The organism is Nostoc sp. MG11, assembly GCF_014904695.1.
Taxonomy (GTDB): domain Bacteria; phylum Cyanobacteriota; class Cyanobacteriia; order Cyanobacteriales; family Nostocaceae; genus Komarekiella.
This window is the reverse complement of sequence record NZ_JACXXN010000029.1, coordinates 1-57,671: the sequence shown is the minus strand read 5'-3', so window position 1 is coordinate 57,671 and position 57,671 is coordinate 1. Positions and strand designations below refer to the sequence as shown.

54 protein-coding genes and 3 pseudogenes are annotated in these 57,671 nt (G+C 42.4%); 30 read left to right on the top strand and 27 right to left on the bottom strand.

Annotated features, from left to right (window positions below):
- Positions 1-344: 344 nt before the first annotated feature.
- Positions 345-1,148, top strand: coding sequence for a helix-turn-helix domain-containing protein (locus tag HCR01_RS27385; protein ID WP_193199193.1), 804 nt, complete (start codon positions 345-347; stop codon positions 1,146-1,148).
- Between the two features lie 355 nt (positions 1,149-1,503).
- Here HCR01_RS27385 and HCR01_RS27380 read toward each other — a convergent pair whose 3' ends face one another.
- The 3 genes from HCR01_RS27380 to HCR01_RS27370 form a co-directional block, all read right to left on the bottom strand.
- The gene (locus HCR01_RS27380; protein WP_193199192.1) at positions 1,504-2,757 is read right to left on the bottom strand and encodes a S8 family peptidase; all 1,254 of its coding nucleotides are present in this window, start codon (positions 2,755-2,757) and stop codon (positions 1,504-1,506) included.
- A gap of 98 nt (positions 2,758-2,855) precedes the next feature.
- Positions 2,856-3,260, bottom strand: coding sequence for a hypothetical protein (locus tag HCR01_RS27375; protein WP_193199191.1), 405 nt, complete (start codon positions 3,258-3,260; stop codon positions 2,856-2,858).
- Between the two features lie 236 nt (positions 3,261-3,496).
- The gene (locus HCR01_RS27370) at positions 3,497-3,862 is read right to left on the bottom strand and encodes an NHLP leader peptide family RiPP precursor (protein ID WP_226889663.1); all 366 of its coding nucleotides are present in this window, start codon (positions 3,860-3,862) and stop codon (positions 3,497-3,499) included.
- Positions 3,863-4,277: 415 nt separating this feature from the next.
- On the opposite strand from HCR01_RS27370, the pseudogene HCR01_RS40890 reads away from it, so the two are divergent.
- The 9 genes and pseudogenes from HCR01_RS40890 to HCR01_RS27325 all read left to right on the top strand — a co-directional run.
- Positions 4,278-4,382, top strand: a pseudogene (locus tag HCR01_RS40890) (lanthionine synthetase LanC family protein); the annotation flags it as partial.
- A 39-nt stretch (positions 4,383-4,421) separates the two neighbouring features.
- The gene (locus tag HCR01_RS27360; RefSeq protein WP_193199190.1) at positions 4,422-5,864 is read left to right on the top strand and encodes a cache domain-containing protein; all 1,443 of its coding nucleotides are present in this window, start codon (positions 4,422-4,424) and stop codon (positions 5,862-5,864) included.
- 66 nt (positions 5,865-5,930) lie between these two features.
- Positions 5,931-8,528, top strand: a complete 2,598-nt coding sequence (locus HCR01_RS27355; RefSeq protein WP_193199189.1) for a hypothetical protein — start codon at positions 5,931-5,933, stop codon at positions 8,526-8,528.
- A 64-nt stretch (positions 8,529-8,592) separates the two neighbouring features.
- Positions 8,593-9,381, top strand: a complete 789-nt coding sequence (locus HCR01_RS27350; protein WP_193199188.1) for a MinD/ParA family protein — start codon at positions 8,593-8,595, stop codon at positions 9,379-9,381.
- A 79-nt stretch (positions 9,382-9,460) separates the two neighbouring features.
- Entirely contained in the window at positions 9,461-10,633 is a 1,173-nt protein-coding gene (locus HCR01_RS27345) for a DUF7005 family protein (protein ID WP_193199187.1), read from the top strand.
- A gap of 85 nt (positions 10,634-10,718) precedes the next feature.
- On the top strand, positions 10,719-11,813 hold the full coding sequence (locus HCR01_RS27340; RefSeq protein WP_193199186.1) for a cyclic nucleotide-binding domain-containing protein: 1,095 nt from the start codon (positions 10,719-10,721) through the stop codon (positions 11,811-11,813).
- A 524-nt stretch (positions 11,814-12,337) separates the two neighbouring features.
- Positions 12,338-13,783, top strand: coding sequence for an NHLP bacteriocin system secretion protein (locus HCR01_RS27335; RefSeq protein WP_193199185.1), 1,446 nt, complete (start codon positions 12,338-12,340; stop codon positions 13,781-13,783).
- Positions 13,770-16,067, top strand: coding sequence for an NHLP family bacteriocin export ABC transporter peptidase/permease/ATPase subunit (locus tag HCR01_RS27330; protein ID WP_193199184.1), 2,298 nt, complete (start codon positions 13,770-13,772; stop codon positions 16,065-16,067). Before HCR01_RS27335 ends, HCR01_RS27330 begins: the two co-directional genes overlap by 14 nt.
- A 58-nt stretch (positions 16,068-16,125) precedes the next feature.
- Positions 16,126-19,014 (top strand): NHLP bacteriocin export ABC transporter permease/ATPase subunit, encoded by a 2,889-nt coding sequence (locus HCR01_RS27325; protein ID WP_193199183.1) that lies wholly within the window; start codon positions 16,126-16,128, stop codon positions 19,012-19,014.
- A 186-nt stretch (positions 19,015-19,200) separates the two neighbouring features.
- Here HCR01_RS27325 and HCR01_RS40885 read toward each other — a convergent pair whose 3' ends face one another.
- Both HCR01_RS40885 and HCR01_RS27315 read right to left on the bottom strand, forming a co-directional pair.
- Positions 19,201-19,401: a hypothetical protein gene (locus HCR01_RS40885; RefSeq protein ID WP_413773974.1), complete on the bottom strand. Its 201-nt coding sequence runs from the start codon at positions 19,399-19,401 to the stop codon at positions 19,201-19,203.
- Positions 19,398-19,586, bottom strand: a complete 189-nt coding sequence (locus HCR01_RS27315) for a hypothetical protein (RefSeq protein WP_193199182.1) — start codon at positions 19,584-19,586, stop codon at positions 19,398-19,400. Before HCR01_RS27315 ends, HCR01_RS40885 begins: the two co-directional genes overlap by 4 nt.
- Before the next feature lie 163 nt (positions 19,587-19,749).
- Here HCR01_RS27315 and HCR01_RS27310 point away from each other — a divergent pair, with 163 nt between their 5' ends.
- The 4 genes and pseudogenes from HCR01_RS27310 (at position 19,750) to HCR01_RS40150 (ending at position 22,545) form a co-directional block, all read left to right on the top strand.
- Positions 19,750-20,388 carry a plasmid pRiA4b ORF-3 family protein gene (locus HCR01_RS27310; protein ID WP_193199181.1) on the top strand — a complete coding sequence of 213 codons (639 nt, stop codon included), beginning with the start codon at positions 19,750-19,752 and terminating at the stop codon, positions 20,386-20,388.
- Positions 20,385-21,759 (top strand): annotated as a pseudogene (locus tag HCR01_RS27305) (ISKra4 family transposase). Before HCR01_RS27310 ends, HCR01_RS27305 begins: the two are co-directional and overlap by 4 nt.
- A 152-nt stretch (positions 21,760-21,911) precedes the next feature.
- Positions 21,912-22,283: a tyrosine-type recombinase/integrase gene (locus HCR01_RS40155; protein ID WP_264299947.1), complete on the top strand. Its 372-nt coding sequence runs from the start codon at positions 21,912-21,914 to the stop codon at positions 22,281-22,283.
- The gene (locus HCR01_RS40150; RefSeq protein ID WP_264299948.1) at positions 22,261-22,545 is read left to right on the top strand and encodes a tyrosine-type recombinase/integrase; all 285 of its coding nucleotides are present in this window, start codon (positions 22,261-22,263) and stop codon (positions 22,543-22,545) included. Before HCR01_RS40155 ends, HCR01_RS40150 begins: the two co-directional genes overlap by 23 nt.
- A 151-nt stretch (positions 22,546-22,696) precedes the next feature.
- On the opposite strand, the gene HCR01_RS27295 is transcribed toward HCR01_RS40150, so the two are convergent.
- The 10 genes from HCR01_RS27295 to HCR01_RS27250 all read right to left on the bottom strand — a co-directional run bounded on the left by HCR01_RS27295 (position 22,697) and on the right by HCR01_RS27250 (position 31,169).
- Positions 22,697-23,758 (bottom strand): Mrp/NBP35 family ATP-binding protein, encoded by a 1,062-nt coding sequence (locus tag HCR01_RS27295; protein WP_193199180.1) that lies wholly within the window; start codon positions 23,756-23,758, stop codon positions 22,697-22,699.
- A gap of 65 nt (positions 23,759-23,823) precedes the next feature.
- Entirely contained in the window at positions 23,824-24,585 is a 762-nt protein-coding gene (locus HCR01_RS27290; RefSeq protein WP_193199179.1) for a DUF4058 family protein, read from the bottom strand.
- Between the two features lie 19 nt (positions 24,586-24,604).
- The gene (locus HCR01_RS27285) at positions 24,605-25,567 is read right to left on the bottom strand and encodes a HEAT repeat domain-containing protein (RefSeq protein ID WP_193199178.1); all 963 of its coding nucleotides are present in this window, start codon (positions 25,565-25,567) and stop codon (positions 24,605-24,607) included.
- 36 nt (positions 25,568-25,603) lie between these two features.
- On the bottom strand, positions 25,604-25,831 hold the full coding sequence (locus tag HCR01_RS27280) for a ferredoxin family protein (RefSeq protein ID WP_069068766.1): 228 nt from the start codon (positions 25,829-25,831) through the stop codon (positions 25,604-25,606).
- A gap of 33 nt (positions 25,832-25,864) precedes the next feature.
- Entirely contained in the window at positions 25,865-26,254 is a 390-nt protein-coding gene (locus HCR01_RS27275; protein ID WP_320073190.1) for a VOC family protein, read from the bottom strand.
- A gap of 33 nt (positions 26,255-26,287) precedes the next feature.
- Positions 26,288-26,758, bottom strand: a complete 471-nt coding sequence (locus HCR01_RS27270; RefSeq protein ID WP_193199177.1) for a GNAT family N-acetyltransferase — start codon at positions 26,756-26,758, stop codon at positions 26,288-26,290.
- 24 nt (positions 26,759-26,782) lie between these two features.
- Positions 26,783-27,565: a class I SAM-dependent methyltransferase gene (locus HCR01_RS27265; protein ID WP_193199176.1), complete on the bottom strand. Its 783-nt coding sequence runs from the start codon at positions 27,563-27,565 to the stop codon at positions 26,783-26,785.
- A gap of 64 nt (positions 27,566-27,629) precedes the next feature.
- Positions 27,630-28,325 carry an HAD family hydrolase gene (locus tag HCR01_RS27260; protein ID WP_193199175.1) on the bottom strand — a complete coding sequence of 232 codons (696 nt, stop codon included), beginning with the start codon at positions 28,323-28,325 and terminating at the stop codon, positions 27,630-27,632.
- Positions 28,326-28,351: 26 nt separating this feature from the next.
- Entirely contained in the window at positions 28,352-30,061 is a 1,710-nt protein-coding gene (locus tag HCR01_RS27255; protein WP_193199174.1) for a fumarate reductase/succinate dehydrogenase flavoprotein subunit, read from the bottom strand.
- Positions 30,062-30,113: 52 nt separating this feature from the next.
- Positions 30,114-31,169 carry a sulfonate ABC transporter substrate-binding protein gene (locus HCR01_RS27250; RefSeq protein WP_193199173.1) on the bottom strand — a complete coding sequence of 352 codons (1,056 nt, stop codon included), beginning with the start codon at positions 31,167-31,169 and terminating at the stop codon, positions 30,114-30,116.
- A gap of 188 nt (positions 31,170-31,357) precedes the next feature.
- Here HCR01_RS27250 and HCR01_RS40535 point away from each other — a divergent pair, with 188 nt between their 5' ends.
- The 3 genes from HCR01_RS40535 to HCR01_RS40525 are packed head-to-tail and all read left to right on the top strand — an operon-like array spanning position 31,358 to position 32,847.
- Positions 31,358-31,801, top strand: coding sequence for a hypothetical protein (locus tag HCR01_RS40535; protein ID WP_320073188.1), 444 nt, complete (start codon positions 31,358-31,360; stop codon positions 31,799-31,801).
- The gene (locus HCR01_RS40530; RefSeq protein WP_320073187.1) at positions 31,695-32,381 is read left to right on the top strand and encodes a hypothetical protein; all 687 of its coding nucleotides are present in this window, start codon (positions 31,695-31,697) and stop codon (positions 32,379-32,381) included. The genes HCR01_RS40535 and HCR01_RS40530 overlap by 107 nt, the downstream gene beginning before the upstream one ends.
- Before the next feature lies 1 nt (position 32,382).
- A complete protein-coding gene (locus HCR01_RS40525; protein WP_320073186.1) occupies positions 32,383-32,847 on the top strand; it encodes an MBL fold metallo-hydrolase in 465 nt (154 codons plus the stop codon).
- A 211-nt stretch (positions 32,848-33,058) separates the two neighbouring features.
- On the opposite strand, the gene HCR01_RS27235 is transcribed toward HCR01_RS40525, so the two are convergent.
- Entirely contained in the window at positions 33,059-33,748 is a 690-nt protein-coding gene (locus HCR01_RS27235; protein ID WP_193199172.1) for an SDR family NAD(P)-dependent oxidoreductase, read from the bottom strand.
- A gap of 310 nt (positions 33,749-34,058) precedes the next feature.
- Here HCR01_RS27235 and HCR01_RS27230 point away from each other — a divergent pair, with 310 nt between their 5' ends.
- Entirely contained in the window at positions 34,059-34,547 is a 489-nt protein-coding gene (locus HCR01_RS27230) for a nitroreductase family protein (RefSeq protein WP_320073185.1), read from the top strand.
- Positions 34,548-34,662: 115 nt separating this feature from the next.
- Positions 34,663-35,616: a D-2-hydroxyacid dehydrogenase gene (locus HCR01_RS27225; RefSeq protein ID WP_193199171.1), complete on the top strand. Its 954-nt coding sequence runs from the start codon at positions 34,663-34,665 to the stop codon at positions 35,614-35,616.
- 290 nt (positions 35,617-35,906) lie between these two features.
- Here HCR01_RS27225 and HCR01_RS27220 read toward each other — a convergent pair whose 3' ends face one another.
- From HCR01_RS27220 to HCR01_RS27210, 3 genes are all read right to left on the bottom strand, one after another.
- Positions 35,907-36,779: a bile acid:sodium symporter family protein gene (locus HCR01_RS27220; protein WP_193199170.1), complete on the bottom strand. Its 873-nt coding sequence runs from the start codon at positions 36,777-36,779 to the stop codon at positions 35,907-35,909.
- Positions 36,780-36,899: 120 nt separating this feature from the next.
- A complete protein-coding gene (locus HCR01_RS27215; protein ID WP_193199169.1) occupies positions 36,900-39,284 on the bottom strand; it encodes an arylsulfatase in 2,385 nt (794 codons plus the stop codon).
- Between the two features lie 13 nt (positions 39,285-39,297).
- A complete protein-coding gene (locus tag HCR01_RS27210) occupies positions 39,298-40,188 on the bottom strand; it encodes a formylglycine-generating enzyme family protein (protein ID WP_264299946.1) in 891 nt (296 codons plus the stop codon).
- Between the two features lies 1 nt (position 40,189).
- On the opposite strand from HCR01_RS27210, the gene HCR01_RS40145 reads away from it, so the two are divergent.
- Positions 40,190-40,318: a hypothetical protein gene (locus tag HCR01_RS40145; RefSeq protein WP_264299945.1), complete on the top strand. Its 129-nt coding sequence runs from the start codon at positions 40,190-40,192 to the stop codon at positions 40,316-40,318.
- 610 nt (positions 40,319-40,928) lie between these two features.
- Here the strand turns inward: HCR01_RS40145 and HCR01_RS27205 are convergent.
- From HCR01_RS27205 to HCR01_RS27185, 6 genes are all read right to left on the bottom strand, one after another.
- Positions 40,929-41,384: a GNAT family N-acetyltransferase gene (locus tag HCR01_RS27205; protein WP_193199167.1), complete on the bottom strand. Its 456-nt coding sequence runs from the start codon at positions 41,382-41,384 to the stop codon at positions 40,929-40,931.
- A gap of 15 nt (positions 41,385-41,399) precedes the next feature.
- The gene (locus HCR01_RS27200) at positions 41,400-42,200 is read right to left on the bottom strand and encodes a class I SAM-dependent methyltransferase (protein WP_193199166.1); all 801 of its coding nucleotides are present in this window, start codon (positions 42,198-42,200) and stop codon (positions 41,400-41,402) included.
- 63 nt (positions 42,201-42,263) lie between these two features.
- A complete protein-coding gene (locus HCR01_RS27195; RefSeq protein WP_193199165.1) occupies positions 42,264-43,130 on the bottom strand; it encodes an HAD-IIB family hydrolase in 867 nt (288 codons plus the stop codon).
- Between the two features lie 110 nt (positions 43,131-43,240).
- Positions 43,241-43,525 carry an HAD-IA family hydrolase gene (locus HCR01_RS27190; protein ID WP_193199164.1) on the bottom strand — a complete coding sequence of 95 codons (285 nt, stop codon included), beginning with the start codon at positions 43,523-43,525 and terminating at the stop codon, positions 43,241-43,243.
- 44 nt (positions 43,526-43,569) lie between these two features.
- Entirely contained in the window at positions 43,570-43,701 is a 132-nt protein-coding gene (locus HCR01_RS40140) for a hypothetical protein (protein ID WP_264299944.1), read from the bottom strand.
- 12 nt (positions 43,702-43,713) lie between these two features.
- Complete coding sequence (locus tag HCR01_RS27185) at positions 43,714-44,277, bottom strand: aspartate/glutamate racemase family protein (protein ID WP_193199163.1); 564 nt, start codon at positions 44,275-44,277, stop codon at positions 43,714-43,716.
- 319 nt (positions 44,278-44,596) lie between these two features.
- Between HCR01_RS27185 and HCR01_RS27180 the strand changes: the two genes are divergently transcribed.
- From HCR01_RS27180 to HCR01_RS27145, 8 genes are all read left to right on the top strand, one after another.
- On the top strand, positions 44,597-45,268 hold the full coding sequence (locus HCR01_RS27180) for a glutathione S-transferase family protein (protein ID WP_193199162.1): 672 nt from the start codon (positions 44,597-44,599) through the stop codon (positions 45,266-45,268).
- Positions 45,269-45,352: 84 nt separating this feature from the next.
- Positions 45,353-46,219 carry a CmcJ/NvfI family oxidoreductase gene (locus HCR01_RS27175; RefSeq protein ID WP_193199161.1) on the top strand — a complete coding sequence of 289 codons (867 nt, stop codon included), beginning with the start codon at positions 45,353-45,355 and terminating at the stop codon, positions 46,217-46,219.
- A 181-nt stretch (positions 46,220-46,400) separates the two neighbouring features.
- Entirely contained in the window at positions 46,401-47,438 is a 1,038-nt protein-coding gene (locus HCR01_RS27170; RefSeq protein ID WP_193199160.1) for a hypothetical protein, read from the top strand.
- A gap of 87 nt (positions 47,439-47,525) precedes the next feature.
- A complete protein-coding gene (locus HCR01_RS27165; protein WP_193199159.1) occupies positions 47,526-48,197 on the top strand; it encodes an HAD family hydrolase in 672 nt (223 codons plus the stop codon).
- On the top strand, positions 48,178-48,669 hold the full coding sequence (locus HCR01_RS27160; RefSeq protein WP_193199158.1) for a GNAT family N-acetyltransferase: 492 nt from the start codon (positions 48,178-48,180) through the stop codon (positions 48,667-48,669). Before HCR01_RS27165 ends, HCR01_RS27160 begins: the two co-directional genes overlap by 20 nt.
- A 441-nt stretch (positions 48,670-49,110) precedes the next feature.
- Positions 49,111-50,112 (top strand): TauD/TfdA dioxygenase family protein, encoded by a 1,002-nt coding sequence (locus HCR01_RS27155; protein ID WP_320073184.1) that lies wholly within the window; start codon positions 49,111-49,113, stop codon positions 50,110-50,112.
- Between the two features lie 285 nt (positions 50,113-50,397).
- Positions 50,398-51,465 carry an aliphatic sulfonate ABC transporter substrate-binding protein gene (locus tag HCR01_RS27150; protein WP_193199157.1) on the top strand — a complete coding sequence of 356 codons (1,068 nt, stop codon included), beginning with the start codon at positions 50,398-50,400 and terminating at the stop codon, positions 51,463-51,465.
- 159 nt (positions 51,466-51,624) lie between these two features.
- Entirely contained in the window at positions 51,625-52,896 is a 1,272-nt protein-coding gene (locus tag HCR01_RS27145) for an MFS transporter (RefSeq protein WP_193199156.1), read from the top strand.
- 119 nt (positions 52,897-53,015) lie between these two features.
- Here HCR01_RS27145 and nifE read toward each other — a convergent pair.
- Positions 53,016-54,412 (bottom strand): annotated as a pseudogene (gene nifE, locus HCR01_RS27140) (nitrogenase iron-molybdenum cofactor biosynthesis protein NifE).
- Positions 54,413-54,607: 195 nt separating this feature from the next.
- The gene (locus HCR01_RS27135) at positions 54,608-54,793 is read right to left on the bottom strand and encodes a hypothetical protein (protein ID WP_193199155.1); all 186 of its coding nucleotides are present in this window, start codon (positions 54,791-54,793) and stop codon (positions 54,608-54,610) included.
- Between the two features lie 324 nt (positions 54,794-55,117).
- Between HCR01_RS27135 and HCR01_RS27130 the strand changes: the two genes are divergently transcribed.
- A complete protein-coding gene (locus tag HCR01_RS27130) occupies positions 55,118-55,816 on the top strand; it encodes a helix-turn-helix transcriptional regulator (RefSeq protein ID WP_193199154.1) in 699 nt (232 codons plus the stop codon).
- A 70-nt stretch (positions 55,817-55,886) separates the two neighbouring features.
- Positions 55,887-56,855: a Rieske 2Fe-2S domain-containing protein gene (locus HCR01_RS27125; RefSeq protein WP_193199153.1), complete on the top strand. Its 969-nt coding sequence runs from the start codon at positions 55,887-55,889 to the stop codon at positions 56,853-56,855.
- Positions 56,856-57,671: the final 816 nt, after the last annotated feature.

The following is a 57,671-nucleotide window of genomic DNA, read 5'->3' as shown; positions in this document are numbered from 1 at the left end:
GTGATTAGTTCGCTAGATAATACGGCAGAAATTGACCAAAACAAATTAAAAACTTGAGCCAATATACTGAGCAGCTTTTACACCCCAAGAAGCCGTTTCAACGTTTAAATACTTTTCATAACTTTGCCGGAGGCGGCAATGACAGAGAAAGTTTGGTGATAGTCACGTTAATTGAATAATGCTACTAGTACCGTTGCCTTGGAAATCAAAAGTTAAAAGGAGACAGTGCTGTAAGTTTTTTCACGGTTTGGAATGGCCAGTTTATTTACGCAGAACTGTACTAACACTTTTGGGATAGAGACTGAACTTTCAAAGCTCATTCAATAATTGTAGGGAGTTGAACGATGGTTTCTAGCAACCAGATTAGCGATGATCGCCAGCAAACTTTATTAGCTCTACAGAGAACTAATGCAGCACTAGAGTTAAAAGTGCAAGAGCTTTTGGTTAAGTTAAATGATACTAATAAGCAATTATGCTCTGAAAAAACTTTGCATCAGCGGACACAAACAGAACTAGAAAAGTCTCTTTCTTTGCTTCAGGCAGCTTTAGATGCCACTGCTGATGGTGTTATTGCTATCAGCTTTCTCACTGCCAAGAATACCAAGACTGAGATTCGTTCAGGGACGCAATTAGAAGAAGAGGACTATCTTAGCCAACCCTCTACAGTAGAAGAACTGTTGAGAGCGATCGCAGCTCGACTAGAAAAACAAGCAGCCCAAAAACAGTGGTACGCTACTGAGTCCCAACAAGTTCCTAAGCTACAGATTTCTGAGACTGCAAAATCGATAGACGCTCACTCGCTGTTGCTTTCTGACCCTCTTCTGAGTCAGGTCTTGCAGTTTATAGAGGCAAATTATCATCAACCGATGGGCTTATCTGACGTAGCTCAGGCTGTTGGTTATTCGGCAGCTTACTTAACTGACCTAATACGACGCCAAACAGGAGAGACTGTGCATCAATGGATTGTCAAGCGCCGGATGGCAGCAGCGTGTTCCTTACTTTTAGAAACTAACCAGTCAATCGAACAAATTGCCGAGGCAGTGGGCTATCGCTATGCGGGATGTTTCTTTCGCCAGTTTCGCATCAGCTTTGGAATGACTCCTCAAGTCTGGCGCAAGGCGCAGCGCATTGAAGCTAGCACTAATTAGATCGACTGTGGATGAAAGACATGATTTGCGATCGCATCCTGTAGTAGTTTTCAATTAAATGCATTACAGGGTGTGATTTTCTTGTGATGCGTGCGTTTCACCCGTCCATAAATTAAGGGCAGGCTGTCTGGACTAGCCCATAAGAGCTATATTGAATACTAGTGAAAATTACTATCAACTAGATTTTTAATAATTTGATTAATTTTGATCACTGCACAAAACTGACAAAATAAGTCCAATAAGTCAACTCGTGATTACAAAAAAGGAGCCTACACTCTTGGGTTTTAAAGCTGCATAGACGCTTTTCAAGCAGCTTTAAGAAAAAGTGACAGGATTTGTTAGAGTAGTAGCGCTTTTAAGCTTCGGGTAAGGGCTGATCAGGCAACTGTGTAACTCCTGAATGAACTAGGATAAGGCTCTCACTGGGCTGAGCTTTCTTCTTAGACCTCTGTTTAGCGCGTTTTAGGGTCAGACCCACAATCATAATGGTGGTACACAGAAAGGCGGAGGCTGTAGAAGGTTCGGGGACTGGTTTTGGTTGCACACCTAGCGCTGCGATCGCTTTGTCTCCCTGAATTAAACCAAAGCCAAGTCTGGAGTCAAAACCTGGCAAAGGGCTTTCAGCCGTATCTCTCAGTGCGTTATATATCTCAGTGGGTGTTGCGTTTGGGTCTGCCTGTAGTAACAGTGCTGCCACCGCAGCCGCGTACGGAGCCGATGCAGAGGTACCGAAAAAGTCGAAGAAGCCGGGGTTGGCAATACGAGGAGCGTCTTCACCACCCAAGCCGAAGGAAATCGGCAGCGCGTCGGGAGCCACAACATCAGGCTTCAGGAAATCTGGGTTGCCTTCCGAAGAAAAAGGTTCCACTTGTCCCTGCTCTACAACAACACCGTACGGACGGTTTGAGTAGGATTCCGCGTTCCCGTAGTACACTGCTCCAACACTCAGCGCATTTGGATTATTCGCGTGTCCGTATATTGGAAAATCGGGAAAATCATTACCAGCGTCAGTGAAGTAAGAAACCCCCTGATTGAATACTGTGTCAATTGCTTGGTTAATAGCTCCATTCGGAGGCTCCAGATCCAGGAAGTCTAAAGGTACATCAGGCATATCTTGGGGATTATAACCGACATCATCCACGATGATATCTGCCCCAGCAGTTGCTAAAGTCTGAATGCCCTGACCAAAGACATCCGCACCGCCCAAACCTGTGTGAAATACCAAGTTAGCCTTCGGAGCCACAGCATGAATGAGCTGCGCTATGGCACGACCCTCATCCGTACTACCAGGCTCAGAAAAGTCCTTTAGCACCTTAACGCCAGATGGTAAGTAGCCATCGACTATGTTGGTCGCATAGGTATCCGGTTTGCCAGAGGTGTCAAAAGTCTTTGCTGTGGCAAAGCTATCAGATATCACACCAATAGTGATTCCGGTGCCATCTAAACCGTAGAGGTCTCGCAAAACATCAACCCCTGTCGCTTTGGCTGCTGCTTCAATCGGCAAGGTGAATGTAGCCGCCTGAACTTCAGCAACAAAGCTCCCAAGTGCAGCGGTCGTCGCAATCACTCCTGACGTAACGATTCTTCGGACGAGTCTCAAATATCTCATGGTGCTTATGAATCTTGAAGTGTGGGGTAATCCCAGCATTAAAGTTGGTTGGGTTTTCTTGAACAACCAGAGCAGTGCGAACCTATGAATGAAAATTTCTATAGTTTCGGCTCTTCGTCTAAAACCCCGTGCTTAAACATCAAATTTAGAGAATCATGTGTGGTATCCGACGGAATGCCAAATACATTAAACAACGAAGCAATCTCTTGTGCCGTCTTGTTTCCCTTGTAGATGACCTCTCCTAGCTGTTTGATGTTGGGAGCATTCCGAAATTTGTGTCTGTGAAATCTTGTCGAGAGTTGAAACCCATCTGGTAAAGTTTCATATTTCAAATCCCGACGAAAACTAATGCGCTCATTGGGTCTGAGGGTGAGTGGCATATGAACATCTATCATTCTATTGAGGAGAATTTTTAAGTCATCAGCGTTGGTAAAAGTACCCTCTTCATAAACCCGATAACCCAGTGACCAGCGTTCATCAGCATTACAGGGGCTAATCTTCATGCATTTTATTTTCTCATTTTTTCTGACAAATTTTGATTGACAATAACCAGAATATTAATTCATAAACTAAACCGTCAACTTGAATTTTTTCGGTATAAAATCGAAGAAATTAGGAGTAATTAACCGTTGATATAAAGTAAACCCAGTGAGTGCAAAAGACTTATCTCTCAAGGCTCACTGGGTTATAAAAATTTAGTTTGCCAAGTAGTTACTAGCGTACTCAAGTTATGCTGACACTACACTTTATCGTTGGCGTTGCGAAGCCTGAACCACTTTGTTTTTAATTCACCGTTGATAAAAAATGTCTGGACGCCGCCAGCCACTGCTTCCAGCGCTTCTTCAGATAATTCTTCCTCAGAACCAGATAGAGCCGAGTTAGTTGGAAGCACTAAGTAGACCTTATTTGCAGTTTCCTGGAGAACTTCGATTTCAATATCTTTTGGAAGTTCTTCTCCTGACTCTCTCGCATAAACTGCCTTGGGATTGCTGAGTAATTCTTGCTTGAAGTTCTCATCTTCTCTAGCCTGCTGAACGAGCTTCTGCTCGAACTCAAAACGGGTTTTAATTGCCTGAGAGATGATTTGTTTCAGTTCTTCGTGCATTTTGGTTTCTCCTTATTTGCTTGTATCAATTTAGGATTGACACTAACTAGAATATCGATTTTGAAATTAAACCGTCAATTTGAATTTTTTAGACATTAAATCAAAAGAAATAGAACGTCTTGAATGAAAAATATAAATAATAATGTGAATATTTTAGGAAAATTATAAAAATCAAAACTCCAGTATTTAATAATGAAAAATAAAGCCATCAAAAATCATTGATTTGCCTAGAATGGAAGTTTATCGCATTCGATAACAAACAGAAACTAAAAATTTGTTAGTCTTACCGAAAGAATTTGAATTGTAATTCTGGGTTGGTATCCCCTAAGCTACAAATCTAAGTATGAACAAAACAAACATTATGGGTTTAACTAAAAAAGGATACACATAGATGGAAGTTTCATAAAAAGATTTAGATGTTTACAACCCTGGTTTCTTTCAAGGCACTGCTGGCATTGGTTATGAGCTATTAAGGTTAGCGTATCCAGAATCGCTTCCTTCTGCGTTGCTGTGGGAGTGAACTTATATATTTTTCAATTTAATTATCTGAGTGTATGAAATGAAGCGCTTACATCGGTTACTTTATCCGCCTGCCTGGTCTATAGCTGCCAAAATTTCAGCAGCATTGGTTTGCGCTGCGCTTATACCGATGGGCTTCACCGGCTACTACAACCTACGACAGAGCTTAGACAGTGTGGAAGCCAGTGAACACCACAAACTGGAATTGTTAGCCACCAGTACAGCTAGTCGCCTTGACCAGTTAATTATTGATATCCAGCGTGTTGTTGTCCAAGTTAGTAGCGATCGCAATGTCGTAAATTTCTTAGCAGCCTCCACATCTTCTGAGCAAGAAGCCTTCCGCCCCGACTTGCAACAAACGCTAGAAAACGTCTTCCGATCTAACCCAGACTTTGATGCTGTTTTTGTGATGGATAAACAAGGTCGTGCTATCGCCGCAACCGATCCCACATTCCTTGGTAATAACTACGCCTTCCGTGAATACTTCCGTTCCAGCATCCAGGGTAAGTCCTATATATCTAGCATCTTGGTAGGCGAAACCACAAAACGACCAGGTATGTTCCTCTCCCATCCGGTGCGATCGCCCAGTGGCGAAATTGTGGGAGTCACAGTACTCAAGATTAAGGGAGAAGGTATCTGGGCGATCGTCGATACGTTACCAATACGCTCCAAAAGCTATGCCTTTTTGATTGACCAGTACGGGGTGATCATCAGTCATTTTAATAAATCTCTCCTTTACCATAGCCTTCTCCCCCTGCCGCCCAATACTTTAGAGCAGGTTGTGAACGACAGACGTTATGGTTTAAGGCAGATTCAGAGTTTGGACATTCCAGAATTGAAGGTGATGGTAAAAGCCAAACAGGCAGGTCACACCACTTATCACTTTCCACGCACCCAGACACCTCGGATAGTTGGCTTTGCGCCCTTGAAAGAACAACCTTGGGTATTGGGGGTCAGCCAGCCCAAAGATGATTTTGTCGGCCCCTCGAACCGCATGATGTGGCTACACGGTAGCAGTGTGCTGATTGTGGGGGGAATCACAGCCATCATCGCACTACTCCTAGCGCGGAGAATTTCTCAGCCCATTCACGCCCTCACAGCCGCAGCGCAAGCACTAGAGCATGATAATTTTGATTCTCATGTACTAGAACTGCATCGCAGTTTGGAGAAATTAGCTCATACCCAGGACGACATCGGTCAATTAGTGCGCGTTTTCTTGGGGATGGCTGAAGAAGTGAGGATGCGAGATCAGAAGCTAAAAATGCAAGTGCAAAAACTGCACATCGAGATTGACGAAACCAAAAGAGCCAGCAATGTTGCGGAAATTACGGAAAATGAACACTTTCGCCAGTTACAAAAAAGGATTCAAAAGCTTAGAGAACACGAAGTAGCCGTGAGCGAAACTGAAACAGAGTATTACCAGAGGTTGCAGAATCAGGTGCAATCTCTCAAAGAGCGATCGCTATTGAAGGATAAAAAGTGAAGTAGAAGCCACAGGTAAATTCGGTTGCACAAATGATTGCATTGTATCCCCTAGGAGGTGATAAATATGTCATCCGACGACGGACTGATATCACGAGAGGAAGTGCTAGCGGGTTTACCAGCTAGACGAGCAAATACGCTACTATTTCTAATCGAGAGTCGAACAGCGCAGATAGTGGCGCGATCACGGGTAGAATTTTCCCTCACAGAGCAAGCTGCTAATGAGCGCGATTTGGCCTTTTTGGAAGCTTTTGCTTTAGGAAATGCGCCGCCACTCCACCCGACCATTCAGCACTTAGAACGCTATGCCAGTCAGTGGGCCTCCTTGATGCCAGAAAATCCCAGGCTCAAAGCTGCCATTGCCCATGCTCTTAGTCTGAAGTACACTTTTACCTATCAAGCAGTACCTCACATTCGGGCTACTTTGGGTTTAGATGATAAAGCAGTACAAGTAGCTTACTCCCGCTTGTACAGACAACAACTGTTGACCATCTTTGCATCTAAAATGCCACTGTTAGATCAATGGCGCTGGATGACAGCAGCGATCGCCCAACGTCTAGAATCTCTACCACCTTTCTGGCTAGCCTCTATATTCACTGTTGCTTTAGGTCTTCCCCAAGCTTTCTTAGCCTTACCAATTGCTGTAGCCGATGTGGGGCCATTAGTTACTATTGCCTTTTTGATCATCATCGGCGCTATCAATATGCTGACTATGGCTTGCATGGCAGAAGCTATCGGTCGTAGCGGCGACTTCCGTTACGGCAATTCTTTTATCAAACAATTAGTATCTAACTATTTAGGAAGCACAGGCTCATTTATACTTTCTATAGCAGTAGGCATCCGTGTTTTTCTCATCGCTTTGGCTTGCTATATTGGTTTGTCGGTGACTATGGCAAACTTTACCCACATCCCAGCAGCAATGTGGGCCGTATTACTGTTCTGCACTGGATTATACTTAGTATCTCGTAAATCCTTAAACTTCACTGTTGCCTTGATGGTCTTGTTGGCAGCAGTTAACGTGAGTTTGCTCCTCATCCTTTCACTACTGGCATTCCGCCATATCCAACTGTCCAACCTTCTATACGTAAACTTGCCATTTCTCAATGATCAACCCTTCCAACCCTGGATGCTACAGCGGATTCTAGGTGTTAGCCTGATGCTTTACTTTGGCCATGTCTATGTAGGAGAATGTGCCAGACTGATACTTCCCCGCGACCCTAGTGCCACATCCTTGATTTGGGGTAGCGTGGCGGGAACTGCTTTTTTAACTATTCTCTTTTGCATTTGGGTGTTAGCAGTCAACGGAGCGATATCACCACAGTTGCTAGCTGGACAATCAGGCACAGCCTTAGAGCCATTGGCACTGCAAGTTGGGGCGATCGTCACAGTTTTGGGAACAGTTCTAGTCACCCTGCTATTGGGAATGGCTTGGCTCCGCAGTTCCAGTCTCTTAGTCAACCTAGCTAGGGAGTGGTTACCTACCCAACCCCAACCGATTTTAGCGCTGCCCCGCCAGCAGGGAATATTGATATTGCACCCTAGGGGCGACCCCAACCGCGTTCCTCATATTGGTGTAACCTATCTGGGACTAGAAGAGGCAAAGTCAAAATTTCGCCTAGATATTCAGTTGAACAGCAAGGTTCACCATGTAGAAATCGCCTTCGCTGAACGTTGGGATATTAAAGAGCTACTCCATCAGTTTCCAGACTTACGCAAGTGGGATACTCGCTTGACTTTAGAAGTGCGATCGGCTAGCCATGATACTGCTTGTCTGCAAACCATTTCACCCATGCTCTTGCTTTACGAAGGAGGATTGAAAGCTGATTTCAGCAATGCTACTTCCGAGCATCATCAGACAGGAAAGTTCTGGATAACCCTACTAAACCAACGTCGCTTTTTCCTATCCATCAGCCCGTTACTGCTAGTATTCCTGCTAACTGAATGGCTTTTTCTAGTTGGTACGCAATCCTTTACCAGTGTACTTGCCTTTGCTGGTGTACTTGGCAACTCCCTTGTTGGTGGTATTTTCCCAGTTTTACTGTTGGTTTCTAGCCGCCGCAAAGGGGAGCTTTTACCCGGAGTGGTTTTAAAGATTCTCAATCATCCTTTGTTCAGCGTGGGTACATATAGCTTATTCTTAAGCATCTTGCTCGTTCACGGTCTGTTCATCTGGGAGAATTCTGTGGCTCGTATCAGTGCATTGTGTATTGCTGTGCTGTCCCTAGGAGCAACTCTAGTAATGAAGTACTATGGTGCCTTCACTTCCCGTGTGGTAGTAGAGCTGCGAGAGCCATATCAAGGAGGGCGTTCCGTATTTACAATCACTGCTGGTGGACAACCAAAAATCGCAGAAGTACTGCTGGGATCTGCCAAAGGTGAACAATACTACCAAACAGCCACTATCGAGATTCCATCACTTTCATCCTTACACTATGCTTGCTTCCGGCTACCAACTAAGCGGAAACAGGAATTGAGAGTGTGGGCACACAAGAGCAACTCCATAGTTAACTCCCAGAGTATGCCTGCACTTGTAGAAGTCCAAAGTGGAAACAAGAATATGCAGTTTGACTTGAAGCTATCCAGTGGAAGAGTTTTGCTACCTCTCATTAGCGATGGGTGCTGGTTAAAATTCATCTTTCCAGAGCCATTCTTATCTAAAAAGTGAAGAGATGAGGGAGACAAGGGGACAAATGACTAATAACAAAAAACAAATAACTAAAAGGTAACTTATGGCACAAATTATCGCAGTTCACTCATTCCGTGGCGGCACTGGCAAATCAAACTTGATTGCCAACATTGCGTCTACTATGGCGCTTCAGGGGCATCGTGTAGGTATTATCGATACGGACATTCAATCACCGGGAATTCACGTAATTTTCGGTCTTAACGAAAACAAAATGGAACGCGCTCTCAATGACTACTTGTGGGGTCGCTGTAATATTAAAGATACTGCCTACGACGTTACTGATGCTTTAATTGCAGAGCAGGGAAATACAGGTACGGTCAAGGGTAGTCTTTATTTGGTTCCTTCTAGTATTAAGGCGGGTGAAATCGCCAGAGTTCTACGTGAGGGGTATGATGTAGTCCGGCTCAACGATGGCTTTCAGGAACTTATTCGCACTCTAAAACTGGACTACCTATTAATTGACACACACCCCGGTCTGAATGAAGAAACCTTACTTTCCATTGGTATTTCTAATGTTTTGGTAATTCTCCTACGTCCAGATCATCAAGACTTCCAAGGTACTGCTGTCACAGTGGATGTAGCTCGTAAACTGAAAGTGCCAAAAATGTTATTGGTCATTAATAAGGCGCTACCAACCTTGAATTTTCCAGACTTGCAACAACAGGTAGAGAAAATCTACAACGTTTCGGTGGCTGGGATTTTGCCACTTTCGGAAGAGATGGTGCAGCTAGCTAGTAAAGGTCTTTTCTGTTTACGCTACTCTGGGCATCCCATTAGTCAGACAATTAAAGGGATGACTGATCAGATTGTTGGTTTAGTTGTTACTCATTAGTTATAGGGCATTAAACATATAACAGTAGTTATTTTCTTCCATCTACGTATTCCCCTCGTCTAAAGTGAGGTGATCGCCAATGATCGATCTACAATTATTTCGTACTAATGTCCTCGCTCACTTTGGAGCCACTGCTGCACAAACTGAGGAACTATTGGTATACAATCAAAACGTTTTTAATCACAACACATTAACTCATACCATTCAGTTTCCTCTTCCCCCCGAAGCTCATGTAGCTGCTTGGGAAGGATACGCTCTGGCCGCAAAAGTTGTAGGAACATTTGACGCACTAAAGCGGGTACTGTTTCAGTTGAAATTTCCCATAGTTGAGGGTATCAGCCAAACGCAGACTTATCAAGCTGCCAGTCGCAGAGGTGTTGTAGTGGATGGGGGGATGGCAGAGGCGACTGGTTTAGTCTTGCAGCAACCTCAGAAACTCCAATTAATACTACATCAAAGCTTGGCTGGAACCATCCCAGTATTGCTAACTGAGAACCGAGACGATTTTGTTTCTCTGGTACAAGCTCTAACAAAGCGAAATGAACCTCACCCAGTCCCTACATCTATGGGAGCCTGTTTAGTTAGCGGGTTTAATAACTGGGACAGGATTTATCAATACCGTCAAAAATGGGAAGCTGAAAGTTTTGCTAATCGCTACCAAAGTACTTGGCAAGAAGAATTTCAGCGATTAATCCCACAAAAAAAACTCTATCAGGATAAGTTCATTATTTTGAGTAGTGGTTCTTATAGTAACGTTTCAGCCAACGACATGGAACTTGAGGAATCCCAATGGCAGAGCCTATCCCTAACAATTCGACTAGAACATGAATGCATACACTACTTCACACGTCGCTTATTTCACTCCATGCGAAACAATATCCTCGACGAGCTAATTGCAGACTATAGAGGCATTGTAGCTGCTACAGGATATTATCGAGCCGATTGGTGCTTACGTTTTCTGGGGTTAGAATCATTTCCTCATTATCGAGAAGGAGGCAGATTGCAAAACTACCGTGGTCAACCTCCACTTTCTGATAAGGCTTTTGCGATTCTACAGGCATTGGTGAAAGCAGCCGCAGAAAATTTGCAGCGCTTTCACACTGACTACCCAGAAGATTTAACAGACGCTAATATGCAACCTCTAATGTTGATGTGCTTAACTCATTTGACATTAGAAGAATTGGCTTCTCAAGAAGCTAAATTTCGCATCCAACAAACCTTAAATAAATTACAGACAGTCCTTACTATATAAAGAATCTCATTCTTCTGCGCTCTTTGCGCCTTGGCGGTTCGTTTTTCTTCAACTTTTAATTCACAAAACGTAGAGTAATTAAGCTATGACAGAAGTCCTACTTAAAGAATTAACTAATAGTGACATTAATTGGATGATTGCTATAGGTCATCAAAGAGAAATAGCCGCTGGCACTGTACTCATTCAAGAAGGAAAAGCTGTTAATTTCTTACATATCCTAGTAGATGGAATGTTAACAGTTACTACTGCTGAACCTGACAACAATCCTCTGACTCGTGCTTTTGCAGCCATAGAAGGTATTGAAACTCCCAATCGAGAAATTGCAAGATTATCCAGTGGTGAGGTAGTCGGAGAAGTCCCCTTCATCAGTACTCGCCTTACAGCTACAACCGTTAAGGCTGTAGAAAAGTCATTGGTGTTGTCAATTCCTCAACAAGAATTAGCGGCAAAATTGCAGCAGGATGTTGGTTTTGCTTCGCGCTTTTATCGAGCGATCGCGATTATGCTTTCAGATAGACTACAAAGCATCATCAATCAACTTGGTCGTAGTAACATAGCCCAAGGACAACCAATAAAGAATGTGTTATTTGTATTAGAAAAATTGCATGATAGTGATATCGATTGGATGATGAGTTGTGGAACTCAGCACAAAATTACCGCTAATACAGTACTCATCCATGAACAAGGGGCTGTAGATGCACTTTATATCCTACTAAGTGGAATAATGTCACTGTCTGTTTCTGAAGATGAACGTAATCCTTTAGCTCGTGCTTTTGCTGCTATGGAGGACAGCGAAGTTAAAAATCGAGAAATAGCAAAATTATCGAAAGGTGAAATTATAGGAGAAACACCATTCATTGATGGTCGCCTACCTTCTGCAACTGTTAAGGCTATTCAAGACTCATTAGTTTTGTCTATTTCACGGCAGCAATTGGCAGCGAAATTGCAGCAAGATACTGGATTTGCATCCCGCTTTTATCAAGTAATTGCTACTTTGCTTTCAAATAGATTTCAGGGAATGCTCAGTCACCTTGGTTATGGCAGGCGCGTTTATAGTCAAGGTCAGCCACTCGATGAAAATATTGAATATGAGGATGAACTGGATTCCAGTGTTTTAGATCGTATGGCGCTGGCTGGAAAAAGATTTGAATGGATGCAGGAACGCTTAATAATAAGTTAAATTGCCTCATACTTGGCAAATTTACAAAGAGTAAATCAAAGGCGGCTAAAAACGATTTTAGCAATCATTTCTGCCGCCAGTTTAACTCAAGTCGCAAACTTGTAATGAGAAACAAAAAATAATAATAGTTTCACATAAAATTTTTGCATTGTGTTTAAATATATCGTCATCTACTCTAATAGGAGTGAACCATAAATATTCTTTACCTCTGCGCCTCTGCGTGAGATTTTTACATACCATTCAGCAACACTAAAATATTTTTTTAAACGAACCACAGAGACACAGCGGAAAGTCTGTAGCAAAATCCCGCAGGGTGCGGAGGTTTCCTCCGTACCCTTTCAGGGAAGCAAGCTACGCGTAGCGTCTTTGCAGGAGATTCAGAACTTTCCAAGACAGAGGGCACAGAGAGAAGGACAAAGATGGTTTTTGCCCAATAAGTTGGGAATGCTATTTATAACTTTAATATCACTAAAAAATCGAAAATTTTTCATTTCAAGTTTTATAAAATACTAACGTGAAAGTAAATGTTAGACCAAAAACGTAGCTTATTCCGCAAAGAGTCACTAGAGCGACTATCTTCTCCTGAAAGACTAGACCAGCTGATGCAGGTCGTTAGTCCCAAAAGCTGGCTACCGTTAGTCGCCTTGGGTTCCTTAGTCGGAGTAGGCATAGTCTGGAGTATTTATGGACGTCTTCCTATCACCGTTGAAGGTCGAGGGGTAATGATTTACCCACGCAAAGTTGTGCCACTGCAATCACTAAGCTCCGGGCAGTTACTTGTTCTGAATATTAAAGTTGGGGATGTTGTCAAAAAGGGGCAAGTCTTGGCAACAATTGACCAAGCTGAACTCCGCAAGCAATTACAACTAGCCCGCGCCAAACTAGTCCAATTAGAAGAACAGGATCGCAACGCTAGCTTAAAACTAATGCAGCGTCAGCAGCTTGACACAAAGGCAATCCAAGAACAACGCCTAACTCTTCAGCAAAGACTCAAGATCATGCAGGATTTGACACCTATACTGAAGGAGAAAGGACTTGTGTCAATAGGACGCGATCGCCTCAACCTAGAGCGACGCTTGCAAACACTCCAAGGGCTGCTTCCTACTCATAAAAAGAGGCTAGATAACCGTCAGAGATTATTGAGAGAGGGAGCGATTCCTGATGATGTGGTGTTAGAGGCACAGCAACAATATGACAATGCCCGTGCAAGCATCGATGAAGCTGAATCTCAGTTGAAGCAACTAGACCTCAAGGAAGCGGATGCACAACAACAATACCTCTCGAACCTGAACGAAATCAAAAATATCCAAGCTCAGTTGCAAGAACAGAACAGTAAAGTAGCCAGTCTAGCTCAAGAAGACTTGCAAACTACAACTACCCGGAAAAACGAGATTCAAGAAATCAAGCGAGAGATTGCCAAACTCGAACTGCAACTAGGGACTAACAGCCAGATTGTCAGCCAACACAATGGACGCATTTTAGAAATCACTATTACGCCTGGACAAGTTGTCAATGCCGGAACTCGTTTAGGGAGTATAGATGAGGAAAATCCATCTAGCAAGCTGGTTGGCATAACCTATTTTCCGATCGCAGAGGGCAAGAAAATTCAACCGGGGATGAAAATCCAAATTACCCCCCAAACCGTTAAGCGGGAACGCTTTGGCGGCATTGTGGGAACTATTACCAATGTCTCACCATTTCCCATCACAAAGGAGGGAGCTGTTAATGTGGTGGGCAATCCAGAAGTAGTGGAAGGTTTAATGTCTCAAAAACAGGAAGGAGTAATGCAAGTATTCGCTGACTTAGAGCCAGATTCTTCGACTTTTAGCGGTTACAAGTGGTCTTCTTCTACGGGGCCGCAACTCAAAATCTCTTCTGGAACTACTACTGTTGTTCGAGTCAAGGTAGAAGAACGCGCTCCCCTAACGTATGTTTTACCTATTCTGAGGTCTTTCAGTGGTATCAACTAATCCAACTTTAGTAAAACCTGTTAATCCTTTGCAGCCTTTGCAAAAACTGCTGCAAAGCAGAAGTAGGGGGCGCGTCAAAACCCCAACCCTCCTGCAAATGGAGGCTGTGGAATGTGGTGCTGCTGCTTTGGGGATTATTTTAGGTTACTACGGTCGGATTGTACCCTTGCCAAAATTGCGTCGAGAGTGCGGTGTTTCTCGTGATGGTAGCAAAGCATCTAACATGCTCAAGGCTGCTAAAAGCTATGGACTCCAGGCAAAAGGCTTTAAAAAAGAACTGAAGCAACTGCAAGACCTGCGACCCCCCTATATTGTGTTTTGGAACTTCAACCATTTTCTGGTAGTGGAGGGATTTAGTTCTTCTCACGTTTATCTGAATGACCCTGCGACTGGGCCGCGTCATCTGTCTTTACAGGAATTTGACGAGGGTTATACCGGAGTGGTGCTGGTGATGGAACCAAACGCACAATTTACCAAAGGTGGTCGTAAACCCAGCATGATTTCATCGTTGTGGAAACGATTGCAAGGGGCTGCTGGTGCTTTAGTTTATTGCCTAATAGCAGGATTTTTCTTGACTATCATCGGGCTGGCGATACCTGTATTTAGCCAGATTTTTGTAGACGAGATTTTGGTTGAACAACGGCAGCACTGGTTGCGCCCACTAATTTTAGCAATGGCGATCGCATCTGTACTTCAGGGGTGGCTAACACTACTACGGTTACGATATCTGCGTCGCTTAAAGACTAAGCTAGCTGTGGGGATGTCCAGCCGCTTTCTCTGGCATATTCTGCGTTTGCCTGTTAGCTTTTACGCCCAACGCTTTGCAGGAGAAATCAGTAACCGCACTAGTCTCAATGACCAAGTTGCTGATGTCCTTTCAGGAAGTTTAGCGACTACTGTTATTGATGCGGTGATGGTGATTTTTTACGCGCTGATCATGTTCCAATATGACTGGCTATTAACTTTGGTTGTGGTTAGCTTTGCTGCTATCAACGTCTTAACTTTGCAGTGGATTTCTCGGCAACGCGTAGATGCTAATCAGCGATTAATACAAGAATATGGTAAAGCTGCTGGCGCGTCGATTGCCGCTCTCCAAAGTATAGAAACCCTCAAAGCATCAGGCTTAGAATCAGATTTTTTTTCCCGGTGGTCAGGTTACTACACCAAAGCAATCAATTCTCAGCAGGAACTTGGAGTAACAAATCAAACATTTTCAGTATTACCCACGCTCCTATCTGCCCTTTCTTCGATGCTTCTGCTAGTTGTAGGCGGTTTACGAGTAATGGATGGACATCTCAGCATCGGGATGCTAGTAGCCTTTCAAGGTTTAATGCAGAGTTTCGAGGAACCTGTGAACAATCTCGTTAACTTCGGCAGTACCTTACAAGAACTAGAGGGCAATTTGATTCGTCTGGATGATGTGTTAGACAACCCGACAGATCCGCAATTGGAAAAGAGAAGATGGGCAGCAGAGGAGCAAGGGAGCAGGGGAGCAGTGAAGCAATTATTATCCCCCTCATCCTCCTCATCCCCAGTCTCCAGATTGCAGGGCTATGTTGAGTTGCGGAACATTTCATTTGGCTATAGTCCTCTTGAACCTCCTTTGATTGAAAACTTTAATCTCTCAATTAAACCTGGACAGCGAGTAGCCCTGGTAGGTGGAAGCGGTTCTGGTAAGTCTACTGTTGCCAAAATTATCAGTGGGCTTCACGAACCTTGGACAGGAGAAATTCTCTTTGATGGTAAACCCAAAGAGCAAATTCCTCACGAATTATTGACTAACTCTGTTGCAATGGTGGAGCAAGATATTTTGCTATTTAGCGGCACCGTCAGGGACAACTTGACTCTCTGGGATGCCACGATCGCAGATAAAAATTTGATGCGTGCTTGTGAGGATGCGGCTATTGACGATGTGATTCTCTCAATATCTGGAGGATATAATGCAGAATTGATAGAAGGGGCTGCTAATTTAAGTGGTGGTCAGCGACAAAGGCTAGAAATTGCGCGTGCCTTCGTTAACAACCCTTCAATACTCATCATGGATGAAGCTACCAGCGCCTTAGATGTGGAGACGGAAAAAAACATTGACGAAAATCTCCGGCGACGGGGATGTACCTGCATTATTGTCGCACACCGATTAAGCACAATCCGAGACTGTGATGAAATCATCGTTCTCGAACGCGGAAAGATAGTGCAACGAGGCACTCATAAACAATTGTGGGAAGTTGACGGTGCATACTCGCGGTTAATCTGCACTGAAGGTGAAGCCTTGCAGGAAGGGTAAGAGAGCAGGGGGAGATGGGGGAGAAATGGCGATAACTAACAACTAATAACTAATAATTATGATGTTACAAGGACAACTTTACCAAGTTACGGGTAATGAGCCGATACTGTTGGACGATCCTCAGAAAGTTTGGGTAATTCAGTCTGGTTCGATCGCATTGTTTGCTGTCACAGTTGAAGATGGTGTTATCGAAGGTACTCGTCGTTATTTATGCAGTTGTAGTACGGGGGAGGCACTTTTTGGAACTGCTGTCAGTTCTAGCAATCGGCAGCGCCAGATTTTGGCAGTACCAGTTGGAGATACAAGAATACTACAACTGTATTATAAATGTTTCAGTGAGTTAGTAGCTAATGCAGATGTAAGAGTGATCGCTTGGGTAGAAAATTGGCTCAAGCAAGTAGGTAATACATCCCAATTTGCCACACCAGCAATTCAGGTAAGGGCTTCTGAACAGGTACGATTTTCTCTGATCGCTGGTCAGACTTTCCAACCGGAAGCGGGTGTTGCTTGTTGGGTACAGCTTCAGCAAGGGACTGTTTGCTTTTTGGGGTTTGAGGATTTGACTTTGACAAGTGCAGCAGGAACTTTTTGCCTCAGTGATCAAATGTGGCTAAAAGCTGTCGAGGGAGTTCAACTTACCACTCTAGCTACTTCAGAAATCCGCAATCTAGATACTCTGCTCTTAGGATTGTCGCAATTTCATACTCAATTTCTACATTGTATTGACCTTTTAGATCGACAAGAAACGGAGGATGAACTACAACGGTTACGTGATCGCCAACGTCTCAACCGCCAAGTTACAGCGGAGGCTTTGGGAGAGCTAGCATCAACTCTGAGTTATCAAGATGGGGACTTTTTCCTTGAAGGCACACCTTTATTAGTCGCTGCTGGTGCAGTTGGCAGGGCTTCGGGGGTAAAAATTTGCCCTCCGGCTCGCTCAGAGAACCTCAAGCGGGTTAAAGAGCCTTTGGAGGCAATTGTTCGGGCTTCGCGCATTCGGATGCGGCGGGTGCTATTGCGGGATAATTGGTGGGAGAAGGATTCTGGTGCTTTAGTCGCCTATACCGAGCAGGACAACCGACCAGTTGCACTGTTGCCGATATCTGCAACTAGCTATGAGATATTTAACCCAGTTGAGCAAACTCGCCTCAGAGTAGATGATAGTAGAGCAGCGGCACTTGCACCCGTTGCTTATACGTTTTATCGGTCTTTGCCCGATAAGGCACTTACAGCTTTAGATCTACTCCAATTCGCATTTAAAGGACAAGGAAGAGAACTGCTGGCTATTTTATTTACTGGTGTTACCGTAACATTACTAGGAATGCTCACACCCCAAGCTACTGCAATTCTCATAGACAACGCAATTCCAGATAGCGACAGGGGACTACTGCTGCAAGTTGGATTAGGGCTACTGGTTGCTGCTTTGGGGACAGCCTTATTTCAGCTAACTCAAGGTTTTGCTATCCTGCGAATGGAAACAACTTCTGACGCTTCCACTCAAGCAGCTGTGTGGGATCGGTTGCTTAATCTTCCTGTATCCTTTTTTCGTCAGTATACAACAGGCGACCTTCAGTCTCGCGTATCATCAATTACTACGATTCGTCGCCAACTCAGTGGCAAAACCCTGATAAATCTCATCACCAGTTTGTTTGCACTGTTTTACTTGGGGCAGTTGTTTTACTACAACTTCAAATTAGCTTTAGTTGCAGTTGCAATTGCAGTAGTTGCGATCGCTGTTACTAGCCTCTCTGGTGTACTCCTCCTTCGTAAGGTGCGTCCACTGTTGGAATTGCAAGGGGATATTTTTGGACAGACGGTACAGTTAATCAACGGAATTTCTAAACTACATGTTGCTGGGGCTGAGGATCGCGCCTTCGCTTCTTGGAGTAAAAACTACTCTCGGCAAGTCAAACTTGAACTCAGCATACAGCAAGTTGAAGACTTTGTGGCACTTTTCAATACCTTAATGCCCACACTAACTTCTGGAATACTTTTTTGGTTTACCATTAGTTTGTTTGAAGAATCTCAGACTTCAGGAGGTATGGGATTATCTCTTGGTACTTTCCTAGCTTTCAACGCAGCCTTTGGCAACTTTATTAGGGGAGCTACAGACCTAAGCAACACAGTTACCGATGTTTTGCAAGTTGTCCCGCAGTGGCAACGCACCCAGCCAATTTTGGCAACCATACCGGAAGTGGATCGCAGCAAAGCCGATCCAGGTAAGCTCATTGGCAAAATTGTTGTAGATCATGTGACATTTCGCTACCGCAGTGATGGAACGCTGACGTTGGATAATGTGAGTATCTCTGCGGAGCCTGGGGAGTTCATTGCTTTTGTGGGGGGATCTGGAAGTGGTAAATCGACAATATTCCGATTACTACTAGGATTTGAAACTCCCGAAGCTGGTAGTGTTTACTATGACGGGCAAGATTTGTCTGGTTTAAATGTAGACGCTGTGCGCCGACAGTTGGGTGTTGTTTTACAGGGTGGTCAACTGACAGCCGCTTCGATTTTCGATAATATTGCTGGTGGCGCTCAGATTACCCTAGATGAAGCTTGGGAAGCTGCTCGCATATCTGGTTTTGCTGATGATATTGCAAACATGCCAATGCAAATGCATACTGTCGTGAGTGAAGGAGGTGGCAATCTTTCTGGGGGACAACGACAACGGTTATTGATTGCTCGCGCCCTAGCCTTAAAACCCCGCATTTTGTTATTCGATGAGGCTACTAGTGCGCTCGATAATAGAACCCAGACGATTGTCAGCGAAAGTTTAGATAAGTTACAAGTTACCAGAATTGCGATCGCTCACCGACTAAGCACTATCCGTAACGCTCACCGTATCTATGTACTCCAAGGAGGCCGGGTTGTACAACAAGGAACTTTTAAGGAACTAGCTACTGTTGAGGGGCTATTTGCCCAGTTAATCGCTAGGCAAATGGCGTAGTTACTTGAAATTTGCAAAGTCAAGTTAAAGCTAAAGTTCAATTACCCCGATAGAATCAGGAGACAATCGTCTTATTATCATGAGTTCATGTTGCTTATTTAGTAGTACGAAACGATTGAGTTTTCGCCGCCAGAACTGGACTAAAAGTCCGTCGTGCTGTGGTAGCCTAGAACTGCATACGCTCAACTACCTGAGCATCAGTGATTGCAAGAGCGGCGTGATGGTTTGATAGCAGCTTTCCAAATCCCCTAAAGTGACCTGCTGCGGTCGCCCTTCATCAAATACCAGTAGCGCTGCTTCTGCTGCTAGCGTTTCGAGTTTAGCCCCGGAGAATTTTGCGGTGTTAGCTGCGATCACAAGAATGATTATTTGAAAATGCTCTCTCAAACAACCACCCAATAAATACCCTGGTTGCGAACCATGCAGGATTTGCCTTTGATAGTTGCGGTTCCAACCTGGGGATTGTTTTTGAGGTGTTGAATATCTTTGATAACTCGATAAACTATCTTTTGGGAGCCATTGTTTTGTAATTTGATGGGTCTTTTAATAATGGGTGGCTTATGTATTGACATTTGCTTCAAAATAACTGAAGCTGTTCGGAGCAATATTTAGGGTTGTGTTGCAAAAACAGGTGTTAAGCAGGTAGTATATTCTCTTTAGAGATTTAAATGCTACTGAGATGGAGAGCGATTTTTTTCGGGGGAGATGGCACAGGGAATACGATAAGATGACCCAATGCCAGATTCTGAGCAACTTGTCATCTACCAGCTTCATATTTTTATCCTGGGCATTAGTCCCATGATTTGGCGTAGGATAAAAATCCGCAGCGACAGCACGATCGCCGATTTGCACTACATCATCCAGATAGTAATGGGATGGACTGATTCCCATCTACATCGCTTTGTAATCCACGGTAAGGATTACGGGATTGCTCAAATTGGGGGAATGTGGTTTTCTGACGATCCTAAAGTTGTCAAACTATCAGATTTTGGCTGGCGAATGCGAGAGCGTTTTTTATACGAATATGACTTCGGTGATAATTGGCAGCATCAAATTCGGGTCGAAGCAATTCTCACTCCAAAATCAAATTGCGTTTATCCAGTATGTATTGATGGTAAACGCGCTTGCCCCCCGGAAGACTGTGGTGGAGTGTGGGAGTTCATGGCACAAAAACAGGAATACTCAGTAAGATATATAGCTTCTCGGTTAAGTGAAATTGTAGAAGAAGGTGATATACCTGGCAATATTGAAGAAATATACGAACTACGTCAATGGTTAATGGTTGAGCATTTTGACCGCCAAAAAGTCAACCAACGGTTACAGCAATATGTGGCTGGGGATAAAGAAATGTTATTTGAGCAGGAAATAGTGTGAAAGTCAAAATCCAAATAGTTGTGGAGTCAGATAATGGAGATACCCAAGTTGTGCAAGAAATTATGCAGATTTCGCGTGATTCCTTACAGCCAGAAAACTTGGGACTAAAACTAGCAGAAGCCAAAACATTACTACAAAGCATCCAACGCACCCTAGCCGAACAACAGGTAGCAGAGTATTCTCTTCAACAGAAATCATGTTTGCACTGTAGCCAGAAACTGTTGCATAAAGACAAGCGTACAATTGTATACCGCACATTGTTTGGCAAGTTGCATCTCCAATGCCAACGACTATTTCACTGCCCGTGTCAAGAACAACCAACCCGTAGTTTTAATCCAGTAGCAAACTTAATACCAGAACGCACCTCAAGAGAACTATTGTATCTGGAATCTAAGTATGGGTCTTTGATGTCTTACGGACTATCTGTGAAACTATTACAAGAATTATTACCAATAGAAGGTGAAATAAACACTACAGCGATACGGAATAACTTACACACAATTGGTCAACGCTTAGAAGACGAATTGGGAGGAATTGCCCCGACCTGATTTACCCTTGGTATTGGGAATGGATGGCGGATATGTTCGTTCCTACGACAAAAAATCGCTTTCCAAAGGTAATTTTGAAGTTATCGTTGGTAAGAGTATAAAAGCAGACGGTACATCCAAGCAATTTGGGGGAGTTTATTCTTACGATACCAAACCCCAACGTCGGATCTTTGAGGTGTTGAAATCTCTTGGGATGCAGATGAATCAACAAGTAACTTTTCTCTCAGACGGTGATGAGAAGATACGCGAACTACAGCTTTATCTCAATCCTAACGCAGAATATATCCTGGATTGGTTTCATATCACTATGCGACTGACAGTAATGAGTCAGACTGCAAAAGGACTTAGCAAAAAAGATACCGAGCTAGATACAGACATACCCAAAGAGTTGGAACGAATTAAGTGGTACTTGTGGTATGGAAACGTGTTCAGAGCATTGCAACTGGTAAAAGATCTTGTGGACGACCTAGAAATCGTGATTTTTGATGGTAATAGCCGAATAGAGCTAAAAAAACTGTTTAAGATGGTAAGGGAGTTTGAAACCTACATTGCCAACAATGGGTCTTATATCCCCAATTATGGAGAACGTTGGCGAAATGGTGAAGCTATTGCTACTGGATTCGTAGAATCAACGGTTAATCAAGTTATTAGCAAACGATTTGTCAAAAAACAGCAGATGCGCTGGACTCCTAAAGGTGTTCATCTTCTGCTCCAGGTGAGAATGTTGGTTCTCAATGAAGAGTTAGAGAGCAAATTCCAGCAATGGTATCCTGGTTTTAGAGTAGATAGCCAGCCGATTCAAGAAGTCTCTCAAGTCGCTTAAGTTATTAGTATAAAAAGTAATTTAAGTTACCTTTAAGTGACGATACACCGTAAAATGTTGGACTGTTTTTTATGTCTATGTACAAACCCAACTTTGGAGCGTAAGTTGGTAAAATCAGCTCATACACCCCAAGGTTTTCAGGGGGTTGAGTCATGACACCGCAAACCGTCCAACCACTGAAAGTTGGTAAAACCAAAAAACCAGAACGTCAATCGCCTAACTTTCGCAAATACTCCGAGGTCAGGACTAGAGAACATTTGTTACCAGAAGAAGTTGAGTTGATGCGATCAGCTATCAAAAAATCGAAGGGCCGCCATGCTCACCGAGACTCAACCCTAATTTTGCTAATCTACCGTCACGGATTGCAAGTGGCAGAGGTGGCATCTTTGCGGTGGGAGCAAATAGATTGGAATGGTGGCACAATTTACGTGAAGCGAGTCAAAAAAGGAACACCCTCGGTTCAACCACTTTCAGGTTTGGAGATTCGCACATCGACGTCATCTGCAACGAGATTATCTTGCTAGTCCCTATATTTTCCAGTCTTCTCGACTTGGCCCGTTAGCACATGATACGATCGCCGACATTGTTGAGCGGGCTGGTGAATTAGCTGGTTTGCCTTTCCCTATTCATGCTCATATGCTGCGGCATGGAACAGGTTATTATCTGGCGAATCGAGGGATTGATACCCGAACAATTCAGAGTTATTTGGGGCATAAAAATATTCAGCATACTGTTCGTTACACCGAACTTGCATCTACCAAATTTCATGGGCTTTGGGATGATTAATGTTTAAACCCCTGGGTTAATTCTTGCCCATCTCCCCCGAAAAAAATCGCTCTCGTGAATTACCGACTGTCCTCAAGCAGAAAACTGAGAAACTAGAAGCCCAACCAGTGCTGGCGTAAGCTAGATAGTTTTAAACTAGGCTGTGAAATATCTACGCAGCCTGGTTTTTAAAAGTTGCATTAAGTGATATTGCAATTTTTCTAAAAACCTCACTGGCTGGGGAAGCTTGTTCACTAATTGCGATCGTATTTCCAGTATCTCCACCGCTACAAATGCGGGGATCAATGGGAATTTGTCCCAACAGAGGCGCAAGTAATTCTGCGGCCAGTTGTTCACCGCCACCACTGCCAAAAATCGGTGTGCGTGAACCACAATCACCGCAGATTAAATAGCTCATATTTTCAATGATGCCAAGCACAGGAACACCCACTTGGCGAAACATATATATATTACGTCGTACATCTGCAACAGCCACTTGTTGAGGAGTTGTCACTAAAATGACTCCACAAATTGGGCTTTCTTGGATAATTGTAATTTGAGCATCACCTGTACCGGGAGGTAAATCTATCAATAAATAATCTAATTCACCCCATTCCACATCTTGCAAAAATTGCGTGATAATTTTATGCAATACAGGCCCCCGCCATGCCAAAGGACGATTTACTTCTGCAAGTAAACCCACCGACATTATTTTTATTCCTTGAGCTTCTAGAGGTAAAAACTTATCACCTGTGGGAGTATTAATCACTTGAATATCAGCTTGTCCTAAACCCAACATCTGAGGAACATTGGGGCCATAAACATCAGCATCTAATAGTCCTACTTTTGCACCTTGTAATTTTAAAGCTGCGGCGATATTAACGGCTGTTGTGGATTTGCCTACACCACCTTTACCACTAGAGATTCCTAGAGTTGTTTTAACACCGGGAATTGTACAAATTTGAATATAAGTTTTTTTACACCAAATTAAAGATGATAATACAGATTCAATTTCTGGCTGTAATTGGTGCTGATGAGAACCGATATATAAACGCAAGTAAATATAGTCATCAATTATGCGTAAGTTTCGTACCATTCCCAAACTAACGATGTCATTTTTTAAGATAGGTTCAATGATTTGTTTGAGTAGTTGGACGACTTCTTGCTGATATAAATTAGTATCTGGTTTTACGTGATCTTCTGGATGCTGAAAGGGGGATTGGTGGTTAGGCATGGTTAAGAGAAGCTTAGGGATCAGAAATTTGCTAGTTGCAGTATACTAAAAGCGATCGCTCTGATTTAGATCCTCTGCAAAACTTCTCTCACCCAAGCTTCTTCTTCGGGCGATCGCACTATCTTTAAAGGTTGTGAATAATCAATTGCCAAGTCAAATCTAGCACGTTCGTAAACTTCATTTAATAAGCTTTGCAAGTCAACTATAGGTTCAGGTTCTCCCTCACGCAAAGGTATAGGAAAAACAGGAATTGGGTTTTTTAAATCAAAAGTATATAAATCTGCATCAGGTCTATTGTAGCTGCGACTAACCAAGATACTATAATCTGTGGCTGTTGCTCCTAAAACAGGCATTGACTCTCCTTGTCTTAAGAGATCAATTTCTACCAAATTGGTTGCAGAAGCTAAAATTTTCTGTCGTTTGTTTTCGTAAGCGGCTCTACCTTCTTTGGAACGTTTATTTTTAGGGGAAAGTATTTCTATCACCGCAACTACTTCTTTACTTTGAGTTGCTCGCACTTCTAAAAATCTTTCAGTTACTTGTTCCGGTATAGGAACTTTCACTTTACTGGGTTCGGTAAGTTTTGCAGCCGTCAAAGTTGTGCTGGTATCTGTAGTGTTACGTTTAGCAACTGCTATATCAGCAATTCCTACGAGTAAGATATCATCTACACTAGTGTAAACTCGCTCTTCAATGGAAACTCGGTATTTAGGGGCGATTTGGGGAGTTAGGTCATCAGCGATCGCTACAATCAAACGATTGTGAACTTGATGCCAAAGTTCAGGCTGTTCCAAATACGGGTTCATTCCAGGAAATGGATTGTCCATTACGCTTTCCCTTAGTTATTTACTGCTCCCTTGAGACTATTCTATCTGTTTGAATCTTCCGAATTGCATGTTGCGCTTGGATGGACACTTCTTTGTCAGGATCGTCTAAAGCTTGTTGCAGCGGGTTAATAACATCAGGATGAGCTAAATTCCCAAGTGCGATTACTGCTTCTTTGCGAACATCTGCATATTCATCTGTTAATGCTTGAATTAATCTCGGTATAACTTGAATATCTGGGATTTTTTGCAAAGCTTGTGCTGCTGATTTGCGTACTTGCCAATGTTCATCACCTAAAGCTATTTCTAATGCTGAAGTTGCTTGCTGATTTTCATGAATAGCCAGAGATTTAGCTGCATTCCGGCGAACTTGCCAGTCACTATCATTTGTAAGTGCTTGAGCAAGTATTGTAATTACTTGTGTATCTTGCAAATGTCCTAAAGTTAAAGCAGTAGCACGACGGACGATTGGTTCTTGGTCAAAGATTAAATTTAAAGCTTGTGGACATTTTTCTATTTGATTTATATATCGAATTGTAGTAATTGCTGCTTCTCTTAACTCATAATTTTTTGATTCTAAAAAGGGTAAAATATACGGTAATGATTGAATATCATGAATCTTTCGCAACAGTACTAAAATATTTATTTGTATATTGACATCATTAATTTGTAACTTATCTAATAAAAGTAACAACTCATCTTGTGTCACCAATTCATTTAATGCTGATGCAGCTTCAGCGCGAATATCTGAATCTGCTGAAGTTAAGCATTCAATTAAAGCAGGAATTGCCACAGGATCGGCAATTTCCCAAAGGGCAGATATGGCTATTTTTTGTACAGCGATATTTTCATCTTTCAAAGCAATAATTAAAGCATCTGTTGTTTCTTCATCGCCTAAATGTTGTAAAGTTTTGACAGCTACTAAACGGTCATTTACTTCAGGCGATCGCAGCATTTCTAGCCAATTTTTTAGGTCATCATTCATTATTTTACCACAGAGTCACAGAGGATAAGAGAAAAACTATCGCAATAAAAAGGGAATTTGTACTGTAATTGCATTGGTGGGACATTCTTTTTCACAAGGTAGACAAAACCAGCACTCATCATATTTCATATATGCTTTCCCTGTTTCTGGATTTTTTGCTAATACATCAAGGGGACAAACTTCAATACAAGCTGTGCATTTCTCTAAACATTTTGATTCGTCAACGATGACAGGAACATCTATTCTTTGTGTGATTAAAGCCATACATTTATTACTCCCTAATTCAATTAATAAACTTTAAATGAAAAATTCTAACCCTTCCCACGGAGATGTTCTAGCACTTTTTATTCTGGTGTTTAAATCAGAAGCATAAATTTCCAGTTTATGATCGTTTGGATCAAGGAAATATAAAGAAGCACCTTCGCTTTTATTTTTTTGCCAAATTTTTACTCCTGATTGCTGAATGCGTTGGCTAAGAATAGGAAAATCTTCAATAGAAACAGTCAGACCAATATGGGTATATTCAGGTATAGGACTTTCTCGAACTTTCTCGTCTAAAATTAATGCCAACCAAATATCACCAACCGAAAGATAAGCACCTTTCATCCATTTTGCTAGTAAGCGAAAATCTAGCACATTGGTACAAAAATTAATAGATTCCTCTAAGTCTCTGAAAGATAAAGTAATGTGGTTAATTCCAGTAATAATTTTTGAAATTATTTACTCTTGAGGTTGCAATTTTTTATAAAATGTCACTGACTGTTTAATATTGGTATAACCAATTTTTTCATAAAACGAGTGAGCCTCATGACGTTTAACATTAGAACGTAACAGAACACCCTCACATCCAACCAGAAAAGCCCACTGTTCAATTTGCTGCATTAAAATACGTCCTATTCCATTGTGACGATAATCTTTATCTACAACTAATCCTAAAAGAATTGCTGGAGTCGGAATAACTATTGAGTCACAAATATGAGCGTGCGCCCAACCAATTACATATTCATCTTCTAGAGTAGCAACATACACAATATAAGCATCGTCATTTTTAATTTTAGTAAGGCGCTGTTCTATTTGTTCATTTGTCACAGAATATTCAAGTTGTTTGCAAAGGCTAGCAATTCTCTCTACATCTTTAATCTCAGCTTGTCTAATTTTAATTTTTTCACCTACAGTAACTTTATTTGTCATGATTTAATTTTAAATTACAATTATTTAGTTATCCAGCATTGCACGGATAAAACGATAGCCTAGATCAATCTCTGTCAAATTGTGAATATTGCCATATTTTTTCGTCCATTCTCCACTACTTAAATCTGCTGTAAGTAATTGTACTCCTTGCTCAATTAAATCTTGATTTGCTAATGCAAAAGATGATATTCCCGCACGTACTTCTGTTTGAAGATATAACTCTGGTCGCCTCCAGGCTGCTGCTGCAAATAAATCAGATAAATCGTATGGTAACAAAAGGGGTATGGCTTCAACACGCTTTTTAGTCTGATTCTGAATTAAGTTTATCTGTTCATTAAGTGGTAAAAATCGTAACGCATCTTCCCACAAAAAGGGAAAATAATCATAAAGCCATATCTTCTGAGCTAATCTAATATCAAAACTTAGTAAAACTATTATCCCATCTCTAATAATTCGTTGCATTTCTTGAAACGCTTTTTCGAGATTAGTAAAGTGATGAATTGCTAGGATACTTACAACGCCATCAACAGACTTATCTGGTAGAGGTAAATTTTCTGCATAGCCAGTGAACCACTTAACTTGTGGATGTTCTATTGCCTGTTTTTGCATCACTACAGAAGGTTCAATAGCATTAATAAAAAATCCTTGGTTAGCTAATGTTAGGCTGTAACCACCAGTACCAGCACCAATATCAACGATAATGCTACCTTTGGGTAAATTGAGTAATTCAATTAATTTATTGACAATGCGAATATCAGGAACGCGAGTTTTTGAGTATTGTTGACCAATTGAATTATAAATAGACATATTTATTATAATATCACTTAAATTAATTTAAGATTGAACTTTAAATGAATAAATAAAAAATCTGTTAGTTAAGCAATTTTATCAATTTTAATAGTTCATTTATCATAAATTTTGGTTGCACTTCTTGTATTAAATTCTGGTTTTTTCGGTTGTAATAGCAAAAATCAATATTAACTTGCATTGCTCCTGCATAGTCATGAGTGAGAGAATCTCCTACGTAAAGGACTTCTGCTGATGTTAAATCTAATTTCGATAACGCATAATGAAATATTTCAGGAGATGGTTTAGCAAAACTAATTGCTTCAGAAACTACAATTTCCTCAAAAAAATGGTCAATTCCCGCAGCTTGCATTCTTGGTAGTTGTGCTGACACAAAACCGTTGGTGATGACAGCTAAACAATAATTACGCGCAAGAACAGTTAGTACTTCATTTACATCAGGTTCCATTACAGCTGAATGATTAAAAATATGCCAAAAACTTTGGCTAAGGTTGCTGATTTTATCTGTTTTTATATCTAATTGAGCAAGTGTACTTTGATAAGACATCTCTATCAATTCACCAGGAGAAAAAGTTTCTCGCTGTCTCCAATACTTGGAGTTATAAGTTTCATATACTTGAATAAAAGTAGTTTCATTTATTCCATGTAGATCTAAATATATTCCACAAGCTTCCAGCGCTCCAAGAATAGCTTGGCGTTCACATAGTTCAAAATTAAACAGTGTATTATCTAGATCAAAAATTATCGCTGTATAACCCATTTTTATTATTTTAGGAAAATGTCATTTTACCTAACTGCAATATTGTAAAATTCTTGAACTGTATCTACTTCCACAATATAAGGATCTACAGGACGCTTAAACAATATCATTTGCCCTAAATCATCTTTCTTTAAATTGATATGGCAAAACCATTCGTCATCATTCTTTTCGGGATAATCTAAGCGATAATGATAAAGTCCCCAACGAGTTTCTTGGCGATATAATGATGCTCTAGCTGCCATTTCTGCACAGTCACGAATAAAATGCACTTCCAGAGAACGCATTAATTCATGGGGGTCACGAGCGCCCATTAAATCTAATGTTTGTTTATATTGAACAAAATGTTTCAAACCAATCTCAATTTTATTGCCTGATTTTGGTGGTTGCAGATAATCATTAACTAATCGTCTTAATTTGTATTCTACCTGGGTATGAGGTACACCATTGGGACGTGTTAATGGTGCATAAATTCTGGCTTTTTCAGCTTCTAAAAAATCCGTGTCTGGTTCGATAAAATTTAAATCTTCGATATATTCAATAGCATGAGTCCCGGCTATGCGACCGAAAACAAATGCTCCAATCATATAATTATGGGGAACACTAGCCATGTCTCCGGCTGCATATAAACCTGAGACAGTTGTTTGAGCGTTTTCATTTACCCATACACCGGAGGCGCTATGACCGCTACATAAGCCTATTTCGGAAATGTGCATCTCTACGCCGTGGGTGCGGTAATCTTCATTTCTACCTTGATGAAAGCGTTCTCTACTTGGTCGTTCATTTGCCCAAAGTATAGATTCAATTTCAGCGATTGTATCTTCATCAAGGTGGGTCATTTTCAATTGGACTGGCCCTTTTCCAGAATTTAATTCTTTCCAGATTTCCAACATCATTTGACCACTCCAATAGTCACAGCTAATGAAGCGATTCCCTTCGGCGTTGGCTGTATGTGCGCCAAAAGGCCCGGCGACATAAGCACAGGCAGGGCCGTTGTAATCTTTGATTAAAGGATTAACTTGAAAGCATTCAATATTGCTGAGTTCTGCACCTGCATGATAAGCCATTGAATAGCCATCTCCGGCATTGGTAGGATTTTCATAAGTGCCGTAGAGATAACCGGAAGCGGGTAATCCTAATCTGCCACAAGCACCTGTACAAAGGATGACGGCTTTGGCTTGAATGACAATATAATCACCGTTTCTGACATCAAATCCTACCGCACCAATAGCACGTCCTTCTTTGACTAAGACACGGGTTGCCATAACGCGATTTGTCACTTTGACTTTGTGGCGTTTGACTTGGCGGGTAAGAATTGTTTTGAGGTCTTTACCTTCTGGCATGGGTAAGACATATTTACCCACACGATGCACTTGTTTTAAGTCATAGTTGCCTTGGGCATCTTTTTGAAATTTCACACCCCAGCTTTCTAATTCTTGGATGACTTCATAACCTAATTTGCCTGTTTGATATACGGCTTTTTGGTTGACAATCCCATCATTAGCAAGGGTGATTTCGCGCACGTATTGTTCTGGGGTGGAATGGCCGGGAATAACTGCGGTATTCACTCCATCCATACCCATTGCGATCGCACCACTCCGTCGGATGTTAGCCTTTTCTAAGATCAGCACCTCTGCATCTGGATTCGCTTGTTTGGCTTTAATTCCAGCCATTGTCCCGGCCGTACCGCCACCGATGACAAGTACATCAGTTTTTATCTGTTGGGTATTGATGTCCATAAGCTCTTAGAAGTGGGGAGTGGTGGAGATGAAAGGGATGGAACTTCCTAAATTACGAATTACCGTTCCAAACGATTTCTTTGACCTGGATTTGCTTGGGAACTAGCTTGATTTTATGAAAAGTATCAGCAATGTTTTGTTGCTGAGTAATGACTTCATCTGTTAACGGTAAAACGCCATACTCCCGGCGTTTTTCAGCAATTTGCAATGCTGCTGCTTTAATACCTAATTCTGGTTCTAGAAACTTGGCAACTTCCTGTGGATTACCTGCTGCCCATTTATCTATTTTGCTGATTTCATCTAAAAGGGTTTTCAACAAATCTGGGTGAGAATTGACAAACTCTTGACGAGCAAGATAGTAACCCCGATTTGGTGCTAAATTTGTCGCATCTGTTAATATCCTGACATCTAGATCATGTTCAACTGCTGCTAGGTAGGGGTCCCAAATTGCCCAAGCATCAACGTTACCGCCTTCAAATGCTGCACGGGCATCTGCTGGTGTCAGATGTGCTGCTTGAATGTCACTATAGTTTAATCCGGCAACTTCTATAGCTTTGACAACAAGATAGTTAGTGTTTGACCCTTTAGCAAAGGCTACTCTTTTCCCCTTAAGGTCAGCAACACTTTTAATTGGTGAGTTTTTCGGCACAACAATTGCTTCGGCTTTGGGACTCCAAGGATCGTAAGCAACATAAAGCAAGGGAGTACCTGCGGCTTGGGCAAATATTGGTGGTGATTCTCCTGTGTAGCCAAAGTCAATACTACCTGCGTTCATTGCTTCTAGCATAGGTGGGCCGGCGGGAAATTCTGCCCATGTCACCGAAGCACCAGCAGTCGTTAAAGTTTGCGCTAAATTGCCTCGGTTTTTGAGAGCGCTGAGAATAGTTGCTGCTTTTTGATAGCCGATACGAACTACCACACCTTGATTTACTGTCTGTGTTGCTACAGAGTTACCTGTATTGTTGGCAGAACACGCAGATATCACAAGAGTCAAACTTAACCCGCAGGTAAAGAATAAGGCAAATATACCAATTCTAGATATTTCATAATTTTGAAGAAGGCTGCTGACAATCTTCATCAGTCGATTTGGTAAATACTTAGTGAACATAAGTGATTTAAACTACAAGCAATATAAATACTACGATAATTCGGGCAATTTACCGTATTTTGCTCATAGAATATTCACATAGATAAGCCGCAAATGCAAGCTCCAAAAATTGCGATCGCCGGCATTGTTGAACGAGTTTACCTTTATCTGTCCATGCCCATATACTGCGGCATGGAACAGGTTATTATGTGGCGAATCGAGTTATTGATACCCGAACAATTCAGAGTTATTTGGGGCATAAAATAAAACATCAAGCGGCTCAACCTTATCCCTGCTTCTTGACACTAGAAAATTCACCAAAAAGTGTACGCTCCTGGTTACGTCGGCTGCGTGCCGAGGTGGAAATTGCGGCTACCCAAGGCTACGACTGGCGAGCAGTAATTGATTCTCTGCGTCCCATGAATCAGAAAATCTGGCAAAAGACTACCGACCGAGGAACAGCAACGTTTTTTGCGTCATTTGACACCCTATTGGGATGTGCATCGTCACCGCATTGCCCCAAGAGTGGCGGATGTTGTAACCCAAATGCTGGATTCTGGTCAACTCACAATCTCTGCCGGGCGGATTCGGGAATATCAAGCTTTGTCGGGCGGTGTAGCAGTGACTGTGTGCCAGCGCAAAACCCAAACTAATAATATCTTGCACGTCCGCCGGGTGGTGAATTGTACAGGGGTAGCAGCAGATTATCGCCGATCGCCTCATCCTTTGATTACTGATTTGCGATCGCAGAAATTAATTCGCCCCAATGCCATCGGTTTAGGATTAGATACAGATACCCACGGTGCTTTATATGCAGCAGACGGTACCGTTTCGACGCTGTTTTATGCCTTGGGAACTCCCCGCAAGGGCGACTTGTGGGAAACTATTGCTGTTCCAGAATTACGGGGACAGGCGCAAGAATTATCTAAGGCGTTGTTGCAGTCGCTACCAGTGCGTGTGCGGACTATTCCGACGATGCCTTTGTTAAGCGAACGCAGTGCAGAGATACCGCAGTCAACTTTCCTATTTCGGCAATTTTTTGACCCTGCAACTAGTAGTTATACTTACTTAATTGGCGATCGGCAGACAGGAGATGCTGTTCTAGTCGATCCTGTATTAGAGCAAGTTGACCGCGATTTGGAATCATTGGATGAATTGGGATTAAAGCTACGCTACTGTCTAGAAACCTTCATGCCGATCATATTACAGGGGCAGGCAAAAAACAGGCTGTGAGGTGATCGTTCCCCAGAATACTGCTGTGACAAAAGCCGATCGCTCCCTTGTCGGTGGCGAAATTCTAGAGGTGGGATCGGTAATCATCGAAACAATTTTTACACCAGGACACAGCGCCAGTCACATAGCATATTTAGTGAACAAAACCCATCTGTTAACTGGTGATGCCTTATTTATTCGTGGTTGTGGACGCACAGATTTTCAGGGAGGTGATCCTGGAACTTTATATGATGTGGTGACACAACGCTTATTCACCTTGCCAGATGATACCTTGGTATATCCTGCCCATGACTATAAAGGACGCACAGTTTCCACCATTGGCGAAGAAAAGCGGCTTAATCCCAGATTTAGCGAACGCAGCCGTAGTCAATTCATTACTATCATGAATAATCTCAAATTGAGTTATCCCCAGAAGATGAATGCAACAGTACCGGCGAATGAATACTGTGGTGATTTTATTCCTTAAGAAAGCTTAGATTCAGCTACGAGTTCGGCAACAGATGAAGAACAAAAACAAATAGAACTCACAGTCATGACTAATACAGAAATTTACAATGATTACTTTGCTATGTATATCTAGAGCAGGATGAAAATGAAATTGGTGAAAAAAGGTGGTGGATATAACAGTTGAAAGTCCCTGGTGTAGTTGCAAAACTTAATAAGCTGTTATTGATTGATCAAAATTTTTCCACCCAGGGACGCAATTCCACTTCCCATGTCCAAGCATTGCGAGGTTGGCGGAGAATGCTCAGGTAAGTTTGAGCGATCGCATCTGGATCGAGTAAACTATCTGGTTGATCGTCTGGTTCTATCCGGGTAGCAGAACGAATTCCTCCATCAATCACAAAATGCGCCACATGGATATTCTGAGGAGCCAATTCGCGGGCAATGCTTTGAGCCAAACCCCGTAAAGCAAATTTACCCATTGCAAACGGTGCAGACTGAGCATAACCCTTAACACTGGCGGAAGCACCTGTAAAAAAGATAGCTCCTCCACCCGCAGCTAACTGACGTTTTGCCGCCGCCTGTGCTACTAAAAAGCCACCATACGCAGTAATTTCTAGTGTTTTGGCAACATCGGCTGGGTCAAGTTCCACAAATGAACCCCGAACGCGCCAGCTAGGATTATACACAACTAATGTTGGTACTCCTAGCTTTTGTTCGACATCTGTAAATAGTTGTTCAACTTCATCTAGTTGAGAAGCATCAGCAGTAAAACTGACGGCTCCGATTTCATCAGACAATGCTTTGAGCTTATCAATTTGCCTTGCTGCTAAAGCAATAGTAAAGCCTTCTTTTGCTAATAAACGGGCTAGTGAGGCACTGAGTCCACTACCAGCCCCAACAATCAATGCAATATTTGCCATACTTTTGATTTTTTCCTCATAATTTCATACAAACTTTCATCCTATAGAGTGATTAGCAATTTGTGATACATTAATAAAAACTACATTAAGCCTATCGATAAACAGTATTTTGTAGTTCATGCACAGTATCATGGAAATTCAATCCAGATCAAGTCTGCTTGGACTCCAAAAATAGAGTAATTACCAATAAATCCATTAATATGACTGAAAAACTTGCACAAACAGAATACCCTGTTCATGACTTCATTCGTAATCGCTGGAGTCCTAGAGCTTTTGCTAACCGTCCCGTTGAACAGGATAAGTTCTTTCTGTGTTAGAAGCGGCTCGTTGGGCCCCTTCTTCTTACAACTATCAGCCTTGGAGTTTTATTGTTGCGACTAAAGAAAACTCGACGGAATATGATCGTTTACTTAGTACTTTGGTTAAGTTCAATCAAGGCTGGGCCAAGAATGCTCCTGTATTGATAATTGCTGTTGCTCAAACCCTCACTGATGATGGAAAAACCAACCGACACGCATTTCATGATGTCGGATTAGCTATTGAAAACTTGGTATTTCAAGCAACTGCGTTGGGTTTATATGTGCATCAAATAGCAGGGTTTAATGTGGATATTGCGAGAAAAGAATATCAGATTCCCAACGGCTATGAACCTGCAACTGCACTTACCGTCGGCTATATAGGCGATCCCCAGAGTCTGAATGATGGGTTACGAGAACGGGAACTAGCACCCTGTGTTCGCAAATCGTTAAAGGAATTTGTCTTTACGGGAAAGTGGGGTGAGAGTTCATCTTTACTCTAGTAGTAGTAAGGAAAACTGTTAACTAGATTATGCGATCGCTGTCTGCTCGTGATAGATGAGTAATCAGCAATATCCTCAGTAATTCATCATTTAACATGGTATAAAGGATTAATGCATGATCAAACTAATCTTACCTATAGAGCTTGCTGCCGAGATTGAGCCACATCTACCATCGGATACAAAATTTGTGCGGGTAGATAGTGATGGTAATTTTGATGGTGATGCTAGTGATGCTGAAGTTTATCTCAGTGGGTTAGAATTGAAGCCCACGACTCTACATAAGGTGCTAGCAGCTGCTCCTAGAATACGTTGGCAACAGACTCCTAGTGCTGGTGTGAATCACATCTTGACACCCATTTTTCTCGAACGTGATATTATCCTCACTAATGGTGCGGGGGTTCATGCAATTCCCATTTCAGAATTTGTCTTAACTTTGATCCTCTATCACGCCAAGCAGTTACGGGAACTGCAAGCAGATCACGATCAACGCAGATGGGAAAAAAGCTGGTTAGTACTACCAGAGTTAGCAAATTCAACTGTGTTAATTCTTGGGACTGGGAATATAGGTCAAGCCATAGCATCTCGCGCTAAAGCATTTGGAGCGAGAGTTTGGGGTGGTCGTCGTCGTCCTGAACCTCTAACAAATTTTGATAAAATCGTCGTGGGTAATGAATGGCACGCATTGTTAACAGAAGTTGACTATCTAGTTGTAGCCACACCTCTGACACCAGAAACCAAAGCCTTAATTGATGAAGCAGTACTGCGATTGCTACCCAGTCATGCTTATTTAATTAATGTGGGTCGTGGTGCGGTTGTGGATGAATCAGCCTTAACTAAGGCTCTCACTGAAGGCTGGATTGCAGGTGCAGGATTAGACACAGTTTCTATTGAACCCTTACCGCCAGAAAGCCCTCTATGGTCATTACCTAACCTCTTGATTACACCTCATACTTCCGCAATTTCCTCAGCATTGAAAGAACGCATTGCCGCCTTGTTTCTCGATAATTTAGAGCGTTACCGAGTCGGTCAGCCTTTAAGAAATGTAGTCAATAAGCAAGCAGGATACTAAATAACCTGAGTTCGGGATAAGAAATCCTCAAAACCCTTGATTTCCCATTGTTCGGTCTGAAGCTCTGTTTTAATCTATTCTCAATAAGGTATATTGTTCATATTAGTCTTATTTGTAAGCCTTGTTGACAAAATGATTCCACTTTAATCACTTCTTATGTCACTTCGAGTTTTGCTCAATCCTTATAGAATAAGCTTTTTAGCTTCTGGCTTAACCCGAACTCAGGTTAAATAAGCTCCTGACTTTTTATCAAAATGAGCAACAGAGATATTTTTACAGTTAGGAAAGTTTCAACCCTCTACTTGCTCTATCTCTACATCCATTCCTTGGTCTAATTCTATGAACTTTGGCCCGGCGATCAGGACTACGATCATCATTAAAAGACTCGTCACCATGATGATGCTCACGACGCTGGGATCTTCAAAATTACTTGTAGCTACTAATAATGCTGCGGCAAAATTACGTTGAGCTGTTCCTACTCCTAGCACTCGTTGGGTATCGATACCAGGGCCGCCCAAAAGATAACCCACGGTAAAGGAGAAGACTATGAAAACGGCACAAACTAAAATTGCACCTGTTTGTAATAAGCCAATGATATCGTTAGTGTGAACTATCAGCCTGACAACCAGACCTAAAAGCAATCCAGCATTAGATAATTTGAACAAAATCGGTTGGATAATGGGGGCGATCGCACTCAATTTTGCTTTGATGAATAACCCAATGATCAATGGGCTAACCATCATTAACAATAAGGGTTTGGCAATGTCCCAGGAGTTAATTTGCACACCTTCCACCACTAAGGGCAATACAATCGGCATATAAAAAATTGTGCCCAGCATTAGCAACATCATTAATCCCACCGAGAAAGCTGTATTGCCTTTGACTATGTGGGCAAGTTTAGGTAGTGCTGGAGGCCCTGATGCTACTGCCATGATCAGTAAGCCATCTCTGATTGGTTCGCTTAAATGTACTACTTGCAATAGTAAATATACAAAAAGTGGCACCAGCACAAAATTTGTCAGCAGCGATGAGATGACTAAGCGAAGGTTGCGGAGTGGTTCCCAAATCTGTTGTACGGTGAGACTTAACCCTGCACCCAGCATGGTGAACACGATAAATGTGAAAAGTGCGAGTTTGTCGATTAATGACAAGATTTCGTTCATGATTTTTTATCTCACGCGGAGGGGATGAGGGGGATGAGGGGGATGAGGAATAAATTACCCCAGTCCCCATTGCCCCTTATCCCCAAAGGGGGCCCCGAGTTCCCCAATGCCCAATCCCTATTACTTCAATTCCAGGGTGACTTGCTGTAAGTTGCCGGTGAATGCAAAGGGTGTTTGGTAAGTATCTACCGCAGGTGTGCCAGTATCTTGACCAACATCAAAGGTTTCATCTAAACCAAATCGGTAGCCTACAGTTTTATCAATGCGGCCTTCGGCAACCTGCTGATCATTGATCAAGAGCTTACCAGTACCGCCTGCTCCCGGAGCACCGCCATCATAAGTAAAGTCAAATTTGATTTGGGATTTGCCGATCACAATTGGTTGAGAAGATTGAATGATTGTGCGATCGCTATTTAACAAGTTGTAAGCAAAGGTGGGTTTACCTTCTTGCAAAAAGAAACTCCAACCCGCAAAACGTCCACCTTGAGTTACTAAAACGCCTTCAGTACCATCTTTGGCAGCATCCACATCGGCAGTAATGCTAAAGGAGCGATTCTTAATATTGGGAGCGCTACCTTCGGGAATCCCTGCAACAGATGTGTAATAAGTAAAGCTATTGCGTCCTGTGATTAGGTTGGAACGGATTTTGACATCAAACCGTTGAAGTAAGCGATCATCCAAGGGCAGAACTTTGTATTTCTTTGCTTCCTTCAGAAATAGATTTTGTAGTTGCGCTAACTTGTCAGGGTTCTGCTTGGCTAAATCGTTGGCTTCACTGAAGTCTTTGGTGATATCGTATAGTTCCCAATTATCTTCATCGAAGGTGGTTTTGGAGACACGCTCCCAAGGTAAGCGTCCATGACGGGCGGCTGCTACCCAACCTCGATCATAAATGCCACGATTGCCAAACATCTCAAAATACTGGGTTGTGTGATGGGATGGTACAGCAGGATCATCAAAGCTATAAACAAGGCTAGTACCTTCGATGGGTTGTTGTTTTACACCGTTGACTAACTCTGGTTCTTCAATTCCCACAGCTTCCAGAATGGTGGGAGTAATATCAATTACATGATGGAATTGGCTCCGCAGTCCACCACGATTTTTGATGCGATCGCCCCAAGCCACAACTAAACCATTGCGAGTTCCGCCGAAGTGAGAAGCAATTTGTTTTGTCCATTGGAAGGGGCTATCCACTGCCCAAGCCCAAGCTGCATGAAAATGATTGAAGGTCTTTGGCCCACCTAAATCATCTAAAGCCGCGAGAACTTCTTGAGGACTTTCTGCTACGTCATTAAAAACTTTTAATTCATTAACACTACCTGTTAAGCCGCCTTCAGCACTCGCACCATTATCCCCGGCGATGAAAAAGACTAAGGTGTTATCTAATTCACCAAGTTGATCAATCGCGTCAATGACTCTACCAATTTGTGCATCGGTATGGCTGAGGAAACCTGCAAATACTTCCGCCTGACGCGCATAAACTTTCTGCTCGGTGGGAGTAAGGGAATCCCAAGCCGGGAGTTCCGCCGGACGAGGAGTCAGCTTAGTATCGGCGGGAATTACACCCAAGGCTAACTGACGAGCAAAGATGTCTTCGCGTAATTTATCCCAACCTTGATCAAATTTACCCTTGTACTTGTCGATCCATTCCTTGGGCGCATGGTGTGGGGCATGGGTTGCGCCAGTGGCAAAGTAGGTAAAGAAGGGTTTATCAGGAGCGATCGCTTGCTGGGTGCGAATCCACTTAATCGCATGGTCTGCTAAATCGGGGGTAAGGTGATAATCAGGGCGATCGCTTGGTTTCTGAATATGTTGGGTATTTTCCACCAAGGCTGGACTCCATTGATTGGTATCACCGCCCAGAAATCCATAGAAGTACTCAAAACCTAAACCTGTCGGCCAGCGATCGAATGGGCCTGCTGCACTGGTTTCATAGTCTGGGGTATTGTGCCATTTGCCAAAGGCCGCTGTGTTATATCCATAGTCTCGCAATACTTCAGCGATCGTTGCCGCACTTCTAGGTAAAATCGCAGTATAACCTGGATAGCCTGTGGCTAACTCCTCAACCACACCTGTATTCACAGAATGGTGATTGCGTCCTGTGAGCAATGCGGCTCTGGTAGGAGAGCAGAGTGCTGTAGTGTGGAATTGGTTATAACGCAATCCTCTTGCTGCTAGACGGTCTAAATTAGGCGTATCGATCAGACCGCCAAAGGTGCTGGTTTGTCCAAAACCGACATCATCAAGCAACACCAGCAACACGTTTGGTGCATTTTCTGGAGCCTTAATTGGTTTGGGGAAATCTGGTTCGGATTCTTTGTAAGTAATGCCAATTTTGCCTTGAAAAGATGCTTGGGGTAATGGCAATTTGTCGCCATAGTCCGCCCAAGCAGGTAGAGGTAAGAGACTAGAAAATATTAGCGTTAGGGCTGTCAAAAAGGCGATCGCACCAGAAGTTAACTTCAGAGATTCATACAAAGAATCTCTTTTGTGAGGATCAGTCATACAGTTTTGGATTTTAGATTTTGGATTTTGGATTTATAAGTAGTGTGCTGGAGGGCAAATTTTTAACTAACCGAAACCCGATATGAGTAGTTCCTGTATCGGGTGATTCTGACTCTCGCGCCGCCGGACGGAAGCGGCTACAGTAATTAGGAGCGCAGAGATACGATCCCCCCTTGATTACGTGTAGTTCTGATTCATCGGGCTTGTTGGGATCAAAGCGTTGATTTAAGGCAATAGGATTAATTTGATAGGATTTGCGATCGCGTCCGACTTGAAAGAAATCAGTAGTCCATTCCCAAACATTGCCGGTCATGTCATAGAGTCCATAACCATTGGGTGCAAAAGAACCGACGGGAGCAATGCCCAAGTGACCATCGGCTTTGGTGTTGAAAAAGGGAAAAATTCCTTGCCAAGTGTTGGCTCTATGTTCAGAATATTCATTGCCCCAAGTGTATGTTGCACTATCCAAGCCACCACGGGCGGCGTATTCCCATTGCGCTTCGGTAGGTAGGGATTTTCCTAACCATTTGGCGTAGGCTAGAGCATCTTCGTAAGCTATGTGAACAACTGGGTAGTTGGATTTGCTAGCGATCGCACTGTCTGGCCCAAATGGATGTTGCCAATTCGCGCCAGTAGTCCAATGCCACCAACTCAGAAAGGAAACTTGCTTGACACCTGGTTTTGCCATCTCAAACACTAAGGAACCCGGTAATCGCTGCTCATCGGGTAAATCGGGAAACTGTTCTTGAGATAAGGGACGCTCTGCAACTGTCACATATCCTGTGGCTTTGACAAATTCATCAAATTGTGCGTTTGTTACCTCATATTTATCAATACAGAAGTTAGTCACCGTTACATCTCCAGGCGATCGCTCTTCTACAAAACTGGAATTATCAGACCCCATTTTGAACGTTCCTCCTGAAATCATCGCCATCCCTTGGGGACAGGGATTGACTGTGGCTGCTAATGCGGTTGTATTGATGAATAAGAGTGCGATCGCTATTCCCGCAATGAATATTAGTGTGAGAAAGTAAGGTTTTTTTCCATCTCTAATATTCTCAATTTTGCTACTTCTAATTGAATGCCTGTAGTTCATCAATAAGATTTAACTTTTATTCAGATTTATATCATTTTGGATTTTAGATGAACAATCCCCCCTTTCGGTGTATTTTTCGGTAATCTATTTCTTGCATTACATTATTTTTTGTCGAAAAATCTGTATTTTATAACAATAAGTTTTAAGAAAATTTTCAATCTTTGATACTAAAGAAACTGTTAACTCTAAACTCAGGCTAATTTACAATAAATATCTTTATTCCTGTTAAAGGACTTCTAAGAAATAAATTACCAAAATAAACGTAGACGCATTTGCGGAGCGTCTCGTCACAGGCTACCACAGAGGCAAGGCAGCGTGGTCTTGGGGTCTCCCCAAGTGGAGCATCTGGCGTAGTTTCCCCCATGAGCGACTGCCGCACAGAAAAATGAGAAAGAGAGAGTTTTTGAGCTATTTTTTTATTTGGAATTTCATAAAATACTAAAAACAGATTGACTTACCGATGTTTATCGAATATTGATAAATTACAGCTTGTGAAAACATAAGTCAAGCACTATATATATTTAGCTACGAAAAAGCTTAACATCACCTCAGTCAGATATTGGTGTAGCCACAAAACCAGTTTTGATACCCCTCTTAAACCCAGTTTTTTCGTAAAACTGGAGTACTTCCTTGGTTTGCCTTCCACTTAGGAGCATTACTTTGTAACAATTATGACTCCATGCAGATTGTAAAGCATGATGTATCAGGCACTTTCCTACACCTTGGCGACGATAATCGGGATGAGTAATTACATTCTCAATTAGTCCATAGGGACGAGCGCCTCGCGTCAGATTAGGGACAATCACCAAAATACAAGAGGCAATTAAGTTTCCCTCCCAGTCTGCTACAAAGCAATTAATCTTGCGATCGCTCAATATTTCGTTCCATATTTTCTCAAGAGTTGATGCGTCAGGTAAGGGAGCATCCATTGGATTCAGATGTTTGTACAGGTTTAGCAGTGCTGATAATTCATCTTGCTTAACGCTGCGTATTGAAATATCCATAATTTATGCCAGGTTTTAAATTGCTTTGTAAACCCATATTTCAAACTTAGCCTCAGAGGATAGATTAGTTTTTAAAGAGCCATAATGATTGACACAAAGTTCTTCAAATTCATTTATTACTTGATGAAATATATCATCTGATACTCGCCAACATAAACCGTATGCTCGTGCTTTGAAAAAACTTAGTAGCTCTTCAACTGTATTGCTAACTCTCCATTCCTTAGCTACGAAGTAATTTGAAACGTAACCTTTTTGCTGTAAATATCCTTCTACATCTATCTTGTTTGTTGCTATATTAATGCTGGGCGACTTTTGCTTTGTTCCTTCATACTTAGATAGTATATCTCGAAAATATCTTTCAAATTCTCGTCTGGCTGGTGGGGTAATCCACTGACAATTGAGATAAAAGCCTCTAAACTTCAGTACTCGATCAATGTTGTCTAAAAATACTCTCCAATCAGAGACAGTATGGATCATGTGGACAGTCAAAACAACATCAAAACTGTTGTTTGGAAAAGTTAATTGTGAAGCATCGCCGTGAATCAGTTTCAGATTAGAAGGAGTGACATTTAATTTTTGACGGAACTGATCGAGCATTTCTTGAGAAGCATCAATTCCTGTCACAGAATAACCCCGTTTGACAAGAGGAATAACATTTAACCCTGTGCCAACACCTGGTTCTAAAAAAGAGGTTTCAGGCGTGGCACAAGTCAGCTTAAGAATAAAGTCGGCGACTTCCTCTGCGACTGATTCTGTTAGCCAGCGTGTTTGGTCATAGATTTGGGCAATATAGTCATAGTAGTTGGACTTTTTCATATCTCAGATGGATGTGGAAGACTGAAAAGAATGAAGGTTTAAATTTAAACGCAACCAAGCAATCTACACTAACTTAGGCAGAGTATTCTGTTGACTCCAACCCTGAGAGATATATCGCACTACACTATCCGCTTGATTGGAATAAATTACATGGGTTGCGTAGCGTTTTAATTCTACAGTTGCATTGGCAACAGCGATTGCACAATCAGCTATGCGAAACATTTCAATATCATTGTTATGATCCCCAAATACAATCAACTTCTTGCTACTCAATCCATAGGTTTTTTGTAGAGTAACGATTGCTTGAGCTTTAGTTGCTTTATGACTATAAATTGTTAGCCAGTACCAGCCAGGAGAATAACTATTTTCAAAATGATAGGTTTCTATTCTATCACCATATCTTTCATGGATAGCGATTTCTAATTCAGAGAGAATATCAGTCTGGTTAATAATGGTAATACAAACGATTTGGTCGCGGAATGAATCGGTCAATTCAAATAGCGATCGCAATCTTTTATCTTGATGAAATAATCGATCATCAAGATACCACTGCATTCCTTCATTGATAATCTCGTTGTAATAACAGCAATCTTCTAAACCATTAAAGCTTGAAATAAAAGGAATACATTTAAAGTTGCAAATTAGCTGGTATATATCATCAATTATCTCTGGCTCAATGCTGTTGATAATCTCGTGACGACCAGAAACTAAATCAGAAATAAAAGCTCCATTGAATTCTATAATTGGCAGAGGCAGTTTTAAACCATGCAAGGCTGTCCTCATAGAAAACACACTACGCGCACTAGCGACTGTAAATAGCAGTCCGCCCTCCAATAGTTCCTGCAACTTGCCTTTAGTAAATTCTGATAGAACTGCTTTGTTAGTGAGCAGAGTACCATCTAAATCTGAAATATAGATTGTGTTATTCATATATATTTGAGTTATCTAGACATTGTAAAATGCAGTTTTATAAACCGAAAATCTTCTGACATAAAGCTCATATTTTTAAGATTTAATCTCTGAAAAATACTGAATATAAATTAAAGTAGATCAGACAGTTGATACATAAAGTGAAAAACACACGCTCCACATTCTTCGAGTTCAATAGCTTCACTTTGACTGCTGTAACCTAAAACTTTCATGCCAGCAGTAATACCTGCACGTACACCCAAAATACTATCTTCCACAACAGTACAAAATTGAGCGTTAACTTCCAAGTTTTCAGCTGCATATAAAAATAAATTAGGTGCAGGTTTCGAACTACCATCATAATGAGCTAGTACCTCATCTAAAAGCAGGTTTTGTAAATTGGACTTGTCTGACATGAATTTTCCTCTTTTTAAGATTTAATCTATGAAAACCTCTGTGACTAAATAGCAAACAGTTTTCCTCTTGGACAAAGTGCAGATTCAATAGAAGCACGCCTTGCTAAACTCCATATTGTGGCTTGGTTTGCTGTGACTACAGGAATATTCAAATCATCCTCTAATTCCTCAATCACCTCAAATGTTCTTCATGCCGTATAGGGCAACACAATAGCATCTGCACCTTTGTGAGATACCTCTTTGATAAAAGTTGCGGCTTCATTGGGTAACTGATGCCAAAGGTAATTCTTTTTTGCTAATTCTTTTGAGCGTTCGTCACCTTTAAGCCCCACTATTTCAAAAGGTGCTTCACTCAAAAAAGTTTTTAGCGTTTGGTTATTCCATTCTGGATAAGGAGTGACTACAGAAATTTTCTTAATCTTTAGATATGCCAAGGCTTCTAATAGAGCCAGAGCAGGCACAACAACAGGTACTCCTAGCGCCTGCGTCAAACGTTGCTCTAATTGTTCGGCAAAAACTCGCCCTCGGTAAAATGTTGCTGTTGTGAAACCGTATGCCCCAAAATGTACCCCGGCTCTAGCTAATTTTTCTACTTCCTTAACAGCTTCTTCATTGATGTCATTCATTGATTCATAGCTCTCATAAGCGTGTGAGCGTTGAGCAATCACGCGATGGCTATGAATACTGACTTGACTGGAAAAAACAGAGTTAAAGTCAGGCTCAAAGGTAGTGTTGCCTGCGGGTACTAGCAAGCCAAGACGGATCTACCTATTAGAGTCAGCTTTCGAGTACATATAATTAATACCTCTTTTTGACAAGCCTGATTATGTCTAAATATTTATTTAGTTACACTAATAATTAGGTATACATATTTTCAGTAAGACTGTATGATATATAAACTACGTTAAATCGACCGATAAACTGTAATATATCATCTAACTGACATAGATATCTGCCAGTCAATTATTTAACTGCACTAATCAACACATCTGGCTTTTGTCTTATTGCTTTAGTTGGAGTTGTGCAATCTCAAATAGTCTGCATCCACGATGATTACAAGGAAAAGATTTCATGAGCAACATACAACTGTACTTCGCCAAAGCCTCTACTTTCTCTCAACGGACTCGTGTAGTCTTACTGGAAAAAGGTATTGACTTCACCCCGGTAGAAATTGACTTACAGAACAAACCAGATGGGTACACACAGATTTCCCACTATGGCAAAGTCCCAGCTATCAAACATGGGGATGTTGAAATTTACGAGTCTGCCATCATCAATGAATATCTAGATGAAGTCTTCCCAAAGCCACCTTTGTTACCCCGCGATCCCGCAGCTAAAGCGCTCGCTCGCATCTGGATAGACTACGCCAATACTCGCCTTGTCCCAGCTTTTAATAAATTGCTGCGCGGTAAAAATAGCCAAGAACAAGAACAAGGACGAAGAGAGTTCACGGAAGCACTTCTATATATTGAACAAGAAGGATTAGGCAAAGGTAATTACTTGTTAGGAGATCAGTTTAGCCTTGTTGATATCAGCTTCTATCCTTGGTTTGAACGTTTACCACTCTTAGAACACTTCCATAAGTTCACATTACCAGCAGAAACACCTCGTTTGCAGACATGGTGGAACAGCTTAAGCCATCGCTCCTCAATTCAAACAGTAGCAAACCCTGTGGACTTCTATTTGCAAAGATTTGCCAAAGTTCTCGGTGAACCTGTTCCCGTTGGTGCAGCACAAAAATAGGACACACAGGCGTGGTGATGAGAGTGAATCCTTAACTGTTGAATATTGACCAAAAATTAACCAAAATCCAAAATGGGATGACCTATGAGCTTAAATAACCAAGTTCTAGATAGACCAATTTCCCAAGAACTGCCATACGTAGAGGCTAACCTCAGCTACCTGGTTCCAATGGCAGAAAAACCTATTAACTATACTTACGAACCACCGCCAGGGATTCCCCGCACGAATGCAACTTATCAGACACACAAACTGCCAATTTACAATGCTCGTTCTATCTCAGAGAATACCTCATTAGATCGAGAAGGATTCACCTTTACTGGACATAATACTAATGTCCGCAACTTTTACGATGAAGACGAAGTACGCCGCGTCTACTATCCAGAAGCCGAGCAATTGTTAAAAGAAGTAACAGGTGCAACAAAGGTAGTGATATTCGATCACACCCTGCGTAATGCCAGCCAGTCAAAGCCAGGTAAGAATAATATTAAGGAACCTGCCTTGCGCGTACACAACGACTTCACCGCCAAATCCGGCTATACTCGCGCCCATTTGGAACTCGCAGCGCGAGGTATAGATAACATTGATGCGCTACTAAAACAACGATTTGCGATCATCAATGTTTGGCGAGCGATCGCACAACCAATTCAAGAGTCACCCTTAGCAGTGTGTGACGCACAAAGTATCGCACCTACAGACATTGTGGCTGGTGATTTAGTGTACCGTGATCGCGTCGGTGAAACATACGGAATCACGTATAATGCCAACCATAAATGGTTCTACTTCCCGCAAATGCACAGAGACGAAGCACTATTTATTAAATGCTTTGACTCCGCAGAAGACGGATATGCGCGTTTTGCCGGCCATACAGCCTTTGAAGACCCCACCAGCCCAGCCAACGCTCCCCCACGAGAAAGCATCGAACTACGAACATTCGTCTTTTACCCCGCATAGATCGCAAAAACTTCTCTGAGTTACGCTTGTGGGTGATATTCCTGTAGGTATTGATGGTAAGCAGAGTCAGGCTATTAAGGGAGATTCTTCTGACGTGAGGCAGTGACTGCGTAATAGGGACTCGCGTAAAAATAAAAGAAATAATTAAGACTGGGTGCGTTAGGTGGAGACTGCATTCATTATGCCGCTTGCTGAAATAGAGCCGAATCCAGTTATTGCTGCACTTCCCAAGGCAGACTTACACATCCATCAGGAGTGGTCGCAGCGCCTTGACCGGGTATTGGCGCGGCGCGAGGGGCGGACATCCTATAATTGGCGGGGTTTAGCAGAACAACTGATGACTGAAACACCGCCTGGAATGCAGCGCCTCCGATACCTGGCTAGCATTTTCCCCGTAGCGCGAGATGTCGATGCCGAACCAGAAAACTTCATCGCACGGATTGAGGATTTGCTAGACGAAGCGGCAGCAGACGGAGCCGTTTTGGTAGAAGTTCGTTTTGGTAACGAGGCGGTACTAAGACCAGACTTTATGGGATTGTTTCGAGAAGCCGAGCGTCGTGTTCAAACGAGATATCCGCAGATCCGCGCTGAAGCAATTTTCACTTTCCTACTAGGACGGTTTGATCGCGATCGCCTTGAGCTACTTTTACAAGCTTGTATTCAGGCAGCAGATGAGGGGCTAGGCGGTATAGATTTCCTGTACGAACCGTATGACACTGAGGCGGATTGGACAACTGCTTATCACATCGCAGAGCAGGCTGCTGCGGTGGGGCTAGGTATTACCGCGCACGCAGGCGAATTCTCCACTGCCAATATTGCTGCTGCTCTGCGCGTCCCAGGATTGACCCGGATCGGTCACGCAACACAGGCTGTTCGTGACCCGCAGTTGTTAGAACTGCTGGCAACGAGCGGCGTTACCGTTGAGTGTTCCCTTAGTTGTAACGTTGTCCTGGGAGCCGTCGCTTCTTATACAGAGCATCCGGTTCGGCAGCTTGTGGAGTCTGGTATTGCGATCGCTCTTTGTACAGATGATCCTGTCCAAATCTGTACTACCATTGGGCGAGAGTATACAGTAGCCCATGCCCTCGGTTTTTCTGCTACTGAATTGCTTGGCATAACTCGTAATGCCATCAAGGTAGCATTTACATCACGGGAGCGACGAAACGAACTCCTAACCGAGTTGAGCCAATGGGGTAATGCTGATTCAGCAGATTCCTAAAGATAATTAGTAATTCGTAGTTAAGATTTCAATTACGAGTTATTTGCTCTTGGAATAATAATAATTACGAATTACGGATTACGAATTATGTCTGCCTCCGCTATTCTGTTTGATTTAGATGGGACTTTGACAGATCCCAAACCTGGTATTACTCGGTGTATTCAGTTTGCTTTATCTGAACTCGGTTATAGACCACCCGATGCTAATGAATTACATTGGTGTATTGGCCCTCCAATCAAAGACAGTTTTTCGCTGCTACTGAAAACTTTAGATGACACAGTTTTAGAACAAGCTATTTCACTTTATCGTAGCCGCTTTGCCACGATAGGATTATTTGAAAACTCCCTTTATCCCCAGATTTCAGAAACCTTAGACGCTATTCGTTTTGCTGGTTATAAAACTTTTGTTGCAACTTCTAAACCACATATTTATGCTAGACAGATTATCGAACATTTTGGCTTGTCGTCGCTTTTCAATGGAGTTTACGGGAGTAAACTTGACGGCACGCGGAGTGTAAAAGCTGACTTAATTTATCACATCTTAGTTACAGAACAGCTTTCACCTTCTCATGTGGTTATGGTAGGCGATCGCTCTCACGATATGATTGGAGCCAAGCACAATGATGTGACTGCAATTGGTGTCACTTACGGCTACGGAACTGAGGAGGAGTTAAAAACTCATGGTGCTGACTTGATTGCCCATTCTCCAGATGATATTCCCAGATTAATTGTTCACGGCTATGTTACATCCCAAAATTAGAAAAGCAAAAGAATCAGATGCACAAGGGCTTTTTAAAATTATTAGAGAATTAGGTTGGTTTGTATGGGTGAATTCAACGTTTCAGGAAACAACTGTCGCCCAAATTCAGCAGCACATTACTCAGTGTCATCAAAATGATAGCCACTCTATTTATGTGGCTGAAAATGCTGAAAATGATGTAATAGGATATGTTGCAGTTCATTGGCTACCTTGTCCGTTTCTCCCCAAACTCCAAGGTTATATTTCTGAGTTATTCATCCAAAAAGCTGATCGTGGTCAAGGTATTGGCAAAACTCTGTTAGCAACCGTCATATCAGAGGCAAAAATCCGAGAATGTTCAGTACCCATGCTGCTGAATCACAAAGAGCGAGAATCCTATCAACGGGAATTTTACCGTAAACAGGGTTGGGTCGAACGTGAAACAGTTGCTAACTTTATTTATCCATTAAATGCGCGATCGCACTCTCACTAAAAAAACAGGATTCAGGAAAGTGGATTCATTTAATTGGAATTTATTAAACTCTAAATATGTTGTCAAAGATAGATGGATCTCAGAGCGATGGTCTAACCCGGGCGGTTAGACCATCGCTCTTGACGCTGAACTTCATTGGCGATGTCTGCGGCGGTAAACTACGCAGCACTGCATGCATTAAGGACAATCGCTTGCCCTGTCTCTCCACTGTTTAATAGCTTTAAAATCTGTAACGCTTATCCTGCACAGCTTAAAGCTTTCCTTAGTGCCATTCGTGTCTCTAATTCCGAAAATCCTAGCTGCAAAAGCACAGGAAATTATTAAATAGAATTGAATACTACGGTAAATCTATCGGAATAATGTATAATATTTTAGTTCTACTCCCAGCACAGGAATGTTGCGATCAGAATATTGGCAAAATTCCAAAGGAAACAGGCGAGTGTGAACACCACCTTACAGATCAAACTCTGGAGAATCTACATGGGCTACAAACATATAGAAGTTAAACAAGTTGCTGGTTTCATCGGTGCCGAAATCGGTAGCGTAGACCTTTCCCGTCCTCTTTCTGACGAGCAAGTACAAGAAATCCGTAAAGCGTTATTGAAATGGAAAGTTGTGTTCTTTCGTGGTCAGAACATTGATCATGCTGCTCAGGTTGAGTTCACATCTCGTTTTGGTGAAGTAACTTTCGCGCATCCACTCGGAGAGCCTGAACCAGTATCGGGATTCCCACAGATTAAACCCGTAGATCGTAAGCTCTATGAGAAGCAGTACGGTTTTCGCACTGGTGGCCCTTGGCACACAGACGTAACGGCAGCTATTAACCCACCAGCAGGGTCAATTTTACGCGCGGTTAATGTTACTAGCTTCGGTGGTGACACTCAGTGGAGTAATCTAGTTGCGGCTTATGAGGGACTGTCAGCACCCCTACGGGCGCTAGCAGACACGTTGAAAGCTGAACATCGCTTTAATGGGGGCGGGTATCAGCCCCGCAACGGCAAATTCGACGAGCGCATTGCTGTTAATCCACTAGTCTCAATCCACCCAGTAGTCAGGGTTCATCCTGAGACTGGCGAACGTGCGTTGTTCGTTAACCCTGGCTTTACCTCGCACATTATTGACGTGTCACCACAAGAGAGCAAACTGTTACTTGAGTTGTTCTTCAACCAAATTACCAAACCTGCTTACACCACCCGTTTCCGTTGGAACAATGGTGATATCGCGTTCTGGGATAACCGCGCCACTGTGCATTTAGCTCCTCAAGATTTAGATCATTTGGATGTCGAGCGTCTGTTATATCGCACCACCATTACTGGTGATGTTCCAGTTGGAGTTGATGGTTTCCGCTCCCAAGTGATTCAAGGTGAGGTGTTCAACGCGGAAGTACCAACTGTCTTCAAGCAGAAAGCTGAGTCTAAGGAACCACAACCAGTGCTTTCGTAAATCTGAGTTCTGTTAGCTTTCTTGTTTACGAGAGACCGTCTAATTCCCCCTTAAAAAGGGGGAATTAGACGGTAAGAATATCTTTTTCAGAGCATGGATATATATATCGCAGTTTTTAAAGAAGAAAATGAAAGTCTAAGTCCTTCTTTTTAAGGAGGCTCTAAAAATATCTCCTTTTTCTCTTTAAAAAACTTTCAAACATCTTTTTAGAGAGAAAAGAGAGATAGTATAACACTGCCTAAACTTTTGCCTAAATGTATCAACATTAATATCAAGTGACCGATTATGAAAAAAGTGCAAATTGGCAAATATTCTATATCGAGACGTGATTTACTCTACGCCTTCTATGGATTAGTTTCTTTTACGACTTTAGTCAGTTGTGGTACAAACAAGACCAGTATCGGCAATAGCAGTGCCAGTAACACTAATATTATTAAGGGCAGTAGTAGTACTAAAGTTGTTCGGCTTGGCTACCAAGTTTCAGGGGATCTAACTCATGAAAAAGGCGTAATTGAAAAACGTTTAGCTCCTCAAGGAATAGGTGTTACTTGGTCTCAATTTGTGTCCGGGCCACCTCTCTTAGAAGCCTTAAATGTGGGTAGTATCGACATGGGGCTAACCGGTGAAACGCCACCTATTTTTGCTCAGGCAGCTGGTACCAATCTAATTTATGTAGTTAATATGCCGCCAGGTACTGGAGAAGGTTCTGCAATTGTTGTGCTAAAGGATTCTCCAATCCAAACATTGGCAGGTCTTAAAGGTAAAAAAGTTGCTTATTCTAGAGGGACGGCTCAGACCTATTTTGTGGCGAAAGCGTTTGAAGAGATAGGGCTAAAACTCAGTGATATTGAATCAGTGAATCTACCCATTGCAGATGGCCGAGCAGCATTTTTGAACAAGACGGTTGATGCCTTTGTAGAAGGTGACCCTAGTCTGATAAAGCTGCAACGGGAAGGCATTATTCGGGTCTTACGAGACGCGCAAGGAATTAAGACGCCAGGAAGTTATTACCTAGCTTCACGAGATTTTGCAATTAATAATACTGAACTCTTAAAAGCAATTTTGTCAGAGTACTACCAAGTTGGGCAGTGGGCAAACAAAAACAGGCGGGCTGCTGCCGAAATCCTCGCACCGAAGGTCAAGACTGATGTCGATACTATGGAGTTGACGCTGACGAGAAGAAAATATGACATGAAACCAATTACTGAGGAAGTAATTAGCGCTCAACAAAAAGTTGCGGATCTTTTGTATGAACTGAAACTTGTGCCAAAACAAGTCGATGTTAAAAGAGCAACCTTAACTGCCCAACAGTATGCAGCGATTACACCGGATGCCGTTAGGAATAGGGCTTAACGTCTAAATCAACAAGTTTGGTACAAAACCAGACGCGATGCCCTTCGACAGGCTCAGGGTAAGACCTGCGGCAGTAAACTACGCAATTATCCGAAAATCATTAGTGAAACTAAATATTAGTTAGCCTAAAATTTAGTATAACACAGTATAATTCCGCTAATGAAAATTTGGAATAGACAACTAGGCGATCGCGTAAGTAATATCATTTACCAATATTTACCCGCCTTTCGCTGGCGTAATTTTCGCCTGTTTTTTGGAGGACAGTTACTATCAATGTCTGGGACATTTATGACCCAGCAGTTAACTATTCCTTGGCTGGTATACGAATTGACTCAATCGGCTTGGTTGTTGGGAGTTGCGGGCTTTGTACAATTTTTACCGACGTTATTAGTGATTCCATTTTCGGGCGTATTGTCTGATCGCTGGAGTCGTCGTGACTTGTTAATGGTGGTGCAGATATTGGGAATTAGCGTTTCCCTGGCTTTAACGATTCTTACCTTTACCAATTGGATTACGTTTCCCATCCTATTGGTACTGAGTGTTCTCAATGGTTTCCTCAAGGGATTAGACATGCCCGTGCGCCATACAATCGTCACCGAAACCGTAGACGAGCGCGCTGATTGGAGTAATGCGATCGCTTTGAATTCAGTGATGTTAAGTTCCTCGCTGGTATTGGGGCCCGCTATGGGCGGGATTTTGATTGCGACGCTAGGGGTGAAATATTGTTTTCTCTACGATACCCTCAGCTATATCCCTGCCATCTTTACCCTGCTAGCGATGCGGCTGAAAGTCAGACAGATGCAAGCCCTTACGGGCATTAGCGATACTTTGGAGAAATTGCGGGAGGGCTTTGAATATGTCTCGAAATTCCAGCCGATTAGAGTAATTTTATTAATGCTAGCGTTACATGGTTTCGTCGGGATGTCTCATGTTGCGCTCATGCCTGTTTTTGCAGCAAAGATTCTCAATGGAAACGCAACAACGATGGCTCACCTCAGCACTTCAGCACCGATTGGCTCGTTGTTTGCTTGTTTGTATCTAAGTGTCAGACGAGGGATTGTAGGCTTAGAGCGTTTGATTGTAGTCGCTCAAGTTTTGATTGGGATGAGTTTGATATTCTTTTCACTATCGCGTCAAGTTTGGCTATCTATAATTATTCTGGTATTTGTAGGCTGCTTTTCTATCCTCAACATTACCAGTAGTAATATGATTATTCAAACCCTAGTTACCGAGGATAAGCGTGGACGGGTAATGAGTTTTTACGCCCTAGCAATGGTGGGTACAATGCCCTTTGGAAATTTGTTAGCTGGGACTTTGGCAGATAATTTTGGTGCGACTAATGCCTTGATTGTCTGTGGTAGTCTGATTATTTTAGGTGCGCTCTGGTTCTCTGCACAATTGCCAGCAGTAAGCCGTTGGATTGCTCGCTAAACAAGTCGCTTCTCTTTGTACAACAAAGCAGATATTTGGAAAACAAGCATCTTCCACTACACCTTAAAAGTGTAGTGGAAGACGATTAATTACATCAGCTTGGCAGAAGAAAGTTGCGCCTATAGCTGATAGCTGATTTTTTCATCCCAAGGGGCAGGTTTGCTAACTTGCTCCCATATAGGACTATACAAGGCTTCATGTAGTTCGCGTGCTAGTACCACCAAACCTGCATAACCAGCGTAAGCATGGTGACGTTCATGGTTAATGTCTAAAAAAGGAATTCCCGTTTTGAGCGCTGTATATTTATTGCTAGCCCCAGTAATCAACACATCAGTTTTTGTTTGGTGTAATACCTTTAATAAAGCCTGGGGAGTTGTATCAGACAAAAGCATTGCATCTGCACCAAGATATTGTTTAATTTTAGCTTTCTCCTCTTCTGTTGTTTTGCCATCCGTAGCTGCAACAACTTCCATTCCCAAATCTTGGGCTGCTAAAATAAGCGACCAACTTTTCACACCACCAGTAGAAAGAATAATCCGCTTACCTTTTAAATCAGCAAGGTAAGTATCTAGAGCAATATCTAAAGCAGCATTTTCTTGGACAATTAACTTTTCTGTACGTTCTTGCAGTTCAGAGGCAATAACACTATCTCCCAAGGATATACTTAATTTGGTCGCAACATTTCGCAAGCAATCGTTTAAGTTGGTAGCACTATAGAACGATTCTTCAATATAAGGAATTCCATAGCGTTCCGCCATAGTTTGAGCCATTTGTATAGCTACATTTGAGCAAAGTACTACATTTAATTTGACGTGATGAGCATAGCAAACTTCTTGATAACGAGCATCACCTGTAATTTTAGAAAGAACGCGAATCCCCATTTTTTGGAATAATGGTAAGATATTCCACGTTTCACCTGCAACATTATAGTCACCAACAATATTAATATCGAATGGTGTAGTAAATTCCGGTTCGGCTGTACCAATGACAGCATTCAATAAAGTTTCATTACCGATGCGATTCCCTAAATTTTTACTACCAAGAAATCCAGGCGCATTTACATAGATAACTGGGATATTAACTTGTTGTGTAGCAAGTTGGCAAACACTATCAATATCATCACCAATCAAAGCAGACAGACAAGTAGCATAAACAAAAATAGCGGCAGGATGATAGCGTTGAGCAACATCCACGATCGCTTTGTACAGTTTCTTTTCTCCACCAAAAACGATATTACCTTCACTAAAGTCAGTAGTAAAAGCAGTTTGGTATAATTGTGAGCCTGATGATAGGCTGCCATGAGTTGCCCAAGGATTGTGAGTACAAGAAACAGCACCATGTACTAAATGAACAGCATCAGAATAGCTCCGACAGAAACCATCGCTCCATCAAAAGGGCAATTTCCTTGGGTTGAACCTGGTTGTGGTGGTTTTGTGCAAGTGAGTTTTTTCTGACCAGTAAATTTAAATTTTTTCTGGTTAGATTTGCAAGGTGTTTCACGAAGTAGTTCGTTAATTGTTACTTAAGTGTTTTTCATGCTTTTCCTCGTGCTAAAAATAAGTACAAAAAAACCAATAATGAAGAGTTATACCAATTCTCCAAAAGGAGGAAACAGATATAAATCACGAAAGTTTTACTGCATCTAAGTTTCTTAATTGCGTTAGCGGAGCGGGGCGTTAGCCCACTGCGAATTGCGAATTGCGAATTGGTATTAACCCAAGTTGCGGGTAATAGAAGACATTAGCTCCGAGAGTGCTTGCTCAATTACAGAAGATGATAACAGTTCTTTAAAAGGTAGTCCCAAACTTTGACTAAATTTTTGCTTGAGAATTTGTACTCGTAGTGTCACAGTGATAGTAGTTATATTTGCTTGCTCGTCTTTAAGAAAGTATTTCATGAACGAGTAAGCTTTTCCTATCTAAAAAATTTTTTGGGCAACCCGCACCGTTACTGCCTCCATTTCACAGCACCTACAAAAAATAGCGATGGGCTAGGCCCCGCCGGAGGCGATCGCAGCTACTCCTTGACTGCTTAATCGCATAAATGCCTGTAATGATTACGGAGCATATCTTAGAGCTTTTCTTAGTGCCATTCTACTCATACCCCATATACTGCATACTGCCAGATGAGACCAACAATGAAGTTCAAAGCCGTGCTGTTGCACCCTCGCTTATGATAGTTGCGTAAGTCCTGGAAGATTTAAAGTCACTTGACGTAGAGAATGAGAAAAGCTGACCGTCTTTTCCAATTAGTGAATCTCATCAGATCTCACCAACCGATTACAGCAGAGCAATTAGCTGAACGGATTGGTGTTTGCGTGCGTACAATTTACCGATATATCGATGATCTTTCGTTGAGTGGCATTCCAGTTTATGGTGAGCCTGGTGTTGGTTACGCCTTGGATGAAGACTTCGAGTTACCGCCCCTAACTTTAACTTATGATGAAATCGCCGCTTTGATGTTAGGGGTCGAGATGCTGTCGCGCTCGACCGGGGCTGACTTAGCAGCAGCGGCAAAAACGCTGTTGAGTAAAATTGGAGCGGTGTTGCCGCCACGCAGCTTTGATCCGACTCGCACACCTGTTCGGGCGCTTGGTGAGATTCCAAACGACCAAAGCTTAAGACATTGGAACGACCTTTATCGGAGCATTCAACAGCAACAAGCCGTCGAAATTATGTATTTGAGCTTGAATGAGCAACTGTCTCAAAGGGTTGTGTTCCCGTTGGGGCTATTTTACTGGGGTGGAAAATGGACAGTTGGAACATGGTGCATCCTCAGAAACGCTTACAGGGATTTTCGTGTTGATCGCATCCAAAATCTCGATTTTGCTTCAGATGTTGAATCTCCAGACCAAGAGATCAGTCTTGACCTATACACGAAGTTTCAGCTCGAGCGAATAAAAGCATCTGGCTTCCACTGACAGGATGCTGTCAGGAGTAGGGCTTTATGCTGAGTAACGCCTAAGAATTTGTTAAGGAGCCAATTTCGCTGTGTTTGAGACATTTCCTAACTTCTGGACTCCAGTATTGCCCGTTGCTGAAATTGGACTGGCTCCTATTGCAGTTGAATTAGCTGGCGAATCGCTAGTTCTATTTCGTCATTCAGCCGATCAGTTTGCGGCATTCCTTGATCGTTGTCCTCATCGCGGTGTTCCTCTCTCACGCGGACAAGTCACAGAAGATGGTTGCCTTGAATGTCCCTATCATGGTTGGCGTTTTGCACCAGATGGTGCTTGTACTTATGTTCCTTTCAACTCACTTAATCCAGTTCAACGCTCAAAACTGTCAGTCGTAAGGTTGCCGACAAGGGTGATTGCAGGGATATTGTGGGTCTTTACGGGAATTGGAAACGTGCCAGAACCGCAGTTGCCGTTGAGCTTATTGAAACCAAACGATCGCTACGTGATTCACCACGAAATTTGGAATGCACATTGGACAAGAGCAATCGATATATCGCTGGACTATCTACATATTCCTTTTGTCCATCGCAATTCATTTGGTGGCGAATTCCATGACCCAGTACACCAAAATGCGAGCGCACAAATCAGCGTTACTTCAACAACAGATGGAATGGCAGTCACGAATCAACTCAATACCTTACCTTATGGAATTGAGATTGATTGGCATCAGCCCAACAACGTTGTTCTCAAGTTAGATCTAGGCGGGATGCCCTTGCGTCCTCATTTGTTTGCCATTCCGATCAATACCCAACAAATGCGATTTATGCAGGTTGTTCTGCCCAACTCTGGGATTGATCAGAGTAACTTTGACTTTGATGAGTTTTTTGCAGCATCTCTCGACGATCGCACGATGGTTGAGTCACAAATCGGTGAAGTCCCCAATACAAGTGAAGGATGTAACGTGCCTACTGATGAACCCTCACTGCGGTTTCGTCGTTGGTACTACCGCACAGTGAAAAATAAGAGAACGGAGGCTATTCAAAGCACGAGTGCTGGTTGATGTCATCGCTACGTGGGAGGAGCATTGTCAAAAGAGGCAGGGGAGCAGGGAGCTCTTAGCAGGGGAGAGAGACTGAAACGGAGCTTGTACTCCGCCTCAGCAAGAGCGCCCTGCAAGGGCGGGGCAACTCTTGGAGACGCTCCGCGAACATACCTATGTTCCGCACCGAAAAGCGCGTTGGGGAAAGGGCTTGCTCCCCCTGCTAAGAGCCCCCTTCCCCCTGCCTCTTCGGTGAACCGGGGGCTGGCGCTTGGGATACCTGGGGAAGCGACGCTATCGAGTTCCTGGATAGAGTTAATTGGAGTGATGCTGATGGGTTAAATCAACGATTTGCGCTTTAATGCATGAGTGCGATCGCTCACTGTACTGAGTGTCTTCTTTAAGAGTTATTCGATAACCTACGCTCTCTTGATTGACCGACTAAGTAGAAGTATTACTTGTCTTGTTTAAATTTTATATTCTAGCTAGAATACAAAAACCATGTTCTAACTAGAATATGAATAATCAAAATCCACAACTTGATTTAATCTCAAAGCTTGTCGCCGAAAGGCTCACCAACAAACAACAAGCATCATCAGCCCTAACTGTCTAATTAGTATACAAAGCAGATAAGCTAGAGAAAGCAGCTACTAGCAGTAAAAATTAGTGATAGCCAAGTTGCCTCGCCATCGCCCAGAACGAAAATTTAGTAATAGCAAGCGAATAATATTAGAATGTTTGCTCATTGAATGTGTCCATTGTGGGACAGAGTTAGTGCTACGCAGACCAAGGCATATGCGTAAAACAGTTCAAACAATGGATGGTGCAGTGTTTGTG

What these genes read in the sequence shown, in the direction of transcription:
- HCR01_RS27360 (WP_193199190.1), top strand. Translation starts at nt 4,422, where the DNA reads ATGAAGCGCTTACATCGGTTACTTTATCCGCCTGCCTGGTCTATAGCT.
- HCR01_RS27310 (WP_193199181.1), top strand. Translation starts at nt 19,750, where the DNA reads ATGCCAGATTCTGAGCAACTTGTCATCTACCAGCTTCATATTTTTATC.
- HCR01_RS27220 (WP_193199170.1), bottom strand. Translation starts at nt 36,779, where the DNA reads ATGAACGAAATCTTGTCATTAATCGACAAACTCGCACTTTTCACATTT.
- HCR01_RS27225 (WP_193199171.1), top strand. Translation starts at nt 34,663, where the DNA reads ATGATCAAACTAATCTTACCTATAGAGCTTGCTGCCGAGATTGAGCCA.
- HCR01_RS27265 (WP_193199176.1), bottom strand. Translation starts at nt 27,565, where the DNA reads ATGTCTATTTATAATTCAATTGGTCAACAATACTCAAAAACTCGCGTT.
- HCR01_RS27340 (WP_193199186.1), top strand. Translation starts at nt 10,719, where the DNA reads ATGACAGAAGTCCTACTTAAAGAATTAACTAATAGTGACATTAATTGG.
- HCR01_RS27345 (WP_193199187.1), top strand. Translation starts at nt 9,461, where the DNA reads ATGATCGATCTACAATTATTTCGTACTAATGTCCTCGCTCACTTTGGA.
- HCR01_RS27200 (WP_193199166.1), bottom strand. Translation starts at nt 42,200, where the DNA reads ATGAAAAAGTCCAACTACTATGACTATATTGCCCAAATCTATGACCAA.
- HCR01_RS27260 (WP_193199175.1), bottom strand. Translation starts at nt 28,325, where the DNA reads ATGGGTTATACAGCGATAATTTTTGATCTAGATAATACACTGTTTAAT.
- HCR01_RS27135 (WP_193199155.1), bottom strand. Translation starts at nt 54,793, where the DNA reads ATGAAATACTTTCTTAAAGACGAGCAAGCAAATATAACTACTATCACT.
- HCR01_RS27235 (WP_193199172.1), bottom strand. Translation starts at nt 33,748, where the DNA reads ATGGCAAATATTGCATTGATTGTTGGGGCTGGTAGTGGACTCAGTGCC.
- HCR01_RS27190 (WP_193199164.1), bottom strand. Translation starts at nt 43,525, where the DNA reads ATGTCAGACAAGTCCAATTTACAAAACCTGCTTTTAGATGAGGTACTA.
- HCR01_RS27315 (WP_193199182.1), bottom strand. Translation starts at nt 19,586, where the DNA reads ATGTCAATACATAAGCCACCCATTATTAAAAGACCCATCAAATTACAA.
- HCR01_RS27250 (WP_193199173.1), bottom strand. Translation starts at nt 31,169, where the DNA reads ATGTTCACTAAGTATTTACCAAATCGACTGATGAAGATTGTCAGCAGC.
- HCR01_RS27285 (WP_193199178.1), bottom strand. Translation starts at nt 25,567, where the DNA reads ATGAATGATGACCTAAAAAATTGGCTAGAAATGCTGCGATCGCCTGAA.
- HCR01_RS27195 (WP_193199165.1), bottom strand. Translation starts at nt 43,130, where the DNA reads ATGAATAACACAATCTATATTTCAGATTTAGATGGTACTCTGCTCACT.
- HCR01_RS27215 (WP_193199169.1), bottom strand. Translation starts at nt 39,284, where the DNA reads ATGACTGATCCTCACAAAAGAGATTCTTTGTATGAATCTCTGAAGTTA.
- HCR01_RS27150 (WP_193199157.1), top strand. Translation starts at nt 50,398, where the DNA reads ATGAAAAAAGTGCAAATTGGCAAATATTCTATATCGAGACGTGATTTA.
- HCR01_RS27325 (WP_193199183.1), top strand. Translation starts at nt 16,126, where the DNA reads ATGATGTTACAAGGACAACTTTACCAAGTTACGGGTAATGAGCCGATA.
- HCR01_RS27205 (WP_193199167.1), bottom strand. Translation starts at nt 41,384, where the DNA reads ATGGATATTTCAATACGCAGCGTTAAGCAAGATGAATTATCAGCACTG.
- HCR01_RS27270 (WP_193199177.1), bottom strand. Translation starts at nt 26,758, where the DNA reads ATGACAAATAAAGTTACTGTAGGTGAAAAAATTAAAATTAGACAAGCT.
- HCR01_RS27385 (WP_193199193.1), top strand. Translation starts at nt 345, where the DNA reads ATGGTTTCTAGCAACCAGATTAGCGATGATCGCCAGCAAACTTTATTA.
- HCR01_RS27145 (WP_193199156.1), top strand. Translation starts at nt 51,625, where the DNA reads ATGAAAATTTGGAATAGACAACTAGGCGATCGCGTAAGTAATATCATT.
- HCR01_RS27255 (WP_193199174.1), bottom strand. Translation starts at nt 30,061, where the DNA reads ATGGACATCAATACCCAACAGATAAAAACTGATGTACTTGTCATCGGT.
- HCR01_RS27160 (WP_193199158.1), top strand. Translation starts at nt 48,178, where the DNA reads ATGTTACATCCCAAAATTAGAAAAGCAAAAGAATCAGATGCACAAGGG.
- HCR01_RS27370 (WP_226889663.1), bottom strand. Translation starts at nt 3,862, where the DNA reads ATGCACGAAGAACTGAAACAAATCATCTCTCAGGCAATTAAAACCCGT.
- HCR01_RS27210 (WP_264299946.1), bottom strand. Translation starts at nt 40,188, where the DNA reads ATGGGGTCTGATAATTCCAGTTTTGTAGAAGAGCGATCGCCTGGAGAT.
- HCR01_RS27295 (WP_193199180.1), bottom strand. Translation starts at nt 23,758, where the DNA reads ATGCCTAACCACCAATCCCCCTTTCAGCATCCAGAAGATCACGTAAAA.
- HCR01_RS27355 (WP_193199189.1), top strand. Translation starts at nt 5,931, where the DNA reads ATGTCATCCGACGACGGACTGATATCACGAGAGGAAGTGCTAGCGGGT.
- HCR01_RS27130 (WP_193199154.1), top strand. Translation starts at nt 55,118, where the DNA reads ATGAGAAAAGCTGACCGTCTTTTCCAATTAGTGAATCTCATCAGATCT.
- HCR01_RS27180 (WP_193199162.1), top strand. Translation starts at nt 44,597, where the DNA reads ATGAGCAACATACAACTGTACTTCGCCAAAGCCTCTACTTTCTCTCAA.
- HCR01_RS40155 (WP_264299947.1), top strand. Translation starts at nt 21,912, where the DNA reads ATGACACCGCAAACCGTCCAACCACTGAAAGTTGGTAAAACCAAAAAA.
- HCR01_RS27290 (WP_193199179.1), bottom strand. Translation starts at nt 24,585, where the DNA reads ATGGACAATCCATTTCCTGGAATGAACCCGTATTTGGAACAGCCTGAA.
- HCR01_RS27165 (WP_193199159.1), top strand. Translation starts at nt 47,526, where the DNA reads ATGTCTGCCTCCGCTATTCTGTTTGATTTAGATGGGACTTTGACAGAT.
- HCR01_RS27375 (WP_193199191.1), bottom strand. Translation starts at nt 3,260, where the DNA reads ATGAAGATTAGCCCCTGTAATGCTGATGAACGCTGGTCACTGGGTTAT.
- HCR01_RS27335 (WP_193199185.1), top strand. Translation starts at nt 12,338, where the DNA reads ATGTTAGACCAAAAACGTAGCTTATTCCGCAAAGAGTCACTAGAGCGA.
- HCR01_RS27170 (WP_193199160.1), top strand. Translation starts at nt 46,401, where the DNA reads ATGCCGCTTGCTGAAATAGAGCCGAATCCAGTTATTGCTGCACTTCCC.
- HCR01_RS27380 (WP_193199192.1), bottom strand. Translation starts at nt 2,757, where the DNA reads ATGAGATATTTGAGACTCGTCCGAAGAATCGTTACGTCAGGAGTGATT.
- HCR01_RS40530 (WP_320073187.1), top strand. Translation starts at nt 31,695, where the DNA reads ATGCTGGATTCTGGTCAACTCACAATCTCTGCCGGGCGGATTCGGGAA.
- HCR01_RS27280 (WP_069068766.1), bottom strand. Translation starts at nt 25,831, where the DNA reads ATGGCTTTAATCACACAAAGAATAGATGTTCCTGTCATCGTTGACGAA.
- HCR01_RS27350 (WP_193199188.1), top strand. Translation starts at nt 8,593, where the DNA reads ATGGCACAAATTATCGCAGTTCACTCATTCCGTGGCGGCACTGGCAAA.
- HCR01_RS27175 (WP_193199161.1), top strand. Translation starts at nt 45,353, where the DNA reads ATGAGCTTAAATAACCAAGTTCTAGATAGACCAATTTCCCAAGAACTG.